The sequence below is a fragment of the Dactylosporangium sp. CA-092794 genome, from assembly GCF_050948465.1.
Taxonomy (GTDB): domain Bacteria; phylum Actinomycetota; class Actinomycetes; order Mycobacteriales; family Micromonosporaceae; genus Dactylosporangium.
Window position 1 is genome coordinate 5610417 of record NZ_CP192044.1, and the last position, 56517, is coordinate 5666933.

Annotated in this window: 55 protein-coding genes (2 of these 55 running past the window's edge); 44 read left to right on the top strand and 11 right to left on the bottom strand. The window is 69.9% G+C overall.

The features are described 5' to 3' along the window. From ACQPXD_RS24090 to ACQPXD_RS24105, 4 genes are all read left to right on the top strand, one after another. A protein-coding gene (locus ACQPXD_RS24090) for an IclR family transcriptional regulator (protein ID WP_432842173.1) crosses the window boundary here: on the top strand, positions 1-56 show its 3' portion. 751 nt of this gene lie to the left of the window's left edge; 56 of the gene's 807 nt are visible here — the last part of the coding sequence; its start codon lies off the left edge, out of view; the stop codon is at positions 54-56. Next, a complete protein-coding gene (locus ACQPXD_RS24095; protein WP_432842175.1) occupies positions 53-1207 on the top strand; it encodes a pyridoxal-phosphate dependent enzyme in 1155 nt (384 codons plus the stop codon). Before ACQPXD_RS24090 ends, ACQPXD_RS24095 begins: the two co-directional genes overlap by 4 nt. A gap of 2 nt (positions 1208-1209) precedes the next feature. Then, positions 1210-2247, top strand: a complete 1038-nt coding sequence (locus ACQPXD_RS24100) for a Gfo/Idh/MocA family protein (protein WP_432842177.1) — start codon at positions 1210-1212, stop codon at positions 2245-2247. A gap of 107 nt (positions 2248-2354) precedes the next feature. Beyond that, positions 2355-2744 (top strand): nuclear transport factor 2 family protein, encoded by a 390-nt coding sequence (locus ACQPXD_RS24105; protein ID WP_432842179.1) that lies wholly within the window; start codon positions 2355-2357, stop codon positions 2742-2744. Between the two features lie 185 nt (positions 2745-2929). Here the strand turns inward: ACQPXD_RS24105 and ACQPXD_RS24110 are convergent, their stop codons facing one another. After that, the gene (locus ACQPXD_RS24110) at positions 2930-3532 is read right to left on the bottom strand and encodes a TetR/AcrR family transcriptional regulator (RefSeq protein ID WP_432842181.1); all 603 of its coding nucleotides are present in this window, start codon (positions 3530-3532) and stop codon (positions 2930-2932) included. A 98-nt stretch (positions 3533-3630) separates the two neighbouring features. On the opposite strand from ACQPXD_RS24110, the gene ACQPXD_RS24115 reads away from it, so the two are divergent. Both ACQPXD_RS24115 and ACQPXD_RS24120 read left to right on the top strand, forming a co-directional pair. Then, positions 3631-4191 (top strand): hypothetical protein, encoded by a 561-nt coding sequence (locus tag ACQPXD_RS24115; protein ID WP_432842183.1) that lies wholly within the window; start codon positions 3631-3633, stop codon positions 4189-4191. Between the two features lies 1 nt (position 4192). Continuing rightward, on the top strand, positions 4193-5632 hold the full coding sequence (locus ACQPXD_RS24120) for a dihydrolipoyl dehydrogenase family protein (RefSeq protein WP_432842185.1): 1440 nt from the start codon (positions 4193-4195) through the stop codon (positions 5630-5632). A 70-nt stretch (positions 5633-5702) separates the two neighbouring features. Here the strand turns inward: ACQPXD_RS24120 and ACQPXD_RS24125 are convergent, their stop codons facing one another. Together ACQPXD_RS24125 and ACQPXD_RS24130 are read right to left on the bottom strand one after the other, a co-directional pair. Beyond that, positions 5703-6686, bottom strand: coding sequence for a PEP/pyruvate-binding domain-containing protein (locus ACQPXD_RS24125; protein ID WP_432842187.1), 984 nt, complete (start codon positions 6684-6686; stop codon positions 5703-5705). Continuing rightward, complete coding sequence (locus tag ACQPXD_RS24130; RefSeq protein WP_432842189.1) at positions 6683-8404, bottom strand: PEP-utilizing enzyme; 1722 nt, start codon at positions 8402-8404, stop codon at positions 6683-6685. Before ACQPXD_RS24130 ends, ACQPXD_RS24125 begins: the two co-directional genes overlap by 4 nt. A 94-nt stretch (positions 8405-8498) precedes the next feature. Here ACQPXD_RS24130 and ACQPXD_RS24135 point away from each other — a divergent pair, with 94 nt between their 5' ends. Further along, on the top strand, positions 8499-10136 hold the full coding sequence (locus ACQPXD_RS24135; RefSeq protein ID WP_432842191.1) for a DUF885 domain-containing protein: 1638 nt from the start codon (positions 8499-8501) through the stop codon (positions 10134-10136). 11 nt (positions 10137-10147) lie between these two features. Then, entirely contained in the window at positions 10148-11572 is a 1425-nt protein-coding gene (gene glnA, locus ACQPXD_RS24140; RefSeq protein ID WP_432842193.1) for a type I glutamate--ammonia ligase, read from the top strand. Positions 11573-12053: 481 nt separating this feature from the next. On the opposite strand, the gene ACQPXD_RS24145 is transcribed toward glnA, so the two are convergent. The 3 genes from ACQPXD_RS24145 to ACQPXD_RS24155 form a co-directional block, all read right to left on the bottom strand. Then, positions 12054-12506, bottom strand: a complete 453-nt coding sequence (locus ACQPXD_RS24145; protein WP_432842195.1) for a YbhB/YbcL family Raf kinase inhibitor-like protein — start codon at positions 12504-12506, stop codon at positions 12054-12056. A gap of 40 nt (positions 12507-12546) precedes the next feature. Further along, positions 12547-13197, bottom strand: coding sequence for a CBS domain-containing protein (locus ACQPXD_RS24150; RefSeq protein ID WP_432842197.1), 651 nt, complete (start codon positions 13195-13197; stop codon positions 12547-12549). A gap of 116 nt (positions 13198-13313) precedes the next feature. After that, positions 13314-13709, bottom strand: coding sequence for a hypothetical protein (locus ACQPXD_RS24155; protein ID WP_432842199.1), 396 nt, complete (start codon positions 13707-13709; stop codon positions 13314-13316). A gap of 173 nt (positions 13710-13882) precedes the next feature. Here ACQPXD_RS24155 and ACQPXD_RS24160 point away from each other — a divergent pair, with 173 nt between their 5' ends. The 8 genes from ACQPXD_RS24160 to ACQPXD_RS24195 all read left to right on the top strand — a co-directional run bounded on the left by ACQPXD_RS24160 (position 13883) and on the right by ACQPXD_RS24195 (position 19832). Next, a complete protein-coding gene (locus ACQPXD_RS24160) occupies positions 13883-14893 on the top strand; it encodes a hypothetical protein (RefSeq protein WP_432842201.1) in 1011 nt (336 codons plus the stop codon). Continuing rightward, positions 14890-15180: an MmoB/DmpM family protein gene (locus tag ACQPXD_RS24165; protein ID WP_432842203.1), complete on the top strand. Its 291-nt coding sequence runs from the start codon at positions 14890-14892 to the stop codon at positions 15178-15180. The genes ACQPXD_RS24160 and ACQPXD_RS24165 overlap by 4 nt, the downstream gene beginning before the upstream one ends. 31 nt (positions 15181-15211) lie before the next feature. Further along, on the top strand, positions 15212-16702 hold the full coding sequence (locus ACQPXD_RS24170) for a YHS domain-containing protein (RefSeq protein ID WP_432842205.1): 1491 nt from the start codon (positions 15212-15214) through the stop codon (positions 16700-16702). Between the two features lie 2 nt (positions 16703-16704). Next, positions 16705-17028 carry a phenol hydroxylase subunit P4 gene (locus ACQPXD_RS24175; RefSeq protein WP_432842207.1) on the top strand — a complete coding sequence of 108 codons (324 nt, stop codon included), beginning with the start codon at positions 16705-16707 and terminating at the stop codon, positions 17026-17028. Beyond that, on the top strand, positions 17028-17351 hold the full coding sequence (locus tag ACQPXD_RS24180; RefSeq protein ID WP_432842209.1) for a 2Fe-2S iron-sulfur cluster-binding protein: 324 nt from the start codon (positions 17028-17030) through the stop codon (positions 17349-17351). The genes ACQPXD_RS24175 and ACQPXD_RS24180 overlap by 1 nt, the downstream gene beginning before the upstream one ends. 1 nt (position 17352) lies before the next feature. Then, positions 17353-18264, top strand: a complete 912-nt coding sequence (locus ACQPXD_RS24185) for a catechol 2,3-dioxygenase (protein WP_432842211.1) — start codon at positions 17353-17355, stop codon at positions 18262-18264. Next, positions 18264-19328, top strand: coding sequence for an NADH:ubiquinone reductase (Na(+)-transporting) subunit F (locus tag ACQPXD_RS24190; RefSeq protein ID WP_432842213.1), 1065 nt, complete (start codon positions 18264-18266; stop codon positions 19326-19328). Before ACQPXD_RS24185 ends, ACQPXD_RS24190 begins: the two co-directional genes overlap by 1 nt. Before the next feature lie 237 nt (positions 19329-19565). Further along, positions 19566-19832, top strand: a complete 267-nt coding sequence (locus tag ACQPXD_RS24195) for a non-heme iron oxygenase ferredoxin subunit (RefSeq protein WP_432842215.1) — start codon at positions 19566-19568, stop codon at positions 19830-19832. A gap of 85 nt (positions 19833-19917) precedes the next feature. Here the strand turns inward: ACQPXD_RS24195 and ACQPXD_RS24200 are convergent, their stop codons facing one another. After that, positions 19918-21162: an NAD(P)/FAD-dependent oxidoreductase gene (locus tag ACQPXD_RS24200; RefSeq protein ID WP_432842217.1), complete on the bottom strand. Its 1245-nt coding sequence runs from the start codon at positions 21160-21162 to the stop codon at positions 19918-19920. Between the two features lie 363 nt (positions 21163-21525). On the opposite strand from ACQPXD_RS24200, the gene ACQPXD_RS24205 reads away from it, so the two are divergent. From ACQPXD_RS24205 to ACQPXD_RS24250, 10 genes are all read left to right on the top strand, one after another. Further along, positions 21526-23136 carry an ABC transporter substrate-binding protein gene (locus ACQPXD_RS24205; protein ID WP_432842219.1) on the top strand — a complete coding sequence of 537 codons (1611 nt, stop codon included), beginning with the start codon at positions 21526-21528 and terminating at the stop codon, positions 23134-23136. Between the two features lie 179 nt (positions 23137-23315). After that, a complete protein-coding gene (locus ACQPXD_RS24210; RefSeq protein ID WP_432842221.1) occupies positions 23316-24137 on the top strand; it encodes an SMP-30/gluconolactonase/LRE family protein in 822 nt (273 codons plus the stop codon). Between the two features lie 40 nt (positions 24138-24177). Next, positions 24178-25026, top strand: a complete 849-nt coding sequence (locus tag ACQPXD_RS24215; protein WP_432842223.1) for an alpha/beta fold hydrolase — start codon at positions 24178-24180, stop codon at positions 25024-25026. 169 nt (positions 25027-25195) lie between these two features. Then, a complete protein-coding gene (locus ACQPXD_RS24220; RefSeq protein ID WP_432842225.1) occupies positions 25196-26005 on the top strand; it encodes an IclR family transcriptional regulator in 810 nt (269 codons plus the stop codon). 113 nt (positions 26006-26118) lie between these two features. Continuing rightward, positions 26119-27009: a VOC family protein gene (locus ACQPXD_RS24225; protein WP_432842227.1), complete on the top strand. Its 891-nt coding sequence runs from the start codon at positions 26119-26121 to the stop codon at positions 27007-27009. A gap of 56 nt (positions 27010-27065) precedes the next feature. Further along, on the top strand, positions 27066-28430 hold the full coding sequence (locus ACQPXD_RS24230) for an aromatic ring-hydroxylating oxygenase subunit alpha (protein WP_432842229.1): 1365 nt from the start codon (positions 27066-27068) through the stop codon (positions 28428-28430). A gap of 10 nt (positions 28431-28440) precedes the next feature. After that, on the top strand, positions 28441-29016 hold the full coding sequence (locus ACQPXD_RS24235) for a 3-phenylpropionate/cinnamic acid dioxygenase subunit beta (RefSeq protein ID WP_432842231.1): 576 nt from the start codon (positions 28441-28443) through the stop codon (positions 29014-29016). A gap of 178 nt (positions 29017-29194) precedes the next feature. Beyond that, positions 29195-30331, top strand: a complete 1137-nt coding sequence (locus tag ACQPXD_RS24240; protein ID WP_432842233.1) for a cytochrome P450 — start codon at positions 29195-29197, stop codon at positions 30329-30331. 38 nt (positions 30332-30369) lie between these two features. Beyond that, positions 30370-31461 carry a VOC family protein gene (locus ACQPXD_RS24245; RefSeq protein WP_432842235.1) on the top strand — a complete coding sequence of 364 codons (1092 nt, stop codon included), beginning with the start codon at positions 30370-30372 and terminating at the stop codon, positions 31459-31461. Next, complete coding sequence (locus ACQPXD_RS24250) at positions 31458-31844, top strand: putative quinol monooxygenase (protein WP_432842237.1); 387 nt, start codon at positions 31458-31460, stop codon at positions 31842-31844. Before ACQPXD_RS24245 ends, ACQPXD_RS24250 begins: the two co-directional genes overlap by 4 nt. A gap of 24 nt (positions 31845-31868) precedes the next feature. On the opposite strand, the gene ACQPXD_RS24255 is transcribed toward ACQPXD_RS24250, so the two are convergent. Beyond that, the gene (locus ACQPXD_RS24255) at positions 31869-32225 is read right to left on the bottom strand and encodes a CoA transferase (RefSeq protein ID WP_432842239.1); all 357 of its coding nucleotides are present in this window, start codon (positions 32223-32225) and stop codon (positions 31869-31871) included. 144 nt (positions 32226-32369) lie between these two features. Here ACQPXD_RS24255 and ACQPXD_RS24260 point away from each other — a divergent pair, with 144 nt between their 5' ends. The 5 genes from ACQPXD_RS24260 to ACQPXD_RS24280 are packed head-to-tail and all read left to right on the top strand — an operon-like array spanning position 32370 to position 39615. After that, the gene (locus ACQPXD_RS24260; RefSeq protein ID WP_432842241.1) at positions 32370-33602 is read left to right on the top strand and encodes an amidohydrolase family protein; all 1233 of its coding nucleotides are present in this window, start codon (positions 32370-32372) and stop codon (positions 33600-33602) included. Continuing rightward, on the top strand, positions 33599-34984 hold the full coding sequence (locus ACQPXD_RS24265; protein ID WP_432842243.1) for a hypothetical protein: 1386 nt from the start codon (positions 33599-33601) through the stop codon (positions 34982-34984). Before ACQPXD_RS24260 ends, ACQPXD_RS24265 begins: the two co-directional genes overlap by 4 nt. A gap of 56 nt (positions 34985-35040) precedes the next feature. Beyond that, positions 35041-36273 carry an MFS transporter gene (locus ACQPXD_RS24270; protein ID WP_432842245.1) on the top strand — a complete coding sequence of 411 codons (1233 nt, stop codon included), beginning with the start codon at positions 35041-35043 and terminating at the stop codon, positions 36271-36273. Continuing rightward, positions 36274-37284 (top strand): NADPH:quinone reductase, encoded by a 1011-nt coding sequence (locus ACQPXD_RS24275; RefSeq protein WP_432842247.1) that lies wholly within the window; start codon positions 36274-36276, stop codon positions 37282-37284. 27 nt (positions 37285-37311) lie between these two features. Beyond that, entirely contained in the window at positions 37312-39615 is a 2304-nt protein-coding gene (locus tag ACQPXD_RS24280) for a CoA transferase (protein ID WP_432842249.1), read from the top strand. 16 nt (positions 39616-39631) lie between these two features. On the opposite strand, the gene ACQPXD_RS24285 is transcribed toward ACQPXD_RS24280, so the two are convergent. Beyond that, the gene (locus ACQPXD_RS24285; RefSeq protein WP_432842251.1) at positions 39632-40432 is read right to left on the bottom strand and encodes an SDR family NAD(P)-dependent oxidoreductase; all 801 of its coding nucleotides are present in this window, start codon (positions 40430-40432) and stop codon (positions 39632-39634) included. A 129-nt stretch (positions 40433-40561) separates the two neighbouring features. Here ACQPXD_RS24285 and ACQPXD_RS24290 point away from each other — a divergent pair, with 129 nt between their 5' ends. From ACQPXD_RS24290 to ACQPXD_RS24340, 11 genes are all read left to right on the top strand, one after another. Then, positions 40562-42217, top strand: coding sequence for a hydantoinase B/oxoprolinase family protein (locus ACQPXD_RS24290; protein WP_432842253.1), 1656 nt, complete (start codon positions 40562-40564; stop codon positions 42215-42217). Continuing rightward, entirely contained in the window at positions 42217-44256 is a 2040-nt protein-coding gene (locus ACQPXD_RS24295; protein ID WP_432842255.1) for a hydantoinase/oxoprolinase family protein, read from the top strand. Before ACQPXD_RS24290 ends, ACQPXD_RS24295 begins: the two co-directional genes overlap by 1 nt. Beyond that, complete coding sequence (locus ACQPXD_RS24300; RefSeq protein ID WP_432842257.1) at positions 44256-45572, top strand: aspartate aminotransferase family protein; 1317 nt, start codon at positions 44256-44258, stop codon at positions 45570-45572. The genes ACQPXD_RS24295 and ACQPXD_RS24300 overlap by 1 nt, the downstream gene beginning before the upstream one ends. A gap of 166 nt (positions 45573-45738) precedes the next feature. Then, on the top strand, positions 45739-46533 hold the full coding sequence (locus ACQPXD_RS24305) for an SDR family NAD(P)-dependent oxidoreductase (RefSeq protein WP_432842259.1): 795 nt from the start codon (positions 45739-45741) through the stop codon (positions 46531-46533). Next, on the top strand, positions 46523-47443 hold the full coding sequence (locus ACQPXD_RS24310; protein WP_432842261.1) for an SMP-30/gluconolactonase/LRE family protein: 921 nt from the start codon (positions 46523-46525) through the stop codon (positions 47441-47443). The genes ACQPXD_RS24305 and ACQPXD_RS24310 overlap by 11 nt, the downstream gene beginning before the upstream one ends. Positions 47444-47476: 33 nt before the next feature. Further along, entirely contained in the window at positions 47477-48415 is a 939-nt protein-coding gene (locus ACQPXD_RS24315) for an LLM class F420-dependent oxidoreductase (protein WP_432842269.1), read from the top strand. Positions 48416-48599: 184 nt separating this feature from the next. Further along, a complete protein-coding gene (locus ACQPXD_RS24320) occupies positions 48600-49517 on the top strand; it encodes an SDR family oxidoreductase (protein WP_432842271.1) in 918 nt (305 codons plus the stop codon). Next, a complete protein-coding gene (locus ACQPXD_RS24325; RefSeq protein WP_432842273.1) occupies positions 49514-50674 on the top strand; it encodes an LLM class F420-dependent oxidoreductase in 1161 nt (386 codons plus the stop codon). Before ACQPXD_RS24320 ends, ACQPXD_RS24325 begins: the two co-directional genes overlap by 4 nt. Beyond that, on the top strand, positions 50671-51081 hold the full coding sequence (locus ACQPXD_RS24330) for an FAS1-like dehydratase domain-containing protein (RefSeq protein ID WP_432842275.1): 411 nt from the start codon (positions 50671-50673) through the stop codon (positions 51079-51081). Before ACQPXD_RS24325 ends, ACQPXD_RS24330 begins: the two co-directional genes overlap by 4 nt. Before the next feature lies 1 nt (position 51082). Beyond that, positions 51083-51493, top strand: a complete 411-nt coding sequence (locus tag ACQPXD_RS24335) for a MaoC/PaaZ C-terminal domain-containing protein (RefSeq protein WP_432842277.1) — start codon at positions 51083-51085, stop codon at positions 51491-51493. Positions 51494-51528: 35 nt separating this feature from the next. Then, positions 51529-52734, top strand: coding sequence for an LLM class flavin-dependent oxidoreductase (locus ACQPXD_RS24340; protein WP_432842279.1), 1206 nt, complete (start codon positions 51529-51531; stop codon positions 52732-52734). A gap of 106 nt (positions 52735-52840) precedes the next feature. On the opposite strand, the gene ACQPXD_RS24345 is transcribed toward ACQPXD_RS24340, so the two are convergent. Both ACQPXD_RS24345 and ACQPXD_RS24350 read right to left on the bottom strand, forming a co-directional pair. Next, a complete protein-coding gene (locus ACQPXD_RS24345) occupies positions 52841-53638 on the bottom strand; it encodes a hypothetical protein (protein ID WP_432842281.1) in 798 nt (265 codons plus the stop codon). Positions 53639-53695: 57 nt separating this feature from the next. Further along, positions 53696-54472 (bottom strand): GntR family transcriptional regulator, encoded by a 777-nt coding sequence (locus tag ACQPXD_RS24350; RefSeq protein ID WP_432842283.1) that lies wholly within the window; start codon positions 54470-54472, stop codon positions 53696-53698. A gap of 170 nt (positions 54473-54642) precedes the next feature. On the opposite strand from ACQPXD_RS24350, the gene ACQPXD_RS24355 reads away from it, so the two are divergent. Then, positions 54643-55695: an ABC transporter ATP-binding protein gene (locus ACQPXD_RS24355; protein WP_432843944.1), complete on the top strand. Its 1053-nt coding sequence runs from the start codon at positions 54643-54645 to the stop codon at positions 55693-55695. 525 nt (positions 55696-56220) lie between these two features. Further along, on the top strand, positions 56221-56517 hold the start of the coding sequence (locus ACQPXD_RS24360; protein ID WP_432842285.1) for an ABC transporter substrate-binding protein. Its footprint extends 1236 nt past the window's final position; 297 of the gene's 1533 nt are visible here — the first part of the coding sequence; the start codon lies at positions 56221-56223; its stop codon lies off the right edge, out of view.

The following is a 56517-nucleotide window of genomic DNA, read 5'->3' on the forward strand; positions in this document are numbered from 1 at the left end:
TGGGGTGGACCGGTGACCCGCCCGCCGGTCGTCCACAGCGGACGGTCGAGCGATGACGCCCGGACAGCGCGACTACGCCGTACGCTGCACGGCGTGCGCCGCCACCGCCACGTACCCGGCGTACCGCTGCGCCGGGTGCGGTGCGCCGCTCGTGCTCGACCTGGCCGCCCTCGCCCCGGGGCAGCACCGGCCCGGCGCGGGAATCGGCGTGTGGCGCTACGCCGGGATGCTGCCCCGGACCGGCCACGCGGTCAGCCTCGGCGAGGGCGGCACCGCGCTGGTCCCGCTCTCCCTCGGACCGTCCACCGTGTACGCCAAGCTGGAGTCGCTCAACCCCTCACTGTCCTTCAAGGACCGTGCGATGGCCCTCGCCGCGTCCGCCGCGCTCGACCTCGGCATCGAGGGGCTCGTCCTCGCCTCCAGCGGCAACGCGGCCGTCTCCGCCGCCACGTACGCGGCCGCCGCCGGCCTGCGCTGCCGCATCTTCTGCGCCACCGGCTCCGGCGCGTGGGCCAAGCTCGACGTCGCCCGCGCGCACGGTGCCGACGTCGAGGTGGTCGAGGGACACTACAGCGACGCGTACCGGCACGCCACCACGGCCGAGCAGGCCGGCTGGCTCAACGTCACCACCACGTACCGCAACCCGCTGCTCGCCGAGGCCTACCGGCCGCTCGCCGCCGAGCTCGTCGAGCAGCTCGGCGGGGCGCCGGACGTGGTGGTCGTCCCGATCGGCGCCGGGCCTCTGCTGCACGGTGTCCTGCGCGGTTTCCAGGACCTGTACGCCGCCGGCGCGACCACGTCGATCCCGAGGATGGCCGGCGTGCAGGCGGCCGCGTGCGCGCCGCTGGCCCGGGCCTGGCGCTCGGCGGACTGGCGGGCCGCGCTGAGCCGGCCGGTCGACGTCGCACCCACCGCCGCCGCGGCGATCGCGGACGCGCTGCACGGCTACGCCGACGAGGGGCTGCTGACCCTGTGCGCGGTACGCGACAGCGGCGGCGAGATCGTCGCCGTGGACGAGGCCGCGATCACCGCGGCCCAGCACGAGCTCGCCCACCGGGGCCTGCTCGTGGAACCGGCCGCGGCGACCGCCCTGGCCGCCCTGGCCACACCCGCCGTCGCGGCGCTCACCGGAGCCGACCCGGCCGCCCGGGTCGTGCTCCTGCTGACCGGGCACGGCGCCAAGGAACCGCACCGAGCAGGAGAGTGACCATGAGCCCCACGGTGGTGATCGCCGGCGTCGGCCGGTTCGGCATGCTGCACGCACGGGTGTGGCGCGAGGCCGGCGCGCGCATCGTCGGACTCGCCGACCCCGACCCGGAGCGGCTCGCCGTCGCGGCCCGCACGCACGAGGTCGCGCAGACCGACCCGGAGCTGGCCGCGCTGCTCGCCCGGCAGCCCGCCGACATCGTCGTGGTCGCCTCCGACGAGGCCAGTCACGCCGACCTCGCCGTCGCGGCGCTGACGGCCGGCAGCCACGCCTTCGTGGAAAAGCCCCTCGCACTGTCCACAGCGGACGCGCAACGGATCGCCGCCGCCGCGGCCGCCCACGATCGCCAGGTGATCGCCGGCCACCTGTCCCGGTTCGCCGCGCCGATGGCCCGGATGCGCGCCCGGATCGCCGGCGGCGCGATCGGCACCCTCTGCGCCTTGCGGCTACGCCGCGACTTCAGCCGGGCGTGGTACGCGTCCTTCGGCGACCGCGTCCACCCGGTGTGGGAGTCCTGCATCCACGACATCGACCTGGCGATCTCCTTCACCGGCCGCCCGGTGCGGCGGGTGATGGCCATGCACGCCGCCGCGGCGGGCCCGGCGCGGTCGAGCGTGATCAGTGCCCTGCTGGAGTTCGACGGCGGCGTCATCGCCACGATCGAGTCCGCCTGGCTGGTCCCGCCCGGCGCACCCGCCACCCTGGATGACGGCCCGCTGGCCCTCGACGGCGCGATCGTCGGCGAGGCGGAGGCGCTCGGCCTGGCCGGCGTGCTCCGGCAACGGCTGGTCAGCGACGCCCTGGTGGAATGGACCGGCACCGGCGTCCAGGTTCCCGACATGTCGCTGTGGCCCGAGGAGGACGGCGTCATCGGCGGCGCCCTGCGCCGCGAGGTCGGCTACGCCGTCGAGGTCTGCGCCGGCCGCCGCCCACCCGACGTCATGCCACTGCGCGAGGCCTGCTGGGGCGTAGCCGCCGCCGAAGCCATCGTCGCGTCACTCCACACCGCCAACCCGGTCGAGCTCGACCAATCCCACTGACCGCCGGCACCGGCCGCCCGCCTCCGCCGCCGGTCGTCACAAGCTGGATGGTCGAGCGGCTAGACTGGGGAGTGGCTCTTACGCACAAGGAAATCTTCGAACGGTACGTGTACGCCGGTGCGATCACCCGGAATCCGGACGCGATCGCCGCGATGTTCACCGAAGACGGCGTGTTGGACGCGCCCCTGGTTCCCGACGGCCATCCGTTGCACCGGCGCCTGGTGGGCCGCGACGCGATCCGGACCGGGACCAGCGTGTATCACCAGCAACCGACCTACCCGGGCACGATGAACCTGGAGCGGTCCGCCTACGTCCTGCACGACACCTCGGATCCCGACGTCTTCATTGCCGAGATCGATGTCGCCTTCGACGAAGCCGACGGGCGACAGACCACGATGTCGCTCGTGCAGATCTTTCGCCTCCGCGACGGGCAGATCGCCATGCTTCGCGACTACTTCGCGGAGCTGCCATCCGCCGCCGACGGCCACTCGAGCTGATCCCTCGGACGGGGCGGATGTATGTCTCCGTGATCATGATGTGCGCGGTGACCGAACCACGGGTTTGCCACGATCCCGGAGACTTGTGGTACACGGGGGTACATCAGCGCTCCGTGATCATGAAAAACCGTTGGTGTCGGCGGCGGGTACGGCATGATCGCGGAGACTTCCGGTCGCTGCGCGTTTCAGTGCCCGGTCGGCGGGCGTGCGGCGTGGGTCCGGATGAGTCCGTCGACGCCGCGGAGGAAGGTCTCGCAGATCAGTACCCGGTCGAACAGGCAGCCGGCCGCCATGGCGCCGTCGCGGAGCATGACGAAGTGCTGCGCGGCCGGCTCGGCCTCGGCTTGCTCGATGCTCGCCATCAAGGTGCTGATCGTGTCGAGGAACCACTGCCGGTGCGCGAGGACGGCTTGGTGCACGGGGTGGTCGGGGTTGGGGTACTCGGCCACGGCGTTGAGGAAGGCGCAGCCGCGAAAGCCGGGGGACTGGATGCCCTGGGCGATCGACTCCGCAACGGCCCGGAGGGCGTCGGGCGCCGGTAGGTCGGCGGTGATGGCCGTGTCCACCTGGCCGCGGATGGCTTGATCGGCCGCCTGCAGGTAAGCGAGGACGAGATCCTCCTTGCCGGGGAAGTGCCGATAGAACGTGGCCCGGGTCACGTTCGCCTCGCCGATGATCCGATCGACGCCGACCGAGTGGATTCCCTCCATGTAGAAAATCCTGGTCGCCGTCTCGAGGAGCCGCTGTCGGGCCTGGGACGGGCGGGCGTCGGTCTCGGTGCGTGCCATGAGCCCATAGTAGTGATAGAACGTTCGGTCTTGACAAGACGGCACCAGGGCGTCATTGTTGGTCGAGACAGAACGTTCGTTCTACAGGTTGGATCGTGATGACCACTCTTGCCGCAGCACCAGGCCTCTCGACGACGGCGTCCGCCCTGCGGCGGCTGTACTTCGTCCGCTTCGGGTTCGCGATCGTCTGGGCCCTCGTGATGATCCCGCTCGCCAAGCACCTCAATCCGCTCACCGGCACGCTGCTGGTGATCTACCCGCTGTTCGACGTGGCCGCCGCCATCATCGACGCCCGCGCGTCGCGGGTCACCGGATCGCCCGCCCTGCTGTACGTGAACATCGTGGTCAGCCTGCTCGCCGCGGCCGGCCTGGCCTTCGCCAGCGCCTCCGGCGTCCCGGCGGTCCTGCGCGTGTGGGGCGCCTGGGCGGTCGTGGCCGGGCTGGTCCAGCTGATCGTGGCGGTCACCCGCCGCAAGATGGGCGGCCAGTGGCCGATGATCATCAGTGGTGGTATCTCCGTCCTCGCCGGTGGGTCGTTCATCGCCGCCGCCTCCGCGGACAGTCCGGCGCTGACCAACGCGGTCGGCTATGCCATCCCCGGCGCCATCTTCTTCCTGATCTCGGCCATCCGGCTGGGCCGCGCGGCGAAGGGAAACTGACGTGGAGACCGCGACGTACGACGTCGTCGTCATCGGCGCGGGGCCGGTCGGGGAGAACGTCGCCGATCGGGTCGTGCGGGGCGGCCTGACCGCCGCCATCGTCGAGCGGGAACTGGTCGGCGGTGAGTGCTCCTACTGGGCCTGCATGCCGACCAAGGCGTTGCTGCGCAGCGCGACCGCGCTGCGGGCGGCCCGCCGGCTGCCCGGCGCGCGTGAGGCGGTGACGGGCGACCTGGATGCGGCCGCCGTGCTGCGCCGCCGGGGCTCCTTCGCCTCGAACTGGTCGGACGCCGGACAGGTGTCCTGGCTCGACTCGGCCGGGATCGCGCTGTACCGCGGCCAGGGGCGGATCGGCTCCGACCGGGTCGTCGAGGTGATCGGCGAGGACGGTGTCACGACCTCGCTCACCGCCCGGCACGCGGTCGTCGTCGCGACCGGCAGCAGCGCCCTGGTCCCGGACGTCACCGGTCTGCGCGAGGCGGCACCGTGGACCAGCCGGCAGGCGGCCGCCGCGACCGAAATTCCCGGCCGGCTCGCCGTCATCGGTGGTGGCGTGGTGGCCGCGGAGATGGCGACCGCGTTCGCGAGCCTCGGATCCGTGGTGACGGTGCTGGCCCGTGACGGAGTGCTGCCGCTGGCGGAGCCGTTCGCCGGCGAGCGGGTCACGCAGTCGTTGCGGGATGCCGGTGTGTCGGTACGCCTCGGCGCCGAGGCCGCGTCGGCGCACCGGGGCGGCGACGGCACGGTGCACGTCACGCTCGCCGACGGCGAGCGGGTCGACGCCGACGAACTGCTGGTCGCGATCGGCCGCACGCCGAACACGCAGGACATCGGCCTGGACCGGATCGGCCTGAAGGCCGGTGGCTGGCTCACGGTCGACGACACGTTGCGGGTCGTGGGCGAGGACGGGGCGCCGGTCGGCGGCGGGTGGCTGTACGCGGCCGGCGACGTCAACCGGCGCGCGCTGCTGACCCACCAGGGCAAGTACCAGGCTCGCGCGGTGGGCGACGTCATCGTGGCGCGGGCCAAGGGCGAGGCGGTCGAGGACGGCCGGTGGGGCCGGCATGTCGCGACGGCCGACGAGCGGGCCGTGCCGCAGGTCGTCTTCACCGACCCGGAGGTCGCGTCGGTGGGGCTGACCGCGGCCGCCGCCGAGGCTGCCGGGCTGCGGATCCGGGTGGTCGACTACGACCTGGCCGCCGTCGCGGGATCCGCGCTGCACGCCGACGGGTACCAGGGGCACGCCCGGATGGTCGTCGACGAGGACCGGCAGGTGATCGCCGGCTGCACGCTCGTCGGCCCGGACGTCGCGGAACTCCTGCACGCCGCGACGATCGCGGTCGTCGGCGAGGTCCCGCTGGACCGGCTGTGGCACGCCGTTCCCGCATACCCGACCGTCAGCGAGATCTGGCTGCGCCTCCTGGAGGCGTACGGCCGCTGACAGCGAGCCGGGTAAGCCGGCGGGCCCTGGCTGGTGGAGCGGGCCGAGCGGCCGTCGGCGGAGAAGGGCCTCAGGCGGTGATCGGCCGCGCCTGCACGATCCACAGCCGGCCGGCGGGGCGGGCGTCGTCGAGCACCCATTCCACGTCGACCGGCCGGCCCTCGTGGCGCTCTACCCGGCGTACCGCCGCCGCGACAGCCATGATCTGCGCCTCGTTCAGCACGGGCCGGTTGCGCAGCGGCTCCGGGACGGGCACCGTCCGGATCGGCCCGCCGGCCGGGTCAGGGCCGGACATCACCGTCTTGTGCGCGACGTCGTGCCGCTCGACGCGCCCGCCGACGGTGTCGACCTCCACGTGGTCGGGCGTGACCAGGCCCTGCACGACCGCCTCGCCCCAGCCCCAGTTCGCCTCGATCAGCACCCGGTCGCGCCGGGCGGTGACCGGATGCGCGGAGAACGCGATGCCGGAGCAGCGCGCCGGCACCAGCTCGAGCACGCCGACCGCCATCGGCATGTCCACCGCCCCGGCCGCCCGGCGGCGCCGGTAGGCCAGCGCGCGCGGCGCGTACAGGCTCGCCCAGCAGCCGCGCACCGCCTCGACCACCGCGTCGGCCCCGTGGACGCCGAGGACCGTGTCGAAGACGCCGGCGAAGCTCGCCGCGCCGCCGTCCTCGCCCACCGCGGAGCTGCGCACGGCGACCGGCAGGCCGTCCCGGCCCCGCTCCTCGCACAGCGCCCGGTAGGCGGCGGCGACGGCGTCCCGGACGGGCCCGGCGACCGGCGTCGCGGCGAACGCCTCCCGCAGCCGCCCGGCCGCCGCCTCCAGGGCCGCCTCGTCGTCCGCGCGGAGGGCGGCGCCGACCCGGCCGGCCAGCTCGTCCAGCCCGGTCTCGGCGAGGTGGCGCCGGTAGGCCGGCACGGTGACGGCGTAGCCCGCCGGCACGGCGAACCCGGCCCGCCGCAGCCCGGCGAGGCCGCTCAGCTTGCCGCCCACAACGCCCGCCGGTGCCGGCTCGTCGAGCCCGACCACCAGGCCGGTCGCGGCGGCGTTCACCAGGCCCGCCGGCGGTGCACGGCGACGGTCCCCGCGGTGCCGTCGACGACCACGTCGTCGCCGTCGCGGATCAGCGCGGTGGCCCGGCCGCACGCGGTCACCGTCGGCACGCCGTACTCCCGCCCCACGATCGCGGCGTGGGAGAGCATCCCGCCGCCGTCGCAGACGCAGCCGGCGATCTTGGCGAACGCGGGCGTCCAGTTCGGCGACGTGGACTCGCAGACCAGGATCTCGCCCGGGGCGATGCGGTGCAGCCCGTCGGCGTCGGTGAGCACCCGGGCCGGGCCCCGCCCGACGCCCCGCGCGGCCGCCATCCCCCGCAGCACGAGATCCCCCGGCCCGGGCTCGGGGGCGGCCGGACCGGCCGCCGCGTCGAGGAAGCCCCGGCTCAGGCCGAAGACCTCCACCAGGATCGGGTCGTCGAGCGCGCCGTCGGCCGAGCCGAGCACCTTCGGCATGTCCGGGCGGCGGCGGTGCCAGTGCGCGAAGTACTGCCGTCGCTGCTCGACCAGCCCGGCCAGCGGGCGGTAGGGCGCGCCGTCGGCGACCGCGAGCAGCTCCGGCCAGAACAGGAACGTCGTGTCGTCCGGCCGCTGGGCGCCGGCCCGCGCGGCGAGCTCCCGGGCCGCCCAGCGCATCGGCAGCGCGATCCGCAGGTCGATGACCGGATTGTGCTCGTCCTGCCACCACGCGAAGTTCGCCGCGCGCACCGAGGCCAGCGCGACGTCGAACGCGCGCCGCCGGCCCGGGCCCAGCCGCGTGCGGGCGGCGTCGAGCGCGGCCCCACGCTCCTGCAGCGCCGCGGCCCGGGCGGCGTCGAAGTCGTGCTCGGCGGGCATCCGCAGCAGCGTGCGCACGGTGCCGAGCACCGGCGTCGGGTCCTCGATCCAGCTCGGCAGCGCCACGTCGAACGAGCCCTCGGTGCGCTGGCCGTGCGCGTGGAGGAAGTCGTCGAGCCGGGCCAGCCACCCGGCGGCGGCGCCACCGGCCGCGGCCAGCGCCCCGGCGAGGTCCTCGGGCTCGGTGGCGGCGAACAGCGGTGCCAGCCCGGCCGTGCGGGCCTGCCCGCTCAGCTCGGCCAGCGCCCGGTCGGTGCGCATGATCCGGGTGTCGTCGCCGAGCAGGAACTTGGCGATCTCGTCCGGGCCGATATCAAGGTCCCGGCAGACCTCGGCGAAGCGCAGGTGGTTGACCAGCAGGGGGTACATCATCTCGAAGTGGATCTCGAGGGCGCGGCGGTGGAACCGGCGCGCCTCACGCAGGTAGCCGGCGAGCTCCGGGGCCGCCAATGCGGGCAGCGCGACGCCGGCCAGGTAGTCCCAGGCGGTGTCGAGCTCCTCGACCCGCTCCCGCCACCGGGCCCGGAACGAGGCGACGAACCGCGGCAGCCGGCGGTCGGCGCGCAGCTCCCGCGCCTGGCGCTCGCGGGCCGAGGCGACCGGGATCGCCGAGGCGTAGGGGTGGGTGCCGGCCAGGCGCTGCGCGATGCCCCGGCCGGCCGGCAGCGGCAGGATCTCGGCGCCGACCTGCGCGCCCCAGTTGAACGCGTCCTCGCCCGACACCAGCCCCAGCGGCGTCAGGCCGCGCGGCCAGTGGAAGTCCAGCAGCCAGAACCGGTCCTCGTCGCCGGCCTCGAATGGCCGCAGCGCGTCGACGGCGAAGGGGGCACGGTTCGCGGCCGGGTCGAATCCCGGGTACCACTCCTCGGTGACGAACACCCCGTCACCTCCCCGCCTTGATGTTGCGGGGATGTTACACCGCCGACCCCGGCCGATCTGCGGTCACGGTCTCGTGCGCAATAAGGTGAGCACCATGGCGCGCACGCCGATGGATACGCTCGCGCGGTTGGGCGACGAGTACTTCCGCCTGCACTTCGGGGCCGATCCGTTCCTCGCCGGCGTGTTCGGCGTGCCCGGGTTCGACGCCGAGGTCCCCGACCCGAGCCGCGCCGCCGATGCGCGGCGGCAGGCGGAGCTGGCCCGGCTCGGCGCGGAGCTGGCCACGATCGATGGCGATGCCCTCGAAGGCTCCGACCGGATCACCTATGCGATCTTGGCCCGGCTGCTGCACGACGAGCGGCGGATCCTGCGCGACGGCGTCGCCGAGGTCGCCGTGACCGCCAGCGGCTCCGGGCCACTCGCCCAGGCGGTCGCGGCCGTGCCGGCGGCGACCGGCTCCGACGAGGACTACCTGACCAGGCTGGAGCGGCTGGGCGGCTTCTTCGACCGGCACGCCGAGCGGTATCGGCAGGCCGCGCGGGACGGACGCTTCCCGACCGAACTCGGCGTTCGCCAGGCGATGGGGCAGGCCGACGCATACCTCGCCACACCCGTCGAGCGGGATCCGTTCCTGCAACGGCGGCCGGCGAGCGCGCGCGCCGCCGAGATCGTCACTTCGGGGGTACGGCCGGCGCTGATGCGGTTCCGCACCGCGCTCGCCGAGCAGCTGCTGCCCGTCGCCCGGCCCGCCGAGTCGGTCGGGCTGTGCCACGTGCCAGGGGGCGCCGACGGCTACCTCGGCCTGGTCCGGGCGTACACCACCACCGAGCTGAGCCCCGAGGAGATCCACCGGATCGGGCTGGACCTGGTGGATCGGCTGCGCGAGGAGTTCGCCGAGCGCGGCGGCCGGGCGCTCGGCACCGCCGACGTCGACGAGGTCCTCGTCCGGCTGCGCGAGGATCCGGCGCTGCGCTTCGGTACCGCCAAGGAGATCGTCGACACCGTCACCGACGCGCTGCGGCGGGCCGAAGCGGCGGTGCCGGACTGGTTCGCCGGCTACGACATCGCCCCGTGTGTGGTGCGCGAGATGGACCCGGCCGAAGCGGAGAACGCGGTGCTGGGCTACTACCTGCCCCCGGCCGGGGACGGCTCCCGGCCCGGCGCGCACGTGGTGAACACGCACCGGCCGGACCTGCGGTCGCGGTTCGAATACGAGGCGCTGGCCTTCCACGAGACCGTGCCCGGACACCACCTGCAGATCGCCGTCGCCCAGTCCCGCGACGACCTGCCCCCGTTCCGGCGCTTCGCGTACTTCGACGCGCACGGCGAGGGCTGGGGCCTGTACACCGAACGCCTGAGCGACGAGATGGGCCTGTACACCAGCGAGCTCAGCCGCCTCGGCATGGTGTCCTTCGACGCGTGGCGGGCGTGCCGCCTCGTGGTCGACACCGGCATGCACCACCTCGGCTGGTCGCGCGAGCGGGCCATCGCCTACATGCGGAGCAACACCGCGCTGTCGGAGACCAACATCACCAACGAGGTCGACCGGTACATCGCGATGCCCGGGCAGGCGCTCGCGTACATGATCGGCAGGCTGCGGATCGAGCACCTGCGCGAGCGCGCACGCGCGGCCCTCGGCCCGGCATTCGACATCCGCGCGTTCCACCACGAGGTGCTCGCCCACGGCCCGATGCCCCTGGACACCCTGGAGGAACTTGTACTGTTGGGGTGAGGGGACTGACCATGTTCACCGATCCCGCGCAAATGCTGCGGTACGTTGACGCCGAAGGCATCCGGCTCGTCGACGTGCGCTTCTGCGACCTGCTGGGCACCATGCAGCATTTCAACGTGCCAGCCGGCTCGTTCGACGAGAGCGTGTTCAGCGACGGGGTGCCGTTCGACGGCTCGTCGATCCGGGGCTTCCAGAAGATCCACGAGTCGGACATGGTGCTGTACCCCGACATCTCGAGCGCTTTCGCCGACCCCTTCCGCACCGCGAAGACGCTCGCGGTGAACTGTTTCGTCCACGACCCGGTCACCGCCGAGCCGTACAGCCGCGACCCGCGCAACGTGGCCAGAAAGGCCGAGTCGTACCTGATCACGACCGGCATCGCCGACGCGGCGTTCTTCGGGCCCGAGGCCGAGTTCTACATCTTCGACTCGATCCGGTTCGCCTCGGCCACGAACGAGTCGCACCACCACATCGACTCGATCGAGGGCTGGTGGAACACCGGCCGGGAGGAGCCCGGCGGCAACCTCGGATACAAGACCGCCTACAAGAGCGGCTACTTCCCGGTGCCGCCGGTCGACCATTTCACCGACCTGCGCGGCGCGATGGTCGAGCACCTCACCGACGCCGGCTTCACTGTGGAGAAGGCGCACCACGAGGTCGGCACCGCCGGTCAGGCCGAAATCAACTTCCGGTACGCGCCGCTGTTGCACTGCGCGGACAATCTCCAGCTGTACAAGTACATCGTGAAGAACACCGCCTGGGCGGCCGGCCACACGGCGACGTTCATGCCCAAGCCGCTGTTCGGCGACAACGGCTCCGGCATGCACACCCACCAGAGCCTGTGGCTGAACGGGCGGCCGCTGTTCTACGACGAGCGCGGGTACGCCGGGCTGTCGGACACCGCGCGGTGGTACATCGGCGGCCTGCTCCGCCACGCCCCGAGCCTGTGCGCGTTCACCAACCCGACGGTCAACTCGTACCGCCGCCTCGTCCCCGGATTCGAGGCGCCCGTCAACCTCGTGTACTCGCAGCGCAACCGCTCCGCCTGCGCCCGGATCCCGGTCACCGGCGACAACCCGAACGCCAAGCGCGTGGAGTATCGGGTGCCCGACCCCGCGGCCAACCCGTACCTGGCGTTCTCCGCGATGCTGCTGGCCGGCCTCGACGGCATCAAGAACAAGAGCGAACCGCCCGACCCGATCGACAAGGACCTCTACGATCTGCCGCCGGGCGAGTTCACCCACGTCGAGCAGACACCCGGCTCGCTGCCGGAGGTGCTCGACGCGCTCGAGGCCGACCACGACTACCTGCTCGACGGCGGCGTCTTCACCCAGGACCTGATCGAGACCTGGATCGCCTGGAAGCACAGCGACGAGATCGAGCCGGTCCTGCTCCGCCCCACCCCGTACGAGTTCGCCATGTACTACGACGTTTAGGGCCCCCGACGGCGCTTTCTTTCCGTGATCATACCGAGGAGCGTCCCGAATGGCGGGATCTCCATGATCGTGGAGCGATGATGTACCAGGAGCGGCACTATCTCTCCACGATCATGAGGATCCCAGCCAGTGGACGGCTCCGGTGCATGATCACGGAAGCGAAACGCCGCACCGGCGGCCCGCCGCACCGGCCGCCGGGGCCACTGGCGCCGGGCGCGGCGGGCGGGGCCGCGCTGGGGGTCGCGGCCGCTCTGGATCGACGGGGGTTGAGCCGGCCGCTGGATCTGGCGGCGCGGGCGGGCGCAAGCCGGGGTCGGAGGCGGCCGGCCGCCGCCTTCGACCCCGCAACCCCACCGGCAGCGCCACGCGGCGCCTTGGCGGCCCGGGGTGGCGCACCTGGGGGTGCGCTACGAAGCCGCGGTGCACATCGCCGCGATCAACGAATGGCTGTGACTGACTTCGATACAGGCCTAACCGGTCGCTACCAGCGTCGCTGATAGCGACCGGTCAGGCGGCCCGACGCCGACACCTTGCCCGCCGTCGCCCGCCGCAGGTCGGCGGCCGACGCTGCCGCGGGAAGGCGGAGCGGCTCGGACAGCGCGAGCACCTCGAAGGTGTAGCGGTGCGACCGGCCACGGGGCGGGCACGGCCCGCCGTAGGCCCGCCTGCCGAAGCCGTTCCTGCCCTGCGTGGCGCCGTCCGGCACCTCACCCTCGCCCAGGCTCGATTGTTCCGGATCGATGCCCCACACCATCCAGTGGGTGAACGTGCCACCGGGCGCGTCGGGATCCTCGACGAGCAGGGCCAGCTCGGCGGCCTGCTCCGGTAGCCCGGTGAAGCTGAGCGGCGGTGACACGTCGACGCCGTCGCAGGTGAAGCGCTGAGGAATCTGGTCGCCCTCGTCGAAGACGGGGCTGGACACCGCGATCGTCACCGTGCCTCCCCTCCGCGTAGCCGTGCCGGTTCGCGACGGGTCAGGACCTCGCGTAGACCTTCTCGACGAACTCGGCGAGCCGGTGTTCGTCGAGGTTGCTGGCCAGGTCACATTCGCTGATCATGCCGACCAGGCGGCGGTTCTCCAGCACCGGCAGCCGCTTGACCTGATGGTCCTCCATCTGGCGCAGCACCTCGCCGAGCTCGGCACCCGCGTCGACCCAGGCCAGCGGCCCCTGGGCGAGGTCACGCACCTTGACCTGGCTGGGCTCCTGGCCCTCGGCGATGCACCGGACGACGATGTCGCGGTCGGTGACGATGCCGTGCAGCCGGTCGTCCGCGCCGCAGATCGGCAGCGAGCCGACGCCGAGCTCCCGCATCTTCCGGGCGGCCGTCGTGACGGTTTCGTTCTCGTCGACGCACTCGGCGCCCCGGTGCATGATGTCCTTCGCCCGCCGGTGCTCCAGGCGAGCCGACGCCTTCTCGCGGATCGCCTGCTCGAACTCGTCCAGAACCCGGGCCTTGCCGGCCACCGCCTCCTGGGTCGCCTTGCCGGTGTGCTCGGCATAGGTGGCTTCGCCGAGCTCCTGCAGCAGCTTGCTGCGCTGCCGCTGGGCTCGTGTGTCGTCCGCTCGCGCCCGGCCTGCCGCCAGGCCACGCTTGGCGGACTCCTTCATCTTGTCGAACGCCATGATGCCCTCCTCTCAGGCGTATCCTCAGCGCGAGAAAGCCGCAACACGGGTACCCACTTCTGGCAACGCTACGCCGCCACCGGCCCCGACGGCGCCACGTGTGCTCCTGCGGCAGCTCACCGCTCCGCGCCCGCGATCAGCGCGACGACCAGGTCGGGCAGCGCCTCCGGGCCGGTCAGCTCCCGCTCGACCGGCCCGGCACCCGGCGTGACCAGCCGCCCCCAGCTCCGCCCGTCGGCGAAACGCGTCGCCACCCGCGCCCAGCTGCGCCCCGCGCGCAGCGTGAACGCGAGCGCCTCCGGCCCCGGCTCGTCGACCAGCTCCACCGCGCGGCCGGCCTCGGCCAGCACCGTGTTCGCCTCGCTCACCAGTTGCTCGGCGACGGAGCGCAGCTCCACCTGCTCGTGCACGCCGGCGCCGACCGGCCGGGGCCGGCTGTCGCGCAGCTGCGGGGCGACCGGCCCGCCATCCGCGTGTACCACCTGCGCGACCCGCTGCATGAACGGCGTCACCGCGACCTCCAGCGCTGGCGGCGCCCGGGATGGACGCCCGCGGCACGACGGTGCGCCCGCGCCGGCCCGGCCGGGGCCCCGGTTCCGGCCTGCGGAACCGTCCGCCCGAGCGGCTGAGATGCCGCTCACAGTCCAGGGAACCGCGAAGCGAACGGACGCGAAGGAGGACCAGCGTGCAGTACGAGCTTCGCCAGCAGGTCATCGAGCCACGCCGCAAGACGTTCCAGTACCTCGCCGACCGCTACGGCGACCAGCCGGCCTCCCGCTACCTGGAGGCGACCGTCGACGTACAACCCCGCGAGAACTTCCACTACCGCCCGCTGTGGGCGCCCGATCATGAGCTGTACGACGAGACGTACTCCGCCCTGCGCCTCGCCGACCCGTACACCTTCCTGGACCCGCGCCAGTACTACTACGCGCCCTACGTCACCGCCCGGGCGGCCTGGCACGACGCCGTCGGCCGGACGCTGCAGTACATCGAAGGCCGCCGGCTCTTCGACCACCTGCCCGGCGGCTGGCGGGAGGTGCTCACCGGACTGGTCCTGCCGCTGCGCCACTACGAGTCCGCCGGGCAGCTCGTCTGCGTCGCCGGCGCCCGGTTCGCCTACGGCACGTCGATCGAGCAATGCCTGTCCTACGCCGCCTTCGACCGCATCGGGCTGGCCCAGACGCTCAGCCGGGTCGGCTTCGCCCTCGCCGACGGCGGCGACGGGCTGCTCGGCGCGGCCAAGGAGCGCTGGACCGGCGAGCCCGCCCTGCAGGGGCTGCGCCGGCTGTGCGAGGAACTGCTCGTCGAGCCGGACTGGGCGGCCGGCGCGGTCGGCCTCGACCTGGCCGACCGGCTGCTCTACCCGCTGCTGTACCAGCACCTCGACGAGGCCGCGCTGCGCTGCGGCGCGGGCGCCTACGGCCTGATCGCCCAGTACCCGGCCGGCTGGTACGCCGAGCAGCGGCGCTGGCTGGACGCCCTGGTCGCCACCTGGTGCGCCGACCCGGAGCACGGCCCGGCCAACCGCGCCGCCCTCGCCGGCATCGTGGCGGCCTGGCTGCCCCGCGCCACCGCGGCGGTGACCGAGTTCGCCCGCGGCGTCGAGGGCCTGGTGGCGGTGGGGGCGCCGGAGGCGGTGGCCGCGCTGGCCGAGCGGGCCGCCGCGGACCTGGCCCGCCTGGGGGTGGCCGCATGAGCGCGAGCACCGTCCGCCCGGTGGGCGTGGACCTGCAGGAGAGCAGCGAGGACGCGCGCGGGGTGCTGCTCGCCGTCGAGCGGGACAACCCCGATGCCACCGTCAGCCACCTGCCCGGCCTGGTGCGGATCCAGGCGCCGGGGCGGCTGGTGATCCGCCGCGTCTCGGTCGAGGAGCAGCTCGGCCGGGCGTGGGAGACGCACGAGTTCCAGCTGGCGATCGTCTCGTACTTCGGCCACATCGCCGAGTGGGACGAGGACGAGATCGTCATCCAATGGGATCACTGAGAGAGGGCTGTCGATGGCTCGGAAACTGTCGATGAAACAGCGCTACTCGGCGCTGACCCGGGACCTGGACTGGACGCCGGACTACGTCGACCCCGCGCGGGTCTTCCCGTACACCACGTTCGAGGGGATCAAGGTCCACGACTGGTCGAAGTGGGAGGACCCGTTCCGGCTCACCGTCGACGCCTACTGCAAGTACCAGGCCGAGAAGGACAAGCGGCTGTACGCGGTGCTCGACGGCTTCGCGCAGGGGCAGGGGCACCTGTCGCTGTCCGACGCGTCGTACCTCAACGCCATGAAGCTGTTCCTGCAGGGCGTCACGCCGCTGGAGTACGCCGCCCACCGGCACTTCGCGTTCCTCGCCCGCTACTACAACGGCCCCGGCCCGCGGTTCGCGGCGCTGTGCCAGTCGATCGACGAGCTGCGGCACACCCAGACCGAGATCCACACGCTGTCGACGTACAACAAGTACTACGGCGGCATGCACAGCTGGCCGACGATGTTCGACCGGGTCTGGTACCTGTCCGTGCCGAAGTCGTTCTTCGACGACGCGATGTCGGCCGGCCCGTTCGAGTTCCTCATCGCGATCTCGTTCTCGTTCGAGTACCTGCTGACCAACCTGCTCTTCGTGCCGTTCATGAGCGGCGCGAGCTTCAACGGGGACCTGCCCTCGATGACGTTCGGCTTCTCCGCCCAGAGCGACGAGAGCCGGCACATGACGCTCGGCCTGGAGGCGATCAAGTTCCTGCTGGAGCAGGACGAGGCGAACGTGCCGATCATCCAGGAGTGGATCGACAAGTGGTTCTGGCGGGGGTACCGGCTGGTCGCGCTCGTCGCCCAGATGATCGACTACATGCTGCCGCGCAAGGTGATGAGCTGGAAGGAGTCCTTCGAGCTCTACTTCGAGCAGCAGATGCTCGGCGGGCTGTTCAAGGACCTGGAGTTCTACGGGATCACCCCGCCGCGGCACGTCGAGCACGCCATCGCGGAGAAGGAGATCCTGTCCCACCAGGTGTACTGGACGCTGTACTCGTTCTCCTACGCGGCGGCGTTCACCACCACCCTGCCGGACCCGGCCCACCGGGCGTGGCTGCGCGAGCAGTACCCGGACACGTTCGACAAGTACTACCGGCCGCTGTTCGACCGCGCGGCGGCCATCCAGGACGGCGGCGGGCGCTTCTGGTTCAAGGGGCTGCCGCAGCTGTGCCAGGTCTGCCAGATCCCGATGGTGTTCACCGAGCCGGGCGACCCTTCGACGCTGTGCCAGCGCGAGTCGGTGTATCGCGGCGAGCGGTACCACTGCTGCTCCGACGGCTGCCAATGGATCTTCGACCGGGAACCGGAGAAGTACGTGCAGGCGTGGCTGCCGGTCCACCAGATCTACCAGGGCAACTGCGGCGGCCCGACGGTGCCCGACGTGCTGGCCTGGTACGGCATCCAGGACGGCGACGCGGGGGAGTACCTCGGCTCGCTCGACCACGCCGACTGGCAGCGCTGGCACGCCGCCGCGCCGGTGGGGAGCTGACCATGCCGGTGCGCGCGATCACCGAGACCTACGAGTTCCCGTCCCGCTCCCGGGCCGAGCTCTACGGCGACGACCAGCTCGTCCACGTGATGTGGAAGGGCAACCCGCTGCTCGCCGCCGCGGCCACCTTCCGCGTGCCCCGGGCGATGCCCTGGGCGCGGTTCCTGGCCGGCGTGGTCGACCCGTGGGCCGCCTCCGACCCGGACTACCTGCCTGGCTCGGCCCGGTCGTGGAACCTCGACGGCCGCCCGCTGTACCCCCACGACGACGACACCCTGGCCGGGCTCGACGTCGGCCACAAGAGCCTGCTCGCGTTCGAGTGCTGATGCCGACCGTGACCGTCCTGCCCGACGACGTCGCCGTGACCGCCGCCGACGGCGAGGGCATCCTCGCCGCGCTGTACCGCTCCGGATTCGGCTACCGCACCGGCTGCCGCCGCGGCGGGTGCGGCGTGTGCAAGGTCGACCTGGTCGACGGCGAGGTCGACTACCCCGTCACGGTCGCCGCCACCGTGCTCACCCCGCAGGAGCGCACCACCGGCACCTGCCTGACCTGCCGTGCCGTGCCGCGCGGCGACGTCGTCATCCGCCTGCGCGACGAACGGTTGCGCTGCCTGATCCCCTTCCTCCATCCCGAAAGGAAGTCCTGACATGGGTGTCATGCGACTGGGCTACGTCCACGCCCGGGTCACCGATCTCGAGGCCGCCCGCCGGCACTACGGTGCCACGCTCGGCATGCGGCTGGTCCACGAGCGGCCGCAGACGTTGTACTACAAGGCCTGGGACGAGTGGGACCACCACTCCGTCGTGCTGGAGGAGGGCGGCGTCGGGCTGGTCAAGCTCGGCTACAAGGTCGAGCGCGGCGACGACCTGGACCGCTTCGAGCGCCGCGCGCAGGCCTTCGGCGCCATCACCGAACGCATGAGCAAGGGCGACAACCTCGGCGTCGGCGACGGCGTGCGGATCGTGCTGCCCTCCGACCACGTCATCGAGCTGTACCAGGAAATCGAGACCGTCGGCACCGAGACCGGAACGGTGAACCCCGACCCGTTCCCCCGCCACCTCGTCGGCGTCGGCGTGCCCCGCATCGACCACGCCCTGATCACCGCCGAGGACCCGGCGACGGTCGAGCGGTTCTTCGCCGAGGTGCTCGACTTCGGCGTCTCCGAGCGGGTGGTCACCGAGCTCGACGGCGGCGAGACCATCGGCTCGTGGATGTTCTGCACCAACACCCCGCACGACATCGCCTTCATCAAGGGCCCCAACGGCAAGCTGCACCACTTCGCCTACTACCTGTCGGACTGGGCCGAGATCAAGCGGGCCGGTGAGCTGTTCGCCATGGACGACGTCTCCGTCGACATCGGCCCGACCCAGCACGGCATCACCCGCGGGCAGACCATCTACTTCTTCGACCCGTCGGGCAACCGCAACGAGGTCTTCTCCGGGGGGTACATCACCTATCCGGACTTCCCGCCGATCACCTGGACCGCCGACCAGCTCGCCAAGGGCATCTTCTACATCGGCCGGGAGCTCAACGAGCGCTTCACCTCGGTGCTGACCTGATGGTCGCCTCGCACCGGGTCAGCGTCGAGCCGGTCGGCCGCGAGGTGGACTGCCGGGAGGACCAGCCCATCCTCGACGCCTGCCTGCGCGCGGGCATCTGGGTGCCGCACTCGTGCACGCACGGCACGTGCGGCACCTGCAAGGCCGAGTTGCTCGACGGCGAGGCCGACCATGGCAACGCGTCGGCCTTCGCGCTCATGGACTTCGAGCGCGACGAGGGCAAGGTCCTGCTGTGCCAGGCGTACCCCCGCTCCGACGTGGTGATCGAGGCCGACGTCGACGTCGAGGAGGGCCTCGACCTGCACCCGGTGCGGGACTTCACCGGCACCGTCACCGAGCTGGCGGACGTGGCCCGGGACATCCGCCTGGTGCGCATCGCGCTCGACGACGAGTTGCGCTTCGCACCGGGCCAGTACGTAGCGCTGCGGGTGCCCGGCGGCTCGGCCACCCGCACCTACTCGCTGGCCAACCCGCCCGCCGAACGCCGGCTCCTGGAGCTGCACGTGAAGCGCACCCCGGGCGGGCTGGCCAGCGACGGCTGGGTCTTCGCCGGGATGGCACCCGGCGAGCGGGTCGCCCTGTCCGGCCCCTACGGCCGCTTCGTGCTCCGCCCCGCCCGCCCGGAGCCGGCGATCCTAGTCGCCGGCGGCACCGGCCTGGCACCGATCGCCTCGATGATCCGCCACGCCCTGTCCACCCCCGACGCCCCGCCGCTGCACCTCTACCACGGCTGCCGAACCCACGCCGACCTCTACTGCGAGGAGGAGTTCCGCGCCTTGGCGACGGCGCACCCGGACCGCTTCCACTACCGCCCCTGCCTGTCCGAGGCGGCCCCGGCGGCCTGGGACGGCGGACGCGGGACGGTGACCGACGTCCTCGGCGCCGACTTCGACCGCTGTTCGGGCCACGTCGCCTACGTGTGCGGCCCGCCGCCGATGGTGGACGCCACCCTGAAGCTCCTCATGCACAAGCGCCTGTTCCCCCGCGACATCTACCGCGAGGACTTCTTCAGCGAGGCCGACCGCACAACGAGCGGCGTCCGAAGCCCCTTGCTGAGACGCTGAACATCTCCCTAAGCCCTGCGACGGACGGCGGGCCGAACGCCCGCCGTCCCCGCGATCGCGTTGCCCCGGGGCGACGGCGGCTGCGTTTCCGACAGGCAGAACGACCGGTTGGCGCCGGGGCGTGCCGTCGGGGTACACCGAGGTGCACGAGCCGCCGAGACGAAGGAGCTTTCCCAAGCGATGACATGGCGACGAGCATGCGGTCGAGCCGACCTGGAGGACGGCGAAGCACTGCAGATGGAGACGGAGCCGCCTGTTGCGGTGTTCAATGTCGATGGCGAGTACTTCGCCATCGACGATACGTGCACGCACGATCAGTCCTCGTTGGCTGACGGCTACATCGACGGTGACGTAGTCGAATGTGCGTGGCACTTCGCGAAGTTCTCGATTCGAACCGGGGTGGTGCTCAGCCCGCCGGCAACCCGCCCTGTGTGCGCGTATCGAGTGCAGCTCCGCGGAGACGACGTCATGGTCGACATTCCCCAGCCGGAGGAACCGGCGTGACCCTGCTGATCGACGTGTGCCCCTGACGGGCACATTGCCGGGCCAAGCCGTTCTCGCCGGCGGCGTCGCCGCCGGCGGGCGATGGTCATGACGAGCGAGCCAGCTGCTTTGCCAGAGCGGTGAGGTCGGTGGACGCGTCTGCGAGCACCTCGGCCGGTGCGGATGCCCCGCGGTCGATCAGCCGGCGGCTCGCCGCGATCTCGCGGGCATGGTTGAGACCGAGCGCCGCGGCGACCCGTCCCTCCCGTAGCCAGAAGGCAAGCAGGCGATCAGGTGTCGCGTCCGCACGCAGGACGAGCGTGTCGGTGGGATGCGGCCGACCGAACAGCTGATAGGTCGATCCGAATTGATCCGACCACGCGTAGAGGGTCGCCGTGTGCTCGTTCGGTCGACCGGCGATGGCGGCGCCGACGGAGGCACCGTGACGCATGGCCACGTCCCAGTGCTCGATCCGTCCGGGCGCGGCCAGTGCCGGGTGCGGCCGGCTCGTGACGTCCCCGGCCGCCCAGACCCACGGGCTGTCCGTCGCGCCGGAGCGGTCAACCACGATGCCCTGGTGATCGACGGTGAGCCCGGCCGCACGCGCGAGTTCGTCCCGTGGGCGCACGCCGACGCCGACGACGGCCGTCGCGGCGGGCAGCACACCACCGTCGTCGAGCACCACCGACTCCAGATGCTTGCTACCGGTGAACGCGTGGACCGTTCGGCCGAGCACGAAGCGCGTGCCGCGTGCCGTGTGCCGATCGTGCACGAGCCGTCCGATGGTGCTGCCGACGACGTGAACCAGGGGAAGCGCGGCGAGCTCGACGACGGTCACGTCCATCCCGTGATCGCGAGCGACGGCGGCCAACTCGAGTCCGATGAATCCCGCGCCGATGATGACCAGTGGCCCCCCGGCGGCCAGGTGCTTGCTCAGCGCCAAGGCGTCGGCGGCGTCTCGGAGCACCTGCACTCCGTCCAGTTCGGAGCCGGGCACGATGAGTCGCCGTGCCGCGACCCCGGTTGCGAGCAGAACCTGGTCCGCGGGGACACCCGGTGCGTCATCCTCGAAATGCACCCGTCTCGCCAAGACGTCCAGTTCGCGCACCCGCGCGCCTAGCCGCAGCTCGATCTGCTGATCGCCGTAGGTCGAATCGTCCACGATCGGCTTCAGCCCTCGCGAGTCCGCGCCGAGCAGCGACTTCGAAAGCGGTGGGCGTTCGTAGGGCACGTTCAGGTCCGCATCCGCGAGGACGATCTCCCCGTCGTACCCGGCACTGCGCATGGCCAGTGCGGCGGATACCCCGGCCGCACTGGCGCCGACGATCACGGTGCGGTGGACAGATGGCATGTCCGGGGAGTTTGCGGCGGCACCTTGGAAGGAGCAAGCCGTTTGTTCCGTACTGCAGAACGCCAGCGCTCACCGGTGCTCACGTGGCGGCCTGACCAAACACCGGCAGCGGTTGGGGTCGGAGCAGGGCCGTGACGTGGCGGTTGGCCGTGAAGAGGCTGCTTGACACCGATCGCAAACTATAGAATCCTCTGGCAAACCTAAACTATAGAATTTCCGGGCGCTCAGGCGGACCCGGGTGCGGCTCCGCCCCGCGCCGATCAAGCTCCCGCCATTGGGCACCGGCTGGTAGCCGGTGTGACTGTCTAGCACTGCTCTGTCTCAAGTGCGGCCAATTGGCCATCTGTCGAATCGGAGAGTCGGATGCTGCGCACGCTCACTCGCTCGATGTCCCGTAAGAAGGTCAGCAGTACTGCCATACGCCACGTCGGCACGGTGGCTGCCGTGGCGGGTGTCCTTGCGCTCGCCACCGCCTGTACCTCATCAGGCTCGGACGCCGGGAAACCCGGCACATCCGGTGCGGGCATCGCCAAGGTCGCCTACACGTTCTCTGAGGTGCAGGGTGTCCTGCTGGACCCGGTGGAGAACAAGGGCGGCTATCAGCCCTGGATGCAGCTGATGTACGACACGATGATCCACCAGACCCCACAGGGTCTGGAGCCCGGGCTGGCGGTCAAGTGGGATTTTCCCGACGCGAAGACGATCGATCTGACCCTGCGGCAGGGCGTGAAATTCCAGGACGGCACGCCGTTCGACGCGGCAGCGGTGAAGTTCTCCTGGGAGCGTGTCATGGCGAGCAAGACCATGCAAAAGAGTGCGGCCCTGGCGGCCATGACATCGATTGATACGCCCAGCACGGACCGGGTGGTGGTGCACCTCAACGGCCCATACGCCGCAGAATGGCGCGATCAGCTCCTGAAGGGGGCAGTGTATCTCGCAGTCGTGTCTCCGGCCGCGGTGCAGCAGGCCGGGTCAGGCTTCGCAAGCAAGCCACTCGGCGCGGGGGCGGGGCCTTACGGCTTCTCGTCGTACGCGTCGGGGCAGAGCATCAAGCTGACGGCATCGCCGAACTACTGGGACCAGTCGGCCGTGACGCTTGCCGGTGTCGAGTTCGTCAACACGGCTGGCGGTGCACCGACCATCGCCGCGCTGAAGTCCGGTGTTGTCAACATGGCGTTTACCACCGGGGGAGCCAGCATCTCCTCGGCCAAGTCGCAAGGCCTGACCGTGGCCAACTCCGTCGTTCGCCCCGACTGGGAGTACGGCGCATACTTCTGCACCGACAAGGCGCCGTTCGACAAGCTCGACGCCCGCAAGGCTGTGGCTTACGCACTCAACCGTGCGGCCTTCGTCAGCGGCCCGTACGGGGGCTACGCCGTTGAGAACTCCACGACGATCCCCACCACTTCCACCGACTGGCCCGGGAAGACGGTGGCCAACCCGTACGAGTACTCGATCGACAAGGCGAAGGCGGCGCTCGCCGCGGCCGGTGTATCGCCTGGGACGACAATCACGGCAATCGCCGACCCGACCGATGTGAACAGCGCGACCTTACAGATACTTCAATCACAACTGAAGGCGGTGGGCCTCGACCTGTCGATCGTCCCGAGCGCAAACGCCTTCGCCGACCTGCGGTCAAAGAAGCCGAGCATCTACTTCCAGGGAAGCGGATTCCCGTATGGTGCGCAGGGAATCTTCGTTCAGCCGGGCGGCGTGGCCAACTACTGCAGTTTCGACGATCCTAGCCTGGACGCCGCCCTCGCCAAGGCAACGGATCCAACTCTCGATCCCGCAGCGACGCCACAAGCATGGGCCGAGTACCAGAAGGTCTACTACGACACTCTGCCCGGAATCAACATCGCCGACATCCAATTGGCGACTATCACGACCAAAGCTGTGTCGGGCGTTTCGAAGACGATGGATCTCTCCAACGGGCAGCCCCAGTCCTGGGCCGGGCTCAAGGTCAATGCTTAGCGGGTGACCGGCGGCGATCATGATGCGTCGGCCCGGTGCCGATCCGTGCCATGATCGCTGCCGTCGGTCCTTGACGGAACGGTGAGATGGAGCCGATGACAAGTGAGACGGGCACCTCGGTCGTCTTGGGCCGAGGTTGCTTTTACGAATCGCCTCGCTGGCGGGCAGGCCGGCTTTGGGTGCTTGACTTCATCGCCCCGGCGGTGCTTTCAATGGCGCCGGACGGAACGGATGTCCGGTCCGAGGCGCACGTGTCGTCCAAGCCGGCGGGGCTCGGCTGGCTTCCGGACGGGCGCCTGCTCATCCTGCTGGGCAACGAGGCCACCGTGGTGCGACGCGAGCATGATGGCACGTTCGCCGTCCATGCCCGCCTCGGCGATGACGACGCGCGTTACAACGAGATGGTTGTCGATCCGGTGGGCCGGGCTTACATCGGCCGGTTCGACCTGGACGCGGCCGGCGAGGTGGTTGTCGGGCCGGGAGCGCTTGTGTGCGCGAGCCCGGACGGCTCCGTTCGTGAAGTCGCCGACGAACTGTGGTTCCCGAACGGCGCCGTCATCACCGCGCAGGGTCACCTCCTTGTGGGGGAGAGCTTCGCGAACCGCGTCACGGCTTTCGTGTTGGGGTCGGACGGCTCATTGCGCGATCGGTGGGTGTGGGCAAAATTCGGCCCCATGCCGACCAGCCGTACATTCCGAGACCTTATGTCGGAAGCGAATGTCGTCCCCGACGGTTGCTGCCTGGACGCGCAAGGCGCGCTCTGGCTGGCCGACGCCGCCGGTCGACGAGTCATCCGGGTGCTCGCCGGACGCATCGTCGAGGAGCTTCGTTTCGATCAGGCCACCTTCGCCTGCGGACTGGGCGGCGGCGATGGTAGGACGCTGTTTGTCTGCCTGGCCCCCGCGTGGATGCGTCCAGAAGATCGACTTGCCGGGCGACAGGCGCGGGTGGTGGCCACGCGCGTGAGTGTGCCGGCTGTGTCCGCGGCGACCGCTCCCTAAGTGGTGCACACGTGATCCTTGATACAAGAGGAGTGGATCGATGTCGTCCGAGTTGACGTACGACAACACACACAGGATCGTCGATACTGCCGACTACCGGATCCAGATCAATGAAGCGGGCGAAGGCTACCCTGTCTTCCTCATTCACGGCACCGGGCCCGGCGCCACCGGCTGGTCGAATTTCGCGCCGAACATCCCGGCGTTGGCGCAGAAGTACCGCGTGATCGCGGTGACGATGCCGGGCTGGGGCGAGTCGAGCCCGCAGGACCTCACAACTGGTCGTGACCAGGGCAAGGCCATGTTGCAACTCATGGACACGCTAGGGATCGAGCGCGCTGCCTACGTAGGGAACTCGATGGGCGGCGGGATCACATTCATCATGGGCGCGAACCACCCCGAGCGGGTTTCGCACATGATCACGATGGGCGCCGGAGTCTGGGGCACTCCGCTGATGTCGCCCGCAGGGCTCTCCGAGGGCATGCGCGCCCTGTTCGACGCCTACCGCGATCCGACTCCGGAGAACTTCAAGCGCATCGTCCAAGTGATGTGCTACGACCAGTCGTTCGCCTCTGACGAACTGGCCAAGCAGCGCTCGGACGCGGCGCTGGAGTTCCCCGAGCACAACAGCAACTGGCTGGAACTGTGGGGCACGCCCGCTATGCGCGTGGGTACGGAAAACCTCGAGCAACTACTGCAGAAGACGACAATTCCCGCACTCATCATTCATGGACGCGATGATCGAACCGTGCACTGGGAGATGAGTCTCCGCGCGATGACACTGATCCCCAACTCGCGACTCGTGTTGCTGAACCGTTGCGGCCACTGGGCGCAGTTGGAGCACGCCGACGAGTTCAATCGAATCGTTGACCACTTCATCACAGACAACTAGCCGATTGCCGAGGACCCACTCCGCCGCTACGCCGGCCGGTTGACGCTCAGGCCGCCGCGAGCGGGGACAACGCATGCGACCTTGGGGGTATAGTCCCTAGGCGAGGAAAGGGGTTACCCTCCGTTAAGTTTGTTTGGAATACGTCGTGAACTCGCCGGACGGAGCAGGCATGACCTCGCACGCGATGCCCACGCCCCAGGGGAGCGCTTCGGGTGAGCCCCCGGCCGGCCTGGACAGCTCCGTCGGCAAGGCGCTCGCTCTGCTCGACGCTCTCGCCGGACCGCGGCCGTCGATGGGCGTGTCCGACCTTGCCGATGTCGCCGGGATGCCCAAGTCCACTGCTCATCGGTTGCTGATGGTGCTGATCAGCGGTGGTTATGTCCGGCGGGTCGCAGGCAAATACGCACTGTCCTCCAGAGTGTTCGAGGTCGGCAGTCAGAGCGAGCTGTCACGCGTGAACGGACTGACGAATCAGGCCATGCCGTACATGGCTGAGCTCTTTGCCCAGACGCACGAGACCATACATCTCGCTGTGCGCCGTGGCACCGACGTGCTCTATGTCGAGAAGTTGTTCGGGCACCAGTCGATCCGGATTCCCACCTTCGTCGGCGCCCGCCATCCGGCGTACGCGTCTGCTCTCGGCAAGGCCATGCTGGCATTTTCGCCGCAGGAGGACGCCAGGCTGGGACTGCCCGCGCGCTATCGTCGGCTTACCGCTTACACGATCTGCACGCCGGATGCGATGCAGCGGTCGCTGCGACGCGTGGGTGAAGAACGCTGCGCGACGGATCACGAGGAGTCGTTCCTCGGCGTGTGGTGCATCGCCGTCCCGATCCTCGACCGGCGAACGCACCATGCGGTGGCCGCCTTCTCCCTGACGACCGGGGTCGGCAACGGCGCGATCCAGCGGTACCGGAAGCTGCTGATGCGTGCCGGCGAGGAACTGTCCTCGGCGCTGTACGTGCCTGCCGCGGCCTGACGTCCGTCGGTTCTGTCAGCCGGAACGGATCACTTCGTCGGTCCGCGCGGCGGTGCACATACTCGGGTCCTCAACAATCGCACGGGACCGCGAGGAGCACGACCTTGGCACAGTTGCACGCGCTCGGCTACCTGGGTATCGGGGTGCGCGACTTCGACGCGTGGGAGCACTACGCCACCAACATCCTCGGCATGCAGGTCGAGCGGACGGAGTGGGACGGCACACCGACGCTGCTGCTGCGTATGGATCAGCGGCGATACCGCATCGCGTTGTACCCCGGCGAAGACGAGCTGGGCTACGTCGGATGGGAGGTCGACGGTCCGGATGCGTTGGACGTGGTCGCCGCCGACCTCAGCGCGGCCGGCGTCGCTTACAAGGAGGATGCCGGGCTGGCCGCGGTACGAGGCGTCCATCGGCTCATCACCTGCACCGACCCGGCAGGATGCGTCCTTGAGATCTTCTGCGGTGGTGTGGTGCCCAGGGCCCCGTTCGTCTCTCCTACCGGCGCGCGGTTCGTGACCAGGGCGCCGGACGGTCACGACCTCGGACTCGGGCATGTGGTCCTGACCTGCCCCGACCCGGAAACCTCCATCGCCTTCTATCGCGAGGTGCTGGGCTTCCGGCTCAGCGATTACATCGTCCCGGTGCCGGGGCTCGTCCTCACGTTCCTTCACGTGAACGCGCGTCACCACTCGCTCGCGGTCGCGCCGGATATGCCGGCCGGCAGCGGCAACGGCTCAGTGCGGATCAATCACTTCATGGTCGAAGTCGAGGACGTCGACACCGTCGGCCGTGCGCTGGACAAGGTGCACGACCAGAACATCCGCAAGATGGCGACGCTGGGCCGGCATACGAACGACGAGATGCTGTCGTTCTACATGCACTCGCCGTCCGGCTTCGGGGTCGAGTACGGGGCGGAAGGAATGCTGATCGACGACGACACGTGGTCGGTCGTGACCTATGCCGCCACCGCGTACTGGGGTCACAAGACTGACCCGCACTGACCGCAGCGGCATCCGAATGCGGCGACGGCTCGGGACGCAGGGAGCTAGGAGAGATCATGACGGCAACCAACGGCATCGTCGACAAGCTCGACGAACTGGTCAACACCGACACCGGCGAACTTGATCGCCGGATCTTCAGCGACGAGGAGATCTTCGATCTGGAGATGGAACGCATCTTCGGTCGGGCGTGGCTGTTCCTGTGCCACGAGAGCCAGATCCCCAAGCGGGGCGACTTCTTCGAGGCGCCGATGGGCCGGGACAACGTGCTGGTGGTCCGCCAGCGCGACGGCGGCATCAAGGCGCTGGTCAATACGTGCACACACCGCGGCAACGCAGTCTGTCGCGCCGAGGAGGGCAACGTCCGCAACTTCATGTGCACCTATCACGGCTGGACGTTCGATCTGGCCGGCGAACTCGTGGGCGTGCCCGGCATGAAGGAGTTCTACAACGACGAGCTGGACAAGTCCAAGTATCCGCTGCGCAAGGTCGCGCAACTCGACACATACAAGGGATTCGTGTTCGCGACGATGGACCCCGAAGCCCCACCGCTTGCCGAGTTCCTCGGTCGCACGGGGCGGATCGGTCTGGACCAGATCGCGGAACGCGGCGACGTCGAGGTAGTCCCGGGCATCCAGAAGTTCGTGCTGAACACGAACTGGAAGTTCCCGGTCGACAACACCTTCGACTACTACCATCCGCAGATCACGCACATCTCCGCGCAGGCCGTGGGGATGATCCCGAGCGCGGCCGACAACATCGACGGCGGCGGAGCGAAGACGCCGGAGGGCAAAGACCTGGCCGTCCAGCGGCTGCGGACGGACACCGAGTCCGTGGTCATGCTCGCCGAGTACGGCCACGCGATCTCTGGCCCGACCTTCGAGGCGCTGGTGTCCGTCGTGCCTCCGTCGTCGCGCGGAGTCTTCGCCTGGCGGGAACGGCCGGAGGCGATCGCCGCACTGGGTCCCGTCGGGCAGATGGTCGGCGGCCACCCCCACATCTTCCCGAACACGTGGATCACCGTGGGAGCGCAGCTCAGCCTGCGAGTGCCGCGGAGCGCGACGGTCACCGAGGTGTGGTGGTTCAATTTCCGCAACCGCGACGACACTCCGGAGAACCAGCGCGCACAGCTGCAGCGTCAGATCCACATGTTCGGCCCAGCCGGCTTCCTCGAACAGGAGGACGGCGAGAACTGGTCCCAGAGCACGCTGCAGACGCTCGGTGGCGTGGCTCGTGACATCCCGCAGCTGCTCAAGATGGGCCTGGGCCGGGGCAAGATCATCCATGAGGACGGAGTCGCCCGCATCGAGGCGCCCGTCAACGAGCACGCGCAGCTGTGGACCTACCTCGCGTGGAAGGAGTGGCTCAAGCGGCCCAGCTGGGAACAGTTGCGCGACAACACGACGCCTGGCGAACACCTCTGAGCGGGAGCCGATGACGATGACCACCAATGCCGAACCGGCGGTCGACCAAGCCATCAACCGGTCGATCGATCCGGCCAACCTGGCCCTCATGTACCGGCAGTTCGAAATCGAGCAGTTCTACACACGCGAAGCCGCGCTGCTGGACGAGCATCGCTACGACGAGTGGATCGAGCTGTTCACCGAAGACACCCACTACTTCATGCCGATCCGGCGGACGATGTCACGCCGCGAGCTCAGCCGTGAGTTCACCAAGCCCGGCGAGATGGCGTTCTTCGACGACGACAAGAGGGTGCTCGCCAACCGGGTCGCCAAGGTCGGCACCGGAACGGCCTGGGCCGAGGATCCGCCGTCGCGCACCCGCCACATCATCACCAATGTCCGGGTCGTGGACGACTCCGGCACCGAACTGACCGTACAGACGAACTTCCTGCTCTATCGCACCCGGTTGAAGTCCGAGGAGGACCAGTGGATCGGGCGACGCGAGGACGTCCTGCGTCGTGTCGGCGACGGATTGCGGATCGCTCGGCGGTTTGTGTTCCTCGACCAGACGCTGCTGCTGTCGCAGAACCTCAGCAACTTCTTCTGAGCCCTGTCCACCGCATGAGCCCTGTCAGAACAAGGGGGGCATCGACGTCATGGCCACAGGTACGGTCGGAACGACTCGACCCTTTGACGAGACCGCCGACCTGTCCAGGATGGCGTTCTGGACACAGTCGGGAGCGGTCCGTGACGCCACGTTCCGTCGCCTGCGCAGGGAGTCGCCCGTGTCCTGGCAGCGTCCGGTCGAATGGCCCCTGCCGCAGGAGTTCGAAGGGTTCTGGGCGGTGACGCGTCACCGCGACATCGTGCAGATCAGCAAGGACAGCGAAACCTTCCGGTCGGGCGACAGCGTCGTCTTCGAGCCCATTCCGCCGGACATCGCCCGCGTCAGCGCGTTCTTCCTGGCCATGGACGCGCCCGAACACACCCGGCTGCGCAAGCTCATCGCGGCCGCCTTCTCGCCCCGGCACATCGCCAAGATCTCGGAGTCGATCCAGCGGAACGCCCGCGAGATCGTCGAGGAATTCGCGACGATGCCCGATCCGGACATCGTGCAGGATCTGTCACGAAAGCTGCCCGAGCGAACCTTCTTCGACATGATCGGCGTCCCGATGGACGACCGCGAGCGCGTCGGAAACCTCGTGAACGTGGTGACCGGCCACGCCGTACGGGACGCGAACGAGGATCCGATCGAGCGGCTGCTGCGGTTCAACCGTGACCTGCGCGAGTACGGGGCCGAGCTCGCCGCGCGACGGCGGGTCGAACCCGCTGATGACGTCATGACGAGCCTGGCCGCGGCCGAGTTGGACGGCCAGCGACTGTCCGACGACGAGATGGGTGCCGCGATGGTGCTGCTCGCGGTCGCCGGCAACGACACGACACGGCAGACGACATCCCACGCGGTGAAGGCGCTGTCGGACAATCCGGATCAGCTGGCCTGGTTGCGCGAGGATCTCGACGGGCGGCTGCAGGGGGCGGTCGAGGAGTTCATCCGCTGGGCGACCCCCATCATCCAGTTCGCTCGGGTGGCTTCGCGCGATTGCCAGGTGGGTGAACAAATGATCCGTCGCGGCGAGAAGGTCGTGATGGTCTACTCGAGTGGAAACCGGGACGAGAGCGTGTTCGCCGATCCATACACGTTCGACCTGACGCGGACGCCGAACCTCCACGTCGGGTTCGGCGGTGGCGGCATCCACTACTGTCTCGGCGCACCCGTGGCGCGGGCGCAGTTGCGCGCGCTGTTCCGCGAGTTGCTGCACAAAGTTCCTCGGCTCGAGGTCGGCGAACCGACCTATGCGTCGACCACGCTCGTCAACGCGGTCGCCGCCATGCCCGCGCACAACCCGGACGCGTCCCACTGAACGCGGCGCCCGGGCCAACGGACGTCGAAGGGATCATCGTGGGAATCCTCCCAGCCAAACTGCATCACGTCGGGCTGGTCGTGCGCGATATCGAGACGATCGCGGGAGGGTACGCAGAGTTGTTCGGGCTGGACACCTGGTGCGTCCACCACGTCGCGGAGTCCGTGACCGAAGCGACCATCCGGGGCGCTACCGCACAGATCAGCGGTCGCGTCGGCGTCGGCGCCGCGCCCTGGGGTGACGAGTTCTGGCTGATCGAACCTGGGGCGGGTCGCAGCGGTTACAAGGACTTCCAGGCGACGAACGGTCATGGCATCCACCACCTGGCCTTCGCGGCCGACCCGGCCGAAACGGAACGGTCGGTCGACGCCTTCGCCGCACTCGGCGTGGACGTGGCACAGCGGTACGAGATCGCCGGTGTGGGCCAGGTGACCGAACTCGACACCCGCGAGCTGCTCGGCGGCTACTACGTGCAGTTGGTGACCTCGGCGAGCACGGGCAGGTTCGAGCTGCCGAGGGGCGACTTGCTCGACCTGTCGGGCTCCTACGCGCGACCCGACGGTATGGGGCCGCTGCCGGCGCCACGCGGCATCCAGCACTTCGGCGTGGTCGTCCGGGACATGGTGAAGCACCTCGACGCGTACGAGCAAGTGTTCGGCATCGGGGACTGGATCGTCCAGAATTGGCGTACTGAACCCGGCTCGCTCGAATCGCCGACGTTCGAGGGACGTCCGGTGGAACACGAGTACTTCGCTGCGGCCTCACCGTTCGACGGGCCGCTCGGTTTCGAGGTGGTGCAGCCGACACTGGGTCCGTCGGACTACAAGGAGAACTTTCTCCAGGTGGTCGGAGAGGGCATCCACCACCTGAACGTCGTCGGGTTGGACGATCACCGGCACTGGCTCCGACTGCGTGACTGGCTCGAAGGCGCTGGGGTATCGGTCTGCATGAGCGGCACCCTCATGGGCGGCATCGCGGAGTTCTACTACCTCGACACCCGGCGACGACTCGGCGGGATCGCGATCGAGTGCTTCGGAATGGACCCCGAAGCCGACCTGACCACGGTGAAACCCCGCGGTCCCTACTACCGAATCACCAAGGGCCTGCCTCCGCATGAGGCCGGGACTTGAACGCCAAGGAGGCGGCAATCGTGAGCGCAGTACGCGTGGTCGTCAACATCCACGTCAAGCCAGGCGGCGAGGAGGCGCTCAAGGAGGGATGGATCAGCACCTACGAACGCGCCAATGCCGAGCGTGGTTGCCTGCAATACGAACTGATGCAGTCCACTACCACGCCCAGCAACTTCGCCATCCTGGAGCACTGGGCGGACCAGGAATGCTACGCCGCTCACTGGGAGGCGGAACGCAGCCGCGAGATCCCCTACGCGCACCTGCTCGACTGGGGAACCCGGATCACCGGTAAGGACGGCGTGGAGTTCTACGAGCAGCAGTACTACCGCCAGGTCAACGGCGAATGGGTACCAGTGACGCCCGAGGCCACGCCCTCCTCGTGATGCGTGTACACCGGCGACGCAGCGTCAGCGCCGCGGCAGCTGGAGCAGCCGCACGGCGAGCCGGCGAAAACGCTCCTGGTCCTCCGCCTCGTCGAGATCGAGGACCACGCTGCGCTTGCCCAGGTTGTAGTGCCAGAAGTACAGGCTCCGGTCGGGGTGCGCAGTGTCGCGGTGGAACGGCCCGTACGCGCGGGTGACCTCGCCGCCCGGCGGCTCAACGCGGACGACGTCGGCGCCCAGGCCGGCGAGCACCTTGCCGCAGTACTCGCCGAGCTCGTTGCCGATCTCGATGACCCGCAGGCCGCCGAGGAACCCCTCGAACCGCACGCGGAACTCCCTCGCAACGGTGAGCGACGTGAGGATCATGACACGCCTTGCCACCAAAAACTATATATTCAGCTTGCGAAAAACTATACATTCTCTAGTCAAGAGCCGGGTTCCTCGCTAGCCTCGGAGTCCACCGGGCGGCGCCGCCCGAGCGCGGCGTCGACGCACATGACCGGCGAAACAGTTGAGGAGCGTGGGATGGCCGAGGCCGAACTTCCGAAGATCATCAGCGTCGACGACCACGTCATCGAGCCGCCGGGACTGTTCGAGCGATGGTTGCCTCGCAAGTACCACGAGCGTGCACCGCGCGTTGAGCGCCGCATGATCAGCCGCGCCTCCCGGCTCTACGACGGCCTGGTGGAAGACCCCGACGGCGATCCGGGCGACGTGTGGTTCTTCGGCCGTTCCGCATACGTGCTCCGCCGCCCGATCCTGATCCTGAAGGACCGCGAGACCTCCGCCGAGACGCGGGGCAATGAGCCGGTCACCTACGACGAGATGCACCCGGGCTGCTACGACCCCAAGGCCCGCCTGGAAGTGATGACCGACCAGCACGTCGAGGCATCACTGGCCTTCCCGACCTTCCCACGCTTCTGCGGGCAGGCGCTGAGCGAGCAGACCACGGACGATCGCGAGTTCGGGCTGGCGTGCGTCACCGCCTACAACGACTTCATGGTGGAGGAGTGGTGCGGCGACTCAGGAGGCCGCCTGATTCCCCTGCCGGTCGTGCCGCTGTGGGACTCGGCCCTCGCGGCCGCGGAGATCCGCCGCAATGCCGCCAGGGGCGTCCGCGCGGTCGCGTTCAGCGAGGTGGTCGGGCACCTCGGGTTCCCGAGCATCCATGACGGGAACTGGGATCCGTTCTTCGCCGCGTGCGAGGAGACGGGCACCGTCATCTGCATGCACATCGGCTCGTCGTCGAAGATGATGCCGATGCCGCCCGGGGCCGCCGACATCGTCGCGCCCGTGATGCAGTTCAGCAACTCATTCGTTTCCATGGCCGACTTCATCTTCTCCGGTGTGCTGGACCGGTTCCCCGGCCTGAAGCTGGCCTACTCGGAGGGGCAGGCGGGCTGGATGCCCTACGCGATGGAGCGCATGGACCACGCGTACCAGCACCACACCTGGTCGCACGAGGACAATGTGATCGCCGAACTGCCGTCGACCTACGTCCGCCGTAACATGTACGGCTGCATCTTCTCCGACCGGCACGCCCTCGAGCAGGCCGACAAGATCGGCGTCGGCAATCTCATGTTCGAGGTCGACTTCCCGCATGCCGACGGGCCCTTCCCGAACACCTACGAGCACATCACGCAGCAGTTCGACGGCATCGATCCGGATATCGCGTACAAGGTCCTGCGAGGCAACGCGATCGAGCTGTACGGCCTGGATCTCGACGGCAACGTCGGTGCCGGCCGGTCGGCCGCATGACGGGCGCGGCCCTCGGCTTCTCTCCGGGCGCTCGCGAGATGTTCGGTCCGGAACCCGAAATGCCGGAGGAGATGACGCGCCTGCATCGCGTCATCTGGCGAATCCGGGGAGAAGCCGTGGGCGCGACCTTTGACGTCGCGCCGTGCCCCTACCCGGCCGAGGAGATCGCCGCGCTGCGCCGGAACGGTTGCCGCCTGGCGTATCTGCCCGCGGAACTGGCGACCCAGGAGGGGCGGCACGTCCTCGGCCGCATGTTTCCGGCGATGCGCAGCTTCAGCACCCTCGCGGACAACGTCATCACGAACGACTTCGACCCGTCAGGCTGGTTCGACTACGAAGCCGCGATCGCCTGCCCCTACCTGGGGACCGACGAGCGGCAGCTCCTCGACGACGTGACCGCGGCGGGCCGCGGACTGCTCAACCTCAACCAGTACGTCGTCGCCGGTCAGGACAGCAAACTGCTCACCGGACGTCTTCTGGACGAAGGAGGTACCTGGATCCGGGCGCGCTCGCGCATCGACGGCCGCCTGGTCTCGGCGCGCTTCGACGGTGACGTCGAAGCGACGGCGCTCGGCGTCGATTACCTCGACCCCGTCCCGGGCAGTCTGCTCGTGGGCTACGACCTGGACGCCGAGGACCACGGCTCGACGCACGGGGGCCGATCGACCGCGGCGTACGCCATGGGACATGCCGCACTCACGCCGAGCGACCGGGCGCGGACGAGGCTCGATCCGCACCCGGGGGTGAGCCGGTTCGTCGCCGAGCTCGATGCCGAAGCCGAGTGGCGAAGGCTGACGTCGCTCCTCGTCGGCTTCGGCTTCCACGACGAACTGCGCATGAGCGCGGAGTCCTATGTGGACTCTCTGCCGCGGTTCCCGGCTCGCGGCGGCGGGTACCCCGGGCGATTCGACGTGCCACTGGTCCTGGAGACGCGGATCCCGTGGCAGCGGCAGGCCGCACTGGCCGGCATTCGCGTCGTTGCGAGGACCATGGACTACGAACCGGTGGACGAGGCATCGCGCATGCCCGCCGCGCCCTACGCCGGCTGGTTCACCAACTGGGGTGCGCGCTTTCCCGACCCCATCGCGCCGGGTGACGCCCGGGCCCGGCTCGAACCGGCCGAGGTCGGCGCGAACCTGGTCGAGTTGGTAACGATGACGTTCGCCCATCCGGATCTCACCGCGAGCGGCCGGCTCTTCGACGCGATCGGGTACAAGCTGCCGTATATCGAGCGCAAGCCCGGCATCAGCTTCGGCAGTGAGCCCCGGACTCCCTGTGTGTACTACTGGCGCGGCGCCGCCGAGATCGGTGCGAACCTGCATCCGAAGGCCTTCGCGATCTTCCGCCCGCTCGTCCGCCGGCGCGAGATCGCCGTCGCATGAGTCCCGGTCGCAGGTCGGCCGCCGTGCTGGGCGGCCTGAGAGGGCTCGGCGCTACGATGTTCGCCTCGCTGGCGAACCGGAACTTCCGCCTCTACGCCGCCGGTCAGACCGCCTCCGCAGTCGGTACCTGGATGCAGACGGTGGCCCAGTCGTGGCTGGTGCTGGTCCTCACGAACTCTCCCGGCATGGTCGGGCTGCTCGTCGCGGTGCAGATGGCTCCGGTACTCGTGTTCGGCCCGTACGCCGGCGCCGTCGCCGACCGCGCACACAAGCGGCGGATGATCATCGTGGTGCAGGCGGTGATGGGCGGCGTGGCGCTGACGCTCGGCGTGCTGACGATGACGGGAGCCGTCACGACCTGGCACGTTTTCGTCCTGGCCGCATTGCTCGGCAGCACCACCGCCTTCGACAGCCCGGTGCGGCAGGCCTTCATCATCGAGATGGTGGGGCGGGAGCACCTGCGCAACGCGATGGGCCTCAACCTGGTCGTCATCAACGTCGCGAGGGCGGTCGGCCCGGCGGTGGCCGGCGTCGTGATCGCGACCGGCGGCACCGGCCTGTGCTTCGTGCTCAACGCGGCCAGCTATCTCGCGGTCGTGGTGGCGATGATCCGTCTTGACGTCTCGACGTTGCAACCGCACGAGCCGGCGCCGCGAATGCGTGGTCAGGCGCTCGACGGCGTGCGGTACGCCTGGCGGACGCCCCAGATCCGTACGCCGTTGCTCATGATGTCGGCGGTTGGCTGCTTCGTCTTCGAATACCCCGTTACCCTTCCCGTGCTGGCGACGCACGATCTGCACGGTGGCCCGGACGCCTATGGTTTCCTTACCGCGGCCATGGGAGTAGGCGCGATCGCCGGCGGGCTGTGGTCTGCGGCGCGGGGGAGCACCGGGACGCCGGGACTGGTCAAGCTGCTGCTCGGCTTCGCGGCGACACTCACGGCGGCGGCGCTCGTGCCAACGCTGCCCGTCGCTCTCGTCGCCATCGCCCTCGTCGGCGCGTGGGGTACGGCGTCGATAACCCATGGAGTGGGCACCGTCCAACTTGCCGCCGAACCGCACATGCGCGGCCGGGTCATGGCCATGTGGACGGTCGCCTTTCTGGGCCTCACCCCGCTGGGTGGCCCGCTGGTGGGCCTGGTGAGTGCGCGGTTCGGCGGTCGCGGCGGGCTGCTGCTCGGTGCGGCGACGTGCGTCGTCGTCGCGGTCGGCGGCGTCGTCGCCGTCGCGCACGGACGTGCGGCCGCGATTGTTCCTTCCGTACAGCATCTCTCCCGCGAGGAAGTCTGAATGAGAGCGGTGGCATACGGGCGCGGCGGGGTCCTGCAGCAGATCTCCCTCGACCGGCCGACGCCGCGGCCCGGTGAGGTGCGGGTCCGCGTGGGCGTCTCCGGCGTGAACCCGGCCGACTGGAAGAACCGGCGCAACTACGCCGGCGCCGCGCCGGTCGTGCCCCATCACGATGGCGGCGGTGTCATCGACGCTGTCGGCGACGGCGTCGACCCGCGGCGCGTCGGTCAGCGGGTCTGGCTCTGGGAGACGGGACGCCAGCGCCGCGGGGGCACGGCTCAGGAGTTCACGGTCGTACCGCACCGGCACGCGGTGGCGCTGCCGGACGGCGTCGGCCTGGAGCTTGCCGCCTGTCTCGGCGTGCCCGCGGTCACGGCGCATCGCTGCCTCACCATCGCCGAAGGCGGTCCCGCCCGCTTGGCGCCCGGTGCCCTGTCCGGTCAGACTGTGCTGGTTGCCGGCGGTGCCGGGGCCGTGGGTCACGCGGCCACGCAGCTGGCCCGGTGGAGCGGCGCGAATGTGATCGCCACCGTGAGCACCGACGAGAAGGTGGCGCTCGCGGAGGCGGCGGGTGCCCACCACGTCGTGCGCTACCGGGACCCGGACGTCGCCGAGCGGATCCGGGCGCTGGCCCCGGGCGGGGCGGACGTGATCGTCGAGGTGGCGCCGCACCAGAACGCGGAGCTGGACGCGGTGGTACTGGCGCCCGGCGGCGCTGTCGCGGCCTACGCGGGCCGGGCGGAGACCCGGGCGGTGCTCCCGGTCGGCGCGCTGCTCGCGGTCAACGCGCGCTGGCAGTTCGTGCAGGCGTTCACGATGCCCGATCGCGCCAAGGAGGCGGCCCTCGACGCCATTTCCGCCGCCCTCGTCGAGCACGCGCTTCCCGTCGGCGCCGCCGCCGGGCTGCCCTTGCACCGGTTCCCGTTGGAGCGGGCGGCGGAGGCGCACGACGCGGTCGAGGCCGGCGTCGTCGGCAAGGTGCTGGTGGAGATCGACGGTTCGCTGCGTTAGTTCTGGAGATTTTGAGAGGAGCCCGTGATGACGTCTCTGGCCGAGCCGGTGCCGCCCCGTGCGCTCGACGGCATCCGCGTCGTCGATCTCACCGGCGGTGTCGCCGGACCGCTCGCCGCCATGCACCTGGCCGACTTCGGGGCCGAGGTGGTCATGGTGGAGCCGCCGCAGGGCAGTGCCGACCGGACCCGGCCCGGCTTCGCCATGTGGGGCCGCAACAAGCGCAGCGTGGTCGTCGATCCCGGATCGCCCGAAGACCTGGCGCGGCTGCGCGCGCTCATCGACGCGGCGGACGTCGTGGTCACCAACGCGTTCGACGGCCCGTACTCGTCGGTCTCGTCGCCCGAGTCCACCCGGGCGAACAACCCACGTCTGGTACACCTGCAGCTGCCGGCCTTCCTCGGCGAACCTCGCTGGTCCGGTGGGGGCGAGTCGGCCGATCTGGTGTGGGCGCTGTCGGGGATGTGCCTGCGGCAGAGCTCCTTCGAGGGCGGCCCGGTCGACAACGTCATCCCGTACATCCTCTACATCCAGGGAGCGTGGGCGGCGGCCGCGGCGACGGCGGCCCTGATCGAGCGGGAGACGTCGGGTCACGGGCAGGTGGTCACCGTCGGCGGCCTGCACGCGACGATGGTGGCGTACGCGTACATCATCGACCCCGAGGCGCCGGAGCCCGTGGCGAACTACGGCCCCGGAGGGCTCAACCCGACCTACACGCGGTACCGGTGCGCCGACGGTCACTGGGTGCTGCTGGCCGCGCTGACCGCGAAGTTCACCCGCGAGGCGCTTCGGGTGCTCGGCCTCTCCCACGTACTCGACGACGAACGGGTCAACGGCGACGTCGAGGCGGTGCGGTTGCCGGAGAACCGGAGCTGGATCCGGGGTCTCATCGCGGAGCGGTTCGCGACGCGGACGAGCCCGGAGTGGATCGCCACGTTTGGCGACGCGGGCGTGCCCATCGGACCGCTGCTCGATCGGGACGACTGGATGGACTCGCCCATGCTCGACCCGATCGGTGCGCGGCTCGAGATCGACGATCCTGAGCGTGGCCGCGTGGTGATGCCGGCGAACCCGATCAACCTCGTGGGCACACCGGCGACGGTGCGGTGGCCGGCGCCGCCGCTCGGTGCGCGCATCTCGGCCGCGGGCGCCTGGACGCCGCGCACCGAGCGGGCTCCGGAACCGCCGGTGGGCATCTCGCCGCTGACGGGCACCCGCGTGCTCGATCTCGGTACCGTCCTCGCCGGTCCCTTGACCGGAACGCTGCTGTCGGACATGGGCGCCGATGTCGTCAAGGTCGAGGTGCCCGCCGGTGATGACTTCCGGCTGCGCGGCATGCCGTACATCCGCGGCCAGCGTGGCGCCGCCATCGACTTGAAATCGCCGGAGGGCCTCGATGCGTTCCATGCCCTCGTCCGGACCTCGGACGTGGTCGTCGACAACTACCGCGCCGGAGTCCTCAAGCGGCTGAAGATCGACTACGACCACCTGAAGGCCGTCAACCCGGACATCATCACCATGTCGATCACCGGCTACGGCGAGGACAACGAGTTCTCGTCGCAGGCGGCCTTCGACCCGCTGCTGCAGGCGCGCAGCGGCATGATGACGGCGCAGGGCGGCGACAGCGAGCCGGTCATGAGCACCGTCGGCATCAACGATGTCGTCACCGCCGCGTGCGCCGCGCTCGGCGTCGTGCTGGCCCTGTTCCATCGCCGGCGCGGTGGGGGCGGGCAGAAGGCATGGCTCAGCCTGACCGGCTCGTCGACGTACGCGCAGTGCGAGGAGCTCATCCGCGTGGCCGGCCGCCGGCCGCCGAAGGTGGGCGGGCGGGACTACCGAGGGCCGGGTCCTGCCGACTCGTTCTACCGGACGCGGGACGGCTGGGTGCGGCTGCGGGTGCCGGACGGCTCGATGGAGATGCTCTGCCGGGCGATGGGCGTCGCGGACGCCGAAGCCGCGACGCTCGGCGCGGCGTTCGCCGCGATGACGCGCGAGGAGGCGCTGCAGCGGCTCACCGCCGCCGCCGTTCCGGCCGTGCCGGCGCGCCGGGTCGGCGAGCTGCTGGCCGACCCCGAGTACAAGCGGTGCGGCGTCTTCGACGAGATGAAAACCGCCGACGGCAAGCTCATCTCCGTCCCCGGCCGGTACGTGCGGTTCTCGCGCTCGCAGCACGACCACCCGCTCTTCCCGCCGGGTGTCGGCGAGCATACGACCGAGGTGCTCCGCGAGGCCGGCCTGCCCGACGAGCGGATCGCGGAGCTGCTCGAGCGCGGTGCCGTGCGCGAGGGACGGCCGATGGCGTACCGGACCTTTGCCGCCTACTACCGCTGACGCGGTCCGGCTCCGGTCAGCGGCGGGCGGCGGCCGCGACCGGGCCGGGGTAGGTGGCCAGTGCCCCGCCGTCCAGCGGGATGGAGGCCGCGGTGATGTAGCGGCTCTCGGCGGAGACGAGGAAGGCCACCAGCGCGGCGACCTCCTCGGGGGTGGTCGGCTCGGCGATCATCCGGTTGTTGCGGCGCGCCGCGCTCTTCACCGGATCGGCGAACGTGTGCGCCGTTTCCTCGCTGAGGATCGAGCCGAGAACGATCGCGTTGGCCCGGATGTTGTGCTCCGCGTAGTCCATCGCGATCTGGCGGGTCAGTCCCTCCAGCGCCGCCTTCGACGTCGCGTACGCGGGCGAGGCCCGGTACACGCGGTGGGCACTGATGGAGGAGATGTTCACGATCGCGCCGCCGCCTGCCGCGACCATGTGGCCGATGCCGTACTTGGCGAGCCAGAAGGCGCCGTAGACGTTGACCTTCATCAGCCGGTCGAACAGCTCGGTGGGTTCGTCGGCGATCGGCCGCTCGCCGACCCCTCGCAGTACGTCGCTCGCCGCGGCGTTGTTGACGATGACGTCGAGCCGTCCGAACTCGGCGACGGTGCGTTGCATGGCGTCGCGCACCGCCTGCTCGCTGGAGATGTCCGTCGGGACGAACAGAGCGCGCCCGCCACGCTCGCGCACCCGCCCGGCGATCGCCTCGCCCGAACCGCTGCGGCCGAGACCGGCCACCGCCATGCCCTCGTCGACCAGGCGGTCGATGATGGCCGCGCCCATACTCTTCGTCGCGCCGCTGACGATCGCGACCTTGCCCTCAAGAGACCGCATTGCCGCACCCTATCCGGCAGTACGGAGGTCTACAAGCAAAATCTATAGACTTTCTTGCCCATCCCGGCTACCGTCCGCACCATGAAGATCGCCGCTTGACCGGGTTGCAAGCGAAAGGAAGGTACCCGCATGGTCGACCCGATTACCGCTTCCGTTGTCACGCATCGCTTCGCGGCGATCGTCGAGGAGATGGGCGAAGCGATGCTGCGGACCGCGTACTCGCAGATCCTCAACTCCAGCCGCGACTTCTCGACCGCGATCACCGACGCCGACGCGCGGCTCATCTCCCAGGCCGAGCACGTGCCGATCCACGTCGGCTCGCTGCCGTGGGCCGTGCAGGCGATCAACGAGTTCTTCGCCGGGCGGGTCAACCCGGGCGACGTCTATCTGCTCAACGACCCGTACCACGGCGGCAACCACCTGCCCGACCTGACGGCCTTCGTGCCGGTGTTCTCGGGCGGCGACCTCGTGTTCTGGTCGATCAACCGGGCGCACCAGAGTGACATCGGCGGCTCCACCCACGGTGCCTACAACCCCGAGGCGACCGAGATCTGGCAGGAGGGCCTGCGAATCACGCCGTTGAAGCTGTACGACGCCGGCGTCGTGCGTGACGACGTCATGACGATGGTCGCCACGAACGTGCGGCACGCGGAGGACTTCCTCGGCGACCTGCGCGCCATGGTCGGGTCGGCCCGGATCGGGGAGCGCCGCGTCCTGCGGCTGCTCGAGGAGTTCGGGACCGCGACGGTGCAGGCGGCGGTCGAGGCGATCTTCGACAGTGCCGAGCGCGAGACGCGCGAGTGCATCAGCACCTGGAAGCAGGGCGTGTTCTTCGGCGAGTCGGTGCTCGACGACGACGGCCACGGCACCGAGGATGTGTACATCCGCGCCAAGGTGACGGTCGCCGGCGACCGTCTCGAGGTGGATCTGACCGACTCGCACCCACAGGTGGCCGGGTTCATCAACTCCTCGTACCCCAACATGATGTCGGCCGTCTACATGGCCCTGTCGTACCTCATCGAGCCGCGGACGCCCAAGAACTCCGGCATGTTCCGCGCCGTCGACGTCATCGCCAAGCAGGGCACGGTCGTGTGGGCGTACCCTCCGGCGCCGGTCACCATGGCGACGAACCACTGCGCGCAGGAGATCGCCGAGTCGATCATCAAGGCGCTGGCCGGCGCGTGCCCGGATCGGGTGATCGCGGGGTGGGGCCGCCGCTTCCGCATCGCGATCAAAGGCGTCGACCCGCGTACCGACCGGCAGTTCATCTGGCACATGTTCCACGCGCGTCCGGGCGGCGGTGCCTCACCGGTCGGTGACGGATGGGAGACCGCGGGCGAGGGGCAGGCGGCCGGCGCGTCGAAGTTCGGCTCCGTCGAGGTCGCCGAGAACCGGTTCCCGCTGTTCTTCGAGCACCACGAGTTTCGCCCGGACTCCTTCGGCGATGGCGAGTACCGGGGCGGCCTCGGCTCGGTGCTCAAGCTCAGGGTCGAGGTCGAGCAGCCGGCGGTCGCGAACACCGCGGGGGATGGCGCAAGGCATCCGTCGTACGGGATCCTCGGCGGCCGGGACGGTCTGCCGCACCGGTACCGGCTGATCTCCGGCACCTCCGAACGGGTGCTGAAGACCAAGGAGGTCGGGATCGTGGTCCAGCCCGGCGACGTCTTCTGCATCGAGGCGGCCGGCGGAGGGGGCTACGGCGACCCGCGGAAGCGGCGACCGGAGGCCCGGCAGTTCGACCGGGAGAGCGGGTTCGTGGCTGCTGCGACGGAAGGGGCTGAGTGATGTACCGAATCGGCATCGACATCGGCGGCACGTTCACCGATCTCGCGGCGGTGGACGAGCACGGGCGGGTCGTCATCGCCAAGACCTCATCGACTCCGGCCGACCCGTCCGAAGGACTGCTGGAGGGGCTCAACGTCCTGGCGGGCGAGCTCGGACTCGACCGGGCCGCGCTGCTGGCGCGGACCGAGCGCATCGTGCACGGCACGACGGTGGCGACGAACGCGTTGCTGGAGAGCAAGGGCGCCACCGTCGCGCTGCTCACGACCGAAGGCCATCGCGACGTCATCGAGATGCGCGAGGGCCTGAAGGACGACCGCTACAACGTGCGCATGGCCCCGCCGGTGCCACTCGTGCCACGCGCTCGGCGCATCGGCGTCCGGGAGCGAATGCGCGCGGACGGCACCGCGTCGACGCCGCTGGACGCGACGTCCCTGGCCACGGCGCTCGCCGACGTCGAGAAGATGGGCGTCGACGCGGTCGCGGTCTGTTACCTGCACTCGTACCGCAACGACGAGCACGAGGCCGCCACCGGCCGCGCACTGGCCGAGCAGCTTCCGGGCGTCTACGTCTCGCTGTCGTCCGCGGTCCTTCCCCAGATCAAGGAGTACGAGCGGGTCTGGACGACCGTGGTCAACGCCTACGTCGGCCCGGTCGTCTCGTCCTACCTGTCCCGGTTGAGCGGGAAGCTGCTCGACGCCGGCTACGCCGGCGACGTTCTGATCATGCACTCGCACGGCGGGGTGGCCCCGGTCGAGCAGTCGAGCCGCCTCGCGGCCGGCGCCGTGCTGTCCGGCCCGGCGGGCGGCGTCGCCGCGGGCGTCTACGCGTCGCGCCTGCTGCGTGAGCCCAACGTGATCACCTTCGACGTGGGCGGCACGAGCACGGACATCTCCTTGCTGCAGAACGGCGAGGCGCACCTGACGAGCGACAAGAAGGTCGGCATCGCCAAGGTGTCCCTGCCCTCGCTCGACATCCACACGCTGGGAGCCGGCGGCGGGTCGATCGCCCGGGTCGCCGGGAACATCCTGCACGTCGGGCCCGAGAGCGCGGGTGCGGTTCCCGGACCGGCGTGCTACGGCCGCGGCGGCGAGCTGCCGACGGTCACCGACGCCAACGTGGTGCTGGGCCTGCTGGACCCGGACCGCTTCCTCGGCGGCCGCATGGCGCTGGACGTCGACGCCGCGCGGGCCGCCGTCGGGCGGATCGCCACCAAACTCGGCACGAGCGTCGTCGACGCCGCGCAGGGTATCTGGAAGATCGTGAATACGACGATGGCCGAGGGCACGCGCATCGTCTCCGTGCGCAGGGGTGTCGACCCTCGTCGCTTCGCGCTTGTCGCGTTCGGGGGAGCGGCGGGCGTGCACGCTACGGCCGTTGCCCGGCTGCTGGGGATCAACCGGGTCGTCGTGCCGAACGTCGCCTCGGTGCTGTCGGCGTGGGGCATGCTCGCCAGCGACCTGCGGTTCGAGCTGGTGCGCTCGCACCTCGACGCCGCTGCCCGCATGTCGGCGGCCGGCATCCGGGACGTCCTGGCGTCGATGGAGTGCGAGGCGCGCGAGCGGCTGGCCGGCTTCTCCGGCGAGGTCGTGGTCCGGCGCTCTCTGGACATGCGGTACGGGGAGCAGATCTCGGAGATCAACGTGCCGATCGACGGGATCGAGCTCGACGGGCCGACCGCGATCGACGACATCGTCGCCCGGTTCCACAAGCGTCACGAGGAGCTGTACTCCTACAACGCACCGGGCCAGGAGGTGGCCGTTGTCAACGCACGGGTGGCGGTCATCGGCCGGCTGCCCGAGGTGCGGGCCGAGGCGCTGCGGGTGCCCGCCGCCGGACCGCTGCGGTCGACGTCGCGGCGCGTGTACCTCGACCGGTGGGTGGATGTGCCGGTCTACCAACTCGACGACCTGCCACCGGGCGGTCGCATCCCTGGCCCCGCGCTGGTCGAGTCGCCGACGACCACGGTGCTCGTCCGCGAGCACGAGCACACATCGATCACTCCCCACGGCTGGCTCGACATCGACCTGGCGGCGATGTGATGCCCACCGGCACCGGGGCGGCCGCGGCGCTGCCGGCGGCGCTGGACATCGTGGAGCGCGGGTTCGCCGAGGCGAACCCGCGCAGCGCCGGGCAGTACCGCTCGGCACTCGCGGTACTGCCCGGTGGCAACACGCGCACCACCCTGTACTACAGCCCGTTCCCGGTCGTCTTCACCGAGGGCGAGGGCCAGCATCTGACCGACCTCGACGGGCACGTCTACACCGACTTCCTCGGCGAGTACTCGGCCGGGCTGTACGGCCACTCCCACCCGGTGATCATGGGCGCGGCGCGCGCCGCCCTGGAGCGCGGGATGGCCCTCGGCGGACCCAACACCTACGAGGCCGAGCTCGCCGGGCTGATCGAGCGGCGCTACCCGTCCGTCGAGCTGCTCCGGTTCACCAACTCCGGTACCGAGGCCAATCTCATGGCTCTCGCGACGGCCCGGGTGTGCACCGGACGGACTCACACCCTCGTCTTCGACGGGTGCTACCACGGCAGCGTCCTGAGCTACCGCGGTGAGTCGCCCATCAACGCGCCGTTCCCCGTGGTCGTGAGCCGCTACAACGACATCGACACGACGGTCGCGCTGATCGAGCGGCATCGTCACGACCTCGCCGCCGTGATCCTCGAACCACTGCTCGGCGGCGGCGGGGTGATCGCCGCGGCGCCGGAGTTCCTGCACGCCGTGCGTGAGGTCACCACGCGCCACGGCATCGTGCTGATCCTCGACGAGGTCATGACCTCGCGGCTGGCGCCGGGCGGGTTGCAGGGCGTGCACGGCGTCCGGCCGGACCTGACGACCTTCGGTAAGTACCTCGGCGGGGGGTTCAGCTTCGGCGCCTTCGGCGGCGCCCGCGACCTCATGGGTCGCTACGACCCGGCGAGCAACGGCGCGATCACGCATCCCGGCACGTTCAACAACAACGTCCTGAGCATGGCGGCCGGCGCGGCCGGCCTGCGCGAGGTGTTCACCCCCGACGTCGTGGTGGCGCACAACGCGCGCGGCGACGACCTGCGACGCGCCATGAACGATGTCTTCGCCTCGGCGCGGGTGGAGATGTCGGCCACCGGCGTCGGCTCGTTGATCGGCATCCATTTCCAGACCACGCCGATCGCGCGGCCGGACGACGTGCGCCCCGCGACCCAGCAGCGCGCGCTGCTGCATCTGGAGATGATGGCGCGCGGCTACTACTTCGCCCGGCGCGGCTATCTGGCCCTGCCGCTGCCGCTCACCGCGGGCGACCTGGACGGGTTCGTCGCCGCTCTGGGCGACGTGGTCGCCGAGCACGCGCACTTGCTGAGGAGCCGTTCGTGATCACCACCAACGACCGCCCGTCGGTCCGGGACGCACGGGGTGGCGCTGGTCGCCGCGCTGGGCGACATCGTACTGCTCGGGCGCTGAGCAGTACGACCTTGACGTGCGTGTACGCCGCCACTACGGTAGATTCTATAGATTTTGAAGACGAGCGATGGAGGGTCGAGTGCCTCTCGATTTCGGGTTGGCCGGCAAGCGGGCCGTCGTGGTGGGCGCGGGGTTCGGCATCGGCCGGGACACCTCGCTGACGCTGGCGGCCGGCGGGGCGTCCGTCATGTGCGTCGACATCGACCCGGCGCGGGCCGAGGACATCAAGTCCGAGATCCTCACCGGCGCCGGCAAGGCGGAGGCCTTCGCGGGCGACATGACCGACCGGGCGGCCGTCGAGGCACTGCGCGACGCGACGACGGCGTCGTTCGGTGGCGCCGACATCGTCGTCGACATCATCGGCGTCGCCTGGAACCTCGGCATCCTGGAGATGACCGATGACATCTGGGACCGCAACTTCCGCATGAACCTCGGGCACAACTACCTGGTCACCCAGGTCTTCGCCCGGCAGATGCGCGACCAGGGCACCGGCGGTTCGATCGTGCACATCGTGTCGGCGACCGGGTTCCTGCCGCACGTCGGCAGCGTCGCCTACAGCGCCGCGAAGGCGGGGCTCATCTCGCTGATCCAGGCGAGCGCCGTGGAGCTGGCGCCCTACTCCATCCGCGTCAACGGGGTGGCACCGGGCGTCGTCGACACCCCGCGCCGGCGGGCTGAGTTCACCGAGACGAGCGTCGCCAACTCGCTGCGCAACGTACCGATGCGGCGGTTCGGCACGACCCAGGAGATCGCCGACACCGCCGTCTTCCTCTCGTCGTCGCTCGCCACCTACATCACCGGTCAGGTGTACCTGGTCGACGGCGGCGCGATGGCGGTCGGCCCGTTCCCCAGCGCCCTTCCCGATGCGCGGTAGCGTCGAGCTCCTGCTCGACGGGCTGGTGTTCGCCGAGGCGCCGCGCTGGCACGCGGGTCGCCTCTGGTGCTCCGACATCTTCGCCCAGCGGGTGGTCGCGGTGGACGAAACGGGCAGCTGCGAGACCATGGTGTCCTTCGACGGCGACCAGCTGCCGGTCGGCCTGGGTTTCCTGCCCGACGGCCGGCTGCTCATGACGAACCTGGACCGGCCGGAGGTGCTGCGTCTCGACGCGCCCGGCGTGGTGAACGTCCACGCCGACCTGTCGGCGCTCGCCGTCGGCATCGTCAACGACATGGTGGTCGACCGCGACGGTCGCGCGTACGTCGGCTCGTCGGGCGCTCGCGACGCCGGCGCGACCGTCATCCCGAGTACCGGCAACGTCATCGTCGTCGAGCCGGACGGGTCGGCGCGGGTGGCCGCCGACCGGCTGTGGGGACCGAACGGACCCGCCATCACGCGCGACGGCAGCTACTACATCGTGTCCGAGCTGCCCGGCAGCACCCTGGTGGCATTCGACCGGACGCCCGATGGCGCACTGCACAACCGTCGCGTCTGGGCCGATCTGCGGCCGTACCGGGCCGACGGCATCGCCGTCGACGCACAGAACGCGGTGTGGACGGCGTCGCCGGCGGCGGGGGTCTATCGCCGGGTACTGGAGGGCGGCGAGGTGACCGACGTGATCGACGTCGCGGGCCGGCGAGCCGTCGCGTGCGCGCTCGGCGGTGCCGACGGCCGGACGTTGTTCCTGCTGACGAACAAGACCAGCGAACTGGCGGACGCGTGGGTCCGGCGGAAGTTCGCGACCGCGCCCGAGCGCCGGGCCGAGCCGCACTTCAAAGCGCTGGTGCCCGAATTCATGGACAACTCCCGCATCGAAACGGTGCGGGTGGACGTCCCCGCCTGGTAGGCGAGGACGAGCGACGACGCGATAGGAACCGGCATGAAGATCGGCGTTCTGTTCTACGTGACCAGGCACACCATCGACGCCATGACGATTGCGCGGGCGGTGGAGGACGCCGGGTTCGACTCGTTCTGGGTGCCCGAGCACGCGATCAAACCGACGAAGCCCAAGACCCCGTATCGAATGACGGGCGGCGAGGTTCCGCAGGTGTACGGCGAGATGGCCGACCCGTTCATCACGCTCAGCTACATCGCCGCGGCGACGAGCACGCTGCGGATCGGCACGGGGGTCTGCATCGTCACCGAGCACCACCCGCTGCGGCTGGCCAAGGCCGTCGGCACCCTGGACAGCTTCTCCAACGGCCGCCTGCTGTTCGGCATCGGCACCGGATGGATGCCCGAGGAGGTCGAACTCTTCGGCACGCAGTTCCGGACGCGGTGGCGCTACACCCGGGAGTCCGTCGAGGCGATGAAGGCGCTGTGGGTGGACGGCACGGCCAGCTACGAGGGCGAGCTGGTGAAGTTCCCGAGCCTCAAGTGTGATCCGATCCCGGCCCAGCGGCCGCACCCGCCGATCATTCTCGGCGGGCAGCCGGTCGATCGGCTACCTGCCCGCATCGCGGCGTGGGCCGACGGATGGATGGCGTCGGGCGTCTCGCCGGGCCGCATCGCCGAGGTCCGCAAGCGGACCGTCGAGGAGTGCGAGCGCCTGGGCCGGGACCCGTCGACGATCGAGTTCTCGGCGATCGTTCGCGGCGCCAGTGCCGAGATCCAGGAGGCGTATGCCGAGGCGGGGGTGCAGCGGCTGATCGTCGCCCTGTACAACCACGACGGTGTGCCGGTGTATCCGGATGGCACGGAGGAGGGCGAGCAGCGCTACCTGGCGGCCGCGGCCCGCTGCCACGCGGCTCCGCCGCCGTCACCGGCCGAAACGTTGCGCGCGGTGGAGATGGTGCGCACCTCGGCCGGCCTGGGCTGAACGCCGGCAGCGTGAACTTTTGCACTTCGCACCGTGGAACAGCGTCGTTGACACGTCCGAGATTTTGTATAGATTTTGGATGCCGGGCACTTCCCTGGCCAACGCTCACCGCACCCCGTCGAGGGTGAGTGCGTACCGCACCCGGTGAACGACGAATGCAATCCCCGACGCGGAGAGGCGAAACATGGGCGCACTCGACGGACGCGTCGCGATCATCACCGGCGCGGGCCGGGGGATCGGTCGCGAGCACGCACTGCTCTTCGCGCGGGAGGGCGCGAAGGTCGTGGTCAACGACCTCGGCGCGAGCGAGACGGGCACCGGCCGCGATCTCTCGCCCGCCCAGGGCGTCGTGGACGAGATCAGGTCCTTCGGCGGCGAGGCCGTCGTCAACGGTGACGACGTGGCCGATTCGGACGGGGCCAAGCGGCTCGTCCAGTCGGCCCTCGACGCCTTCGGCACCCTCGACGTGCTGGTCAACAACGCGGGCATCCTGCGCGACCGGACGATTATCAACATGACCGAGGACGAGTTCGACGCCGTGATCAGAGTGCACCTGCGCGGGCACTTCCTGACGCTCAAATGGGCGGCCACCTTCTGGCGCGACCGGACCAAGGCCGGCGATAAGGTCAAGGCCTCCGTCATCAACACCTCGTCGACGTCGGGCCTGCTGTCAACGGCCGGCCAGGCGAACTACGGTGCGGCCAAGACGGGCATCGCCACCATGACCGAGATCGCGCAGAAAGAACTCGGTCGCTACGGCGTGCGCGTCAACGCCATCGCACCCGCCGCGGTGACCCGGCTCTCCGCGACGGTGCCCGGCTTCGAGGAGCGTCAGGCACGCAACCGGGCCGAGGTGGCCCGGACCGGCTTCGACAAGACGGACCCGGCCAACATCGCACCGTTCGTCGCCTACCTCGCGACCGCCGACTGCCCACTCGCCGGCAAGATCGTCTTCGTCCGGGCCGGGACCGTGCAGCTGTTCCAGCCGTACACCGTCGTCGACAAGATCACGATCGACCGTCGCTGGACGATCGAGGAACTCGCCGACGCGACGGCCAAGTGGGGGGACATCACCTGGAGCGACGAGCTCGACCTGGGGTGACCCCGTGGCCGTCGTTACGTGTCAGCGCAGTGCCTCGGACGAAAGGCGGTAATGCGATGAGGCTCGGACTGAACGTCGGGTATTCGGGTGCACGGCTCGGCCTGCCCATGGACAACATTCTCCTGGCCGAACGACTCGGCTACGACGCGGTGTGGACCGCCGAGGCCTACGGTTCCGATGCGATCACCCCCCTTGCCTTCATCGCGGCGCACACAAAGCGGCTGCGCCTCGGAACGTCGATCATGCAGGTGGCCGGCCGTCCACCCGCGATGTGTGCGATGCAGGTCCAGACCGTGGACGCCCTCGCGGGCGGGGGCCGGGTGATCGCCGGGCTCGGTGTCTCCGGCCCGCAGATCGTCGAGGGCTGGTACGGCCAACCCTGGGGCAAGCCGTACTGGCGGCTGCGCGACTACATCGAGATCATGCGGAAGATCTTCGCCCGCGAGGGCCCGGTCAGTCATGCCGGTCGCGAGATCGTACTGCCCTATCCGGCCGACGCCGAAGGATCGAGCGGGCTCGGCAAGCCGCTCAAACTGATCCTCCACCCGAATCCGGATCTGCCGATCTGCATCGGGGCGGGCGGCGCGGCGACCACTCGCCTGGCCGCCGAACTGTGCCAGGGCATCCTGCCGTTGCGCATGGCGCCGGACTCGATGGCGCAGATCGGGCCCTGGCTGCTCGACGGCTTCGCCCGGGCCGGCGGCGGCAAGGGCTGGGACGGCTTCGAGATCCAGGCAACCGTGCACGTCAGGCTGACCGATGACGTGGACGCCGCCATGGCCGAGAACAAGCGACTGATCGCGCTCTACGTCGGGGGCATGGGGGCGCGCGAGCAGAACTATCACAACCAGGACATGGTGAAGGCCGGTTTCGCCGACGAGGCGGCGAAGATCCAGGAGCTGTTCCTGTCCGGCCGTAAGGATGAGGCCGCGCGAGCCGTTCCCGACGCCTACATCGAGCGCCGCTCGCTGTTCGGCTCCTCCGGGCGCATTCGCGAGGGTTACCAGGCCTGGGCCGACTCCGGTGCCACGGGTCTGATCGTGGTGACCGACCAGCCCGATGCCATCCGGCTCATGGCCCGGCTGGCCGAGGAGCGGCCGGCGATCGGTCCCGCCGCGGCGCTGGCGGCGATCGGCGAGCGGGGTGACGAACGGTGAGCTTCAGGTTCCCCATCGAACTGGGCAAGATCCGGGAATTCGCCCGTGCCACGCACGCAACGCATCCGTCGTACTGGACGGACGATGCCGTCATCCCGCCGACGTTCCTGGCGGCGAGGTCCTTCTGGAAGACCGACGACGAGGATCCGGTCCCCGGCCTGGGCCTGGAGCGAAGCCGCACCCTGCACGCAGGTGAGGAGTTCCGCTTCCACGGCCGCGTCCCCAAGGCCGGCGAGACGCTCCACGTCAGCAGCCGGATCGGCGACGAGTGGCACAAGGAAGGCCGGCGTGGCGGCTCGCTGCGGTTCGTGACCATCGTGACCGAGTACCGCGACGCTGACGGCGAACTCGTGGCCGAGTCGATCGCGACGGCCGTGGAAACCGTCAAGCCCCCCGAGGAGACCTGACGTGGCGCCCGCATGGAAAGTCGGCGACGAGGCCGAACCCAAGGTCTTCGGTCCGGTGACGCGCGGCGACATCGTGCGGTACGCCGGCGCCTCGGGCGACTTCAATCCCATTCACTACGACGAGGGTTTCGCGGCCGGGTCGGGGTTCCCCACGGTGTTCGCGATGGGCATGTACCACGCCGGCGTCCTGGCCGGGTTCGCAACCGAGTGGTTGGGGGCCGAGGGAGTCCGGCGATTCAGCATCCGGTTCAAGGAGCAGGTCTGGCCCGGAGACGTGCTGACCTGTCGCGGCGTCGTGACCTCGGTGTCCGAGCGCGACGGCCGGAGCTGCGTCGAGGTCGACCTCAGTTGCGCGCGCCAGACCGGTGCCGTCGCCGTCGCGGCCACGGCCACCTTCGAAATCGACATCTAGGGAAGCGATCAGAGCTTATGGCTACAGACGGCACGATGTACGGTCCGTCCTTGCGACACGGCATATTTATGGCTCCCTTCCACGCCATGACCGAGAACGTCGCGCTGCTCTACCAGCGCGACTTCGAGCTGATCGAGCACCTCGACCGGCTCGGCTTCCACGAGGCCTGGATCGGCGAGCATCACTCGGCGGGCATGGAGACGATCGGCTCGCCCGAGGTGTTCATCGCGGCCGCGGCCGAGCGCACGAAGCGGATCCGGTTCGGCACGGGCGTCGTCTCGCTTCCGTACCACAACCCGTTGATGGCCGCCGATCGCATCATCCAGCTCGACAACCAGACCCGCGGCCGGGTCATGTTCGGCGTCGGGCCGGGCCTGCTCGCCTCCGACGCCTTCATGCTGGGCATCGAACCGGATGTCCAGCGCGACCGCATGGCCGAGGCGCTGGACGTCATCCTGCGGCTGTTCCGCGGCGAGGTGGTCACCGCGCAGACCGACTGGTTCACACTGCGTGAGGCGGCCTTGCATCTCGCGCCCTACACCTACCCGCACCCCGAGGTGTGCGTGGCGAGCGCGGTGACACCGTCAGGCGGGCGGCTGGCCGGGAAGTACGGGCTCGGGATGCTCTGCGTCGCCGCGGGGGAGACCGCCGGCTTCGACGCGCTCGGCGTCAACTGGGAGATCGCGAACGAGGTCGCGGCCGAGCACGGGAACACCATGGACCCGAGCCGGGTGCGGCTGGTGGTGGGCATGCACCTGGCGCCGACTCGTGAGCAGGCGCGCGCGGACGTCCGGTTCGGCCTCAAGGAGCAGATCGACTACCTCAACAACAACCTGCCGCGCCTGGTCGTTCCGGACGGCGAGGACACGGTCGACTGGTACGTCGAGCGCCGAACCGCGGTCATCGGTACGCCGGACGACGCGATCGAGCGAATCGAACGCTTGCAGGAGCGGCACGGCCGGTTCGGTGCGGTGCTGCTGCTCGGCCATGACTGGGCCGATCGCGAGCAGACGCTCAGGTCCTTCGACCTCTACGCCCGTTACGTGATGCCGCACTTCGACCGGACCAACGCGGCCCGGCAGCGGTCCTATGCGTGGGTGACCCGCAACCAGGCCGAGCTGAGCGGCAAGCGGGAAGCGGCGGCCGAAAACATGTTCCGCCGCCATGAGGCCGAGTGGGCCGAGCGCGGCAAGACCAGTGCCGAGCGGCCGACGGGCGGTCTGGAGGCCACCTTCAACTAGCCGGCACAGCGGCCGAGCGGGCTGCACCGCCGGGGCTCCCACGCCCAGCGGTGTAGCCAGTTCTGCGTGCCCGAGGCGGTGCCATTGCCGAAGATGGCGAGCACCATCAGACGATCGAGTTCCAGCGATGTGCATCCGGGATGGTGATCGCCGCGATGCGCGTCTCGCCGTGCGCCCGCAGGATGTGTCCCTGGCCGACGAGGTCCTGAACCAGACAGACGTCACCCGGGTGGAACAGCTCGACAGCGTTGTCGCCGCCGACCTCCAGCTCCAGCACACCGGATCCGACGAACACGATATTGGTGGTCTTGTCGGTGTGCCAGTCACCGGAGTGACCGGAGGAGAAGGTGATGAACTTGAGGCCGTCGAGGGCCTGTGTCACGGCCGGTCCGTCGCCGTCCCCGAACAGCGACGGCAGCTCGCGGAAGTGTGCGACGTCGTCGGCGACGTACATCTCCAGGACGTGAGGACGGCGGCGGGCCGGGTCGGCCTGGCGCCGCTCGACCGCGGGCGGCACGGTGCCGTCCGACGACCAGCTCGGTTCGATGCCGATCCGGAGGGTGTGCGCATCCCCGCGGTACCGGAGGATCCGGCCCGCGGAGCCGGCGTCGTCGACGAGGAGCACGTCCCCGGCGACGAGGACGGCGCTGGCGCTGGATGTCGAGACGTGGACGGTCCCGGCCGTGACGAACTCGAGCCGCCGCTCGCCCGGGTCGGCCGAGAGCTCGCTGTACCCGTCGCGGTGCCGGACCGGGCAGACGCTGAGATACGGCGACGGCGGGGCTGTCGCCGCGCCTTGCTTGTCCTGCTCGGTCGCGGCCGGACCCGTGTAGATGAAGGGCAAGGGGAGCGAGTGCAGCCGGGATTCGCCGCGGCCGTCCGCGCGGAGGTGGAAGGATCTCATGGCAAGACAGCACGCTACCAGGAATCTATAGTTCCTGCCAGCGTCGTTGGTGCTCGGCTACGTCCGCGGCTTCTTCGCGGACGATCGCGCCGTCTTCTTCGCCGCCGGCTTGGCGGTGGCCCTGGCGCGTTTCGCAGCCTTCTTGGGCTGCGCCGCCTCGGCCGGCTCGGGCGCGGCCAGCCAATCCAGAATCGCCTGCCTGGTGTTCTGCATGTGCTGGCGGGACGCCTTGGCCAGTTGGTCGGCGTCGCCGTCAAACGCCGCCCTGCGCATGCGGTCGTGCTCGTCCGCCAGCGCGCCCAGGCGGTCGCGCATCGGTATGGCGAGGGACCGGTAGCGGGTCGACTGGTCGATCAGCAGGTTGGTGAATCGGATCAGCCACGGCGACCCGCACTCCTGCATGAGCACCCGGTGGAAGTTCGTGTGCGCGAGCTCGTACCCCTCGAAGCCGGCCCCGTCGAGGTCGGCGGGCTCCGAGTCGGCCAGGTGCAGCATTTCGTCGAAGAACTCCTGCACCTGCTTGCGCCACGCCTCACCGCCGGCGTTGGCCGACCGGCTCATCGCCAGCGGCTCGAGCTGCTCGCGAAGGTCGTAGATGTCGACCATGTCGGCGATCGAGACGTCGGCGACGCGTACGCCCCGCTGGGGGAGGTAGGCGACCCAGCCCTCGCCGGCGAGACGGGCGAACGCTTCGCGCAGCGGCGTCTGACTCACCTGAAACCGTTCGCCGAGTGCGGTGGCTGACAGGCGCTCGCCCGGGGTGTAGACGCGGGCGATGATGGCCTGCCGGAGCTCTTCGGCGACCTGGTCAGCGCGTGAAACCGACTCGGACATGCGCGCAGTATTGCATAAGGCCGCCCGAACTACGGGAGTAGCGCCGTGGACTCAGCGTGGCTTGACAATGAGCAAAATTCTATAGATGCTGGCTCGACCGGTCGGTCCGGCCGCACCGCGTCAGGACCGGCGCGCAAGCATGGTGGCGAGGAGTGGTGTCCGTGACGGCAATGACGCGCACCGCCAAGTCGAGCGGTTCCTTCGTGCTCGTGCGCGATCTGGTGAAGGAGTACCGGCTGCCGCGTACCGGGTGGCGCGCCGCGCGGCCCACGATCCGGGCCGTGGACGGGATCGACCTCGACCTCGGCGCAGGCGAGACCTTGGGTCTGGTCGGTGAGTCCGGGTCGGGCAAGAGCACCGTCGCCCGTTTGCTCGTGGGACTGGTCGAGCCGACGAGCGGGCAGGTGCGGATGCACGGCCACGACCTCATGCATCTGCGCGGCGGGGAACTGCGCGCGCACCGCCGCAACGTCCAGATGGTGTTCCAGGATCCGTACTCCTCGTTCGACCCGACCGCCCGGCTGGTCGACTCGATCGCCGAGCCGCTGCGCACGCACCTCGGCTCGTCCAAGCCGGAGCAGGACGCACGGGTGGCGGACCTGCTCCGCCTCGTGGGTCTGGACGCGGGCTACCGGTACCGGTACCCGAACCAGCTGTCCGGGGGGCAGCTGCAGCGCGCGGCCATCGCCCGTGCGCTGGCGATCGAGCCCGATCTCGTGGTGCTCGACGAACCGGTGAGCGCCCTCGACGTCTCGACCCAGGCGCAGGTCATCAACCTGCTGCGGGATCTGCAGGCCCGCCTGTCCACCTCCTATCTGTTCATCGCGCACGACCTGTCGGTGGTCGAGCACGTCAGCCATCGCGTCGGGGTGATGTACCTCGGGCGGATCGTGGAGTCCGGCCCCACCGAAGAGGTGTACGAGCGCCCTGTCCACCCGTACACCTCGGCGCTGCTGGACGCCGTGCCTGTGCCCGATCCGGTGGTCCAGCGGCGGCGGAGGCGGTTGAAGCTGGCGGGGGACACCGCGGGCGGCACCCGCCCGTCCGGCTGCCGGTTCCGCAATCGGTGCCCCTTCGCCATGGCCATCTGCGCCGAGGTGGACCCCGCGCCGTACGTGACCCAGGCCGGCGTCACCGTGCGCTGCCACCTGCATGAGCACGGACCGAAGCTTGCCGGGCGATCGGTGCGCACGCTGACCGGCACGGGTACCGCATCGTCGTGATCGGTCCGCGGCGCTGAGCAGACGCTCGGATCGCTCGAATGCCACGCGTGGGTGACCCGCGACCACAATCGGCGGTCCGCGTCGTGCGAACTTCAACACCCTTCGATGCCGCCTCGCCGGGCGCGGACCGGCATGGCCCCAGGCGGGGCGCGATCGGGCCGGAGTGCTGCTTCCTGTGCTGTCCGAACTGCGGCTTTGCCCGTGATACTGAGTTGGCGCGGCGGCTGGCCGCCGCGTAGCGAACTCTTGACAGCAACGTAAAAATTATAGATTCTTGGGGCCTCCGGGAGGATCGCCGGCTTCGGGCCGATCATTCGCGAGCGTCCTGGACGAGGTCACGGCGACCCCCGAATCGGTCGGAGGAAACGGCATCCGCCGGACGGACCTTCCGTGGCGTTCCCCGCTCTGGCACACGCTTCCCAGATCGAATAGGAGAGCTCCATGCTGGTTATGCCCGCGCGCCCGGTTTCGGTCCGGGCAACGAACAGGACGCGATGGCGGCTCCGCCTCTATGCCGCGTTCCTGGTGTCAGCGTTAGCGGTGGCCGCGTCCGCCTGTTCGTCGTCCTCGTCGCCGACGAACTCGGACAACACCCCGGGCAAGGGCGGCGTCGCCAAGGTCGCCTACGAGTTCTCGGAGGTGCAGGGCGTGCTGCTCGACGCGGTGGCGTCGAAGGGCGGCTACCACCCCTGGTTGCAGCTGATGTACGACTCGATGATCCGTCAGGGCCCGAAGGGGGAACTCATTCCCGGCCTGGCGACCAAGTGGGCCTTCCCCGACGCGAAGACGATCGACCTCACGCTGCGGCAGGGCGTCAAATTC

Coding starts and splice junctions, on each gene's coding strand:
- ACQPXD_RS24265 (WP_432842243.1), top strand. CDS start 33,599: ATGACGGGCGCGGCCCTCGGCTTCTCTCCGGGCGCTCGCGAGATGTTC.
- ACQPXD_RS24165 (WP_432842203.1), top strand. CDS start 14,890: ATGAGCGCGAGCACCGTCCGCCCGGTGGGCGTGGACCTGCAGGAGAGC.
- ACQPXD_RS24195 (WP_432842215.1), top strand. CDS start 19,566: ATGGAGACGGAGCCGCCTGTTGCGGTGTTCAATGTCGATGGCGAGTAC.
- ACQPXD_RS24185 (WP_432842211.1), top strand. CDS start 17,353: ATGGGTGTCATGCGACTGGGCTACGTCCACGCCCGGGTCACCGATCTC.
- ACQPXD_RS24315 (WP_432842269.1), top strand. CDS start 47,477: ATGAAGATCGGCGTTCTGTTCTACGTGACCAGGCACACCATCGACGCC.
- ACQPXD_RS24215 (WP_432842223.1), top strand. CDS start 24,178: ATGTCGTCCGAGTTGACGTACGACAACACACACAGGATCGTCGATACT.
- ACQPXD_RS24345 (WP_432842281.1), bottom strand. CDS start 53,638: ATGAGATCCTTCCACCTCCGCGCGGACGGCCGCGGCGAATCCCGGCTG.
- ACQPXD_RS24270 (WP_432842245.1), top strand. CDS start 35,041: ATGTTCGCCTCGCTGGCGAACCGGAACTTCCGCCTCTACGCCGCCGGT.
- ACQPXD_RS24340 (WP_432842279.1), top strand. CDS start 51,529: ATGTACGGTCCGTCCTTGCGACACGGCATATTTATGGCTCCCTTCCAC.
- ACQPXD_RS24115 (WP_432842183.1), top strand. CDS start 3,631: ATGACCACTCTTGCCGCAGCACCAGGCCTCTCGACGACGGCGTCCGCC.
- ACQPXD_RS24295 (WP_432842255.1), top strand. CDS start 42,217: ATGTACCGAATCGGCATCGACATCGGCGGCACGTTCACCGATCTCGCG.
- ACQPXD_RS24290 (WP_432842253.1), top strand. CDS start 40,562: ATGGTCGACCCGATTACCGCTTCCGTTGTCACGCATCGCTTCGCGGCG.
- ACQPXD_RS24220 (WP_432842225.1), top strand. CDS start 25,196: ATGACCTCGCACGCGATGCCCACGCCCCAGGGGAGCGCTTCGGGTGAG.
- ACQPXD_RS24280 (WP_432842249.1), top strand. CDS start 37,312: ATGACGTCTCTGGCCGAGCCGGTGCCGCCCCGTGCGCTCGACGGCATC.
- ACQPXD_RS24180 (WP_432842209.1), top strand. CDS start 17,028: ATGCCGACCGTGACCGTCCTGCCCGACGACGTCGCCGTGACCGCCGCC.
- ACQPXD_RS24310 (WP_432842261.1), top strand. CDS start 46,523: ATGCGCGGTAGCGTCGAGCTCCTGCTCGACGGGCTGGTGTTCGCCGAG.
- ACQPXD_RS24235 (WP_432842231.1), top strand. CDS start 28,441: ATGACGATGACCACCAATGCCGAACCGGCGGTCGACCAAGCCATCAAC.
- ACQPXD_RS24175 (WP_432842207.1), top strand. CDS start 16,705: ATGCCGGTGCGCGCGATCACCGAGACCTACGAGTTCCCGTCCCGCTCC.
- ACQPXD_RS24200 (WP_432842217.1), bottom strand. CDS start 21,162: ATGCCATCTGTCCACCGCACCGTGATCGTCGGCGCCAGTGCGGCCGGG.
- ACQPXD_RS24275 (WP_432842247.1), top strand. CDS start 36,274: ATGAGAGCGGTGGCATACGGGCGCGGCGGGGTCCTGCAGCAGATCTCC.
- ACQPXD_RS24190 (WP_432842213.1), top strand. CDS start 18,264: ATGGTCGCCTCGCACCGGGTCAGCGTCGAGCCGGTCGGCCGCGAGGTG.
- ACQPXD_RS24100 (WP_432842177.1), top strand. CDS start 1,210: ATGAGCCCCACGGTGGTGATCGCCGGCGTCGGCCGGTTCGGCATGCTG.
- ACQPXD_RS24350 (WP_432842283.1), bottom strand. CDS start 54,472: ATGTCCGAGTCGGTTTCACGCGCTGACCAGGTCGCCGAAGAGCTCCGG.
- ACQPXD_RS24230 (WP_432842229.1), top strand. CDS start 27,066: ATGACGGCAACCAACGGCATCGTCGACAAGCTCGACGAACTGGTCAAC.
- ACQPXD_RS24355 (WP_432843944.1), top strand. CDS start 54,643: ATGACGCGCACCGCCAAGTCGAGCGGTTCCTTCGTGCTCGTGCGCGAT.
- ACQPXD_RS24285 (WP_432842251.1), bottom strand. CDS start 40,432: ATGCGGTCTCTTGAGGGCAAGGTCGCGATCGTCAGCGGCGCGACGAAG.
- ACQPXD_RS24110 (WP_432842181.1), bottom strand. CDS start 3,532: ATGGCACGCACCGAGACCGACGCCCGCCCGTCCCAGGCCCGACAGCGG.
- glnA (WP_432842193.1), top strand. CDS start 10,148: ATGTTCACCGATCCCGCGCAAATGCTGCGGTACGTTGACGCCGAAGGC.
- ACQPXD_RS24095 (WP_432842175.1), top strand. CDS start 53: ATGACGCCCGGACAGCGCGACTACGCCGTACGCTGCACGGCGTGCGCC.
- ACQPXD_RS24150 (WP_432842197.1), bottom strand. CDS start 13,197: ATGGCGTTCGACAAGATGAAGGAGTCCGCCAAGCGTGGCCTGGCGGCA.
- ACQPXD_RS24205 (WP_432842219.1), top strand. CDS start 21,526: ATGCTGCGCACGCTCACTCGCTCGATGTCCCGTAAGAAGGTCAGCAGT.
- ACQPXD_RS24260 (WP_432842241.1), top strand. CDS start 32,370: ATGGCCGAGGCCGAACTTCCGAAGATCATCAGCGTCGACGACCACGTC.
- ACQPXD_RS24320 (WP_432842271.1), top strand. CDS start 48,600: ATGGGCGCACTCGACGGACGCGTCGCGATCATCACCGGCGCGGGCCGG.
- ACQPXD_RS24170 (WP_432842205.1), top strand. CDS start 15,212: ATGAAACAGCGCTACTCGGCGCTGACCCGGGACCTGGACTGGACGCCG.
- ACQPXD_RS24300 (WP_432842257.1), top strand. CDS start 44,256: ATGCCCACCGGCACCGGGGCGGCCGCGGCGCTGCCGGCGGCGCTGGAC.
- ACQPXD_RS24135 (WP_432842191.1), top strand. CDS start 8,499: ATGGCGCGCACGCCGATGGATACGCTCGCGCGGTTGGGCGACGAGTAC.